The organism is Actinomadura rudentiformis, assembly GCF_008923185.1.
Taxonomy (GTDB): domain Bacteria; phylum Actinomycetota; class Actinomycetes; order Streptosporangiales; family Streptosporangiaceae; genus Spirillospora; species Spirillospora rudentiformis.
Genome location: NZ_WBMT01000002.1, coordinates 509,813 through 567,483 on the forward strand (window position 1 = coordinate 509,813; position 57,671 = coordinate 567,483).

A 57,671-nucleotide genomic window follows, 5' to 3' on the forward strand; every position below is an offset into this window, starting at 1 on the left:
CCCCCCCCCCCCACACCCCCCCCCCCCTATCAGTCGCGCGGGGGCGGGGGCCCCCCCGCCCCCCCCCCCACGGCGCTTTCGGCCTCAGGACGCCAGGTTGGCGTGGAGGGTGATCGCGTAGGCCGGGCCGGGATTGGTGAGCTCGTGGGTGCGGCCGCCGCCGTGGACGCGTACCCGGTTGGCTCGCAGGGGCCGCTCGGTCACGCCCTCGGCGGTGATCCGCACCTCGGCGAGCTCCCCGGCGATGACCGTGCTGACCTCCGTGCCCGCGTGGTCGTGCACGTCGGTCCGGTGGCCGGGCGGCCAGGTGGTCAGCCACAGCTTGATGCCGTCCACCTCGTCCAGCCGTACCCGCACCGGACCGTCGGCGGCGAATCGCACCAGCGCCCACCAGTCTCCGGGACGGGCCGCGAGGTCATGGATGCGCGCGGCGAGCTGCCCGACCGTCGGGGGCCGCACGACGGACGACCGCCCGTGGGGGTCGTCCTGGCCACGCATCGTGATGTCGGGAACCATGTCGAGGTTCACAGAAAGTCCTTCGTGTACGGCCGCTGATGGCCGATGAGCCATGGGAAAGGTCGAACGGGAGAGCAGGCCGGGGAAGACGTCACCCGGCGGGAAGATCGCTGATCAGCGACAACAACACGAAGGACACAGCGCGCTGGCCACGCGGCGAAGGGCCACGGGGCTGCAGAGGGAGATGCGCGCTGGCATGAGGTATAGGAGACACTCCACTACGGAACGCTGTCAAGTCGATGCCCAAATGATCACGAGATGTCGCGCGTTCACGGAAAAGCCATATTCGGGCCTGGTCGTGTACGCCACGACACGAGAGCATGCGCACGTCCTGATCTCGACATGGTCGAACGCAAACTCGTGTGAACGGAGTCGTCATGGCGCTGGACCGGCGGAGTCTCTTGCGTGGTGGCCTGGTGGCGGGCGGCGGTGCGGCCCTGGGCCTGTTCTCCCCCGCGGCACAGGCGGCACCCGCCCTGATCCGCAGCCGCCCCCGTCTCACCAACGGCGTCCAGAGCGGTGACGTCACGGCGCACGAGGCCCTCGTCTGGGCACGCTCCGACCGTCCCGCGCGCATGCTGGTCGAGGTCAGCCGCCGCCCGGACTTCCGGCACTCGCGCCACGTCCGCGGCCCGGTGCTCACACCGTCCTCCGACCTGACCGGCAAGACGTTCCTGCACGGCCTGCCCGCCGGCGAGGAGCTCCACTACCGCGTCCGTTTGGCGGATCTCGACAGCCATGCCACGTCCGCTCCCACCACCGGCCGCCTGCGCACCGCGCCCCGCCACCGCCGGGACGTCTCGTTCGTCTGGTCGGGCGACCTCGCGGGCCAGGGCTGGGGCATCAATCCCGACCTCGGCGGCTTCCGCATCTTCAAGGCCATGAACGCGGTCGACCCCGACTTCTTCATCTGCAGCGGCGACCTGGTCTACGCCGACAATCCCCTCGCTGAGACCGTCCAGCTGCCCGACGGCCGTACATGGCGCAACCTGGTCATCCCCGAGAAGACCAAGGTCGCCGAGACCCTCGCCGAATACCGCGGCCAGTTCCGCTACAACCTCCTGGACGCCAACTTCCAGGCGTTCAACGCCCGGACCCCGATCATCAACCAGTGGGACGACCACGAGGTCGTCAACAACTGGTACCCGGGCGAGATCCTCGACCTCCCGCAGTACACCGAGAAGCGCGTCGACGTCCTGGCCGCCCGGGCCCGCCAGGCCATGTTCGAGTACACGCCGATCTCGACCGCCAAGAAGGGCCGCGTCTACCGCCGCATCTCCTACGGCCCGCTCCTGGACGTCTTCGTCCTCGACATGCGCACCTACAAGGACGCGAACAACGCCAACAACTCCGTCAGGGGCCAGATCCTCGGAGCCGAACAGCTCGCCTGGTTCAAGCGCGAGCTCCGCCGTTCCAAGGCCACCTGGAAAGTGATCGCCGCCGACCTCCCGCTCGGCCTGATCGTCCCCGACGGCACCGCGTTCGAAGGCATCGCGCAAGGCGACAACGGCGCGCCCCTGGGCCGCGAACGCGAGATCGCCGACCTGCTCTCGTACGCCAAGAAGCACCGCGTCCGCAACATGGTCTGGCTGACCGCCGACGTGCACTACACCGCGGCCCACTACTACGACCCCGCGAAGGCCGCCTTCCAGGACTTCGACCCCTTCTGGGAGTTCGTCACCGGCCCTCTCAACGCCGGCGCCTTCGGTCCCAACAACCTTGAATCCACCTTCGGCCCCCAGCTGAAGTTCCGCCAGACACCTCCGCGCGCCAACACGTCCCCGGCCGAGGGCTACCAGTTCTTCGGCGAGGTGGACATCAACGGCAGGAGCGGCCACCTGACCGCACGCCTCCGCGACATCGACGGCAAGGTCCTCTACGCGCAAGAACTCACCCCGGCCCGCTGAGGTCCCGCCCCCACCGGTCAAAGTCGGCAGAAAAGGCGCACGTCAGGGTCTAGTACGCGATTCCGAGTAGGCATACGTTCAAAAGGTCGCCCTCCTTCCTCCGGAGGTGGCCTCGATGCCGCGGCCTGTTCAGCGCGCTCCGCCCCCAGGGACGTTCTCTCCCGTACACCCCCACCCAAGAGACGCCCCTGGGAGATCGAATGCCACGAATCCGCGTCGAGGTCGACGGTGTGACGTACGAGGACGACGTCGAACCGCGCCTCCTGCTCGTTCACTACCTCCGTGACCGGTTGGGGAAGGTCGGCACCCCGATCGGCTGCGACACCACCAACTGCGGAGCCTGCACCGTCCTGTTCGACGGGATGAGCGTCAAGAGCTGCTCCGTGCTCGCCGTCCAGGCCGACGGCCGGGGGATCACCACGGTCGAGGGGCTGGGGACCGACGGGACGAACCATCCGATGCAACGGGCCTTCCACGAGGAACACGCCCTGCAGTGCGGGTTCTGCACACCCGGCATGATCCTGGCGTCGATCGACCTGCTGCGGGAGAACGCCGATCCGTCCGAGGAGGAGATCCGGGAGGGCCTGGAGGGCAACCTCTGCCGTTGCACCGGTTACCAGAACATCGTCCGCGCAGTGCGCAAGGCCGCTGATGAGATGCGCCAGCCCGCCCAGTCGGAGGTGGCGCCGTGACCGAGGTAGGCAAGGCGCGGCTGCGGAGCGAGGACGCGCGGCTCATCACGGGCCGGACTCAGTGGACTGACAACCTGCAACTTCCTGGGTTGTGCCATGTGGCGTTCCTGCGCAGTCCGTACGCGCACGCGCGCATCACCCGGGTGGACGTCGAGGCCGCGAAGAGCCGGCCGGGCGTGCTCGCGGTGTTCAGCGGCCAGGACTTCGCCGACGAGCAGGGCAGCCTGCCGTGCGCGTGGCCGGTCACCGAGGACATCCTGATCCCGGACCACCCGCCGATGGCCGTCGCCGAGGTGCGGTACGTGGGCGAGCCGGTGGCGTGCGTGGTGGCGCGCGACCGGTACGCGGCGATCGACGCTCTGGAGGACATCGACGTCGACTACCAGCCGCTGCCCGCCGTGACGGACATGGAACAGGCGTTGCGGCAGAGCAGCGACCTCGTGCACGGCGACCTGGGCACCAACCAGTGCTACCGGCTGGTCGTCGAAAGCGGCGACGTGGACGCCGCTTTCCGCGACGCGCCCGTGACGGTCGAGCGCCGGTACATGCAGCAGCGGCTCATCCCGACCGCGATGGAACCGCGGGCCGTGGTGTGCCAGCCAGATGGCGATGAGTTCACGATGTGGTCGGCGACGCAGGTGCCGCACATCCTGCGGCTGATGCTGGCGTCGGTGACCGGCATCGGCGAGCACCGAATCCGGGTGATCGCGCCGGACGTCGGCGGCGGGTTCGGCTCCAAGCTCCAGGTGTACGGGGAGGAGGTGCTCCTCCTGCTGCTGGCCAAGCGGCTCGGCCGTCCCGTCAAGTGGACCGAGTCGCGCAGCGAGGGCAACATGACCGTCCACCACGGCCGCGACCAGATCCAGCGGCTGACGATGGCGGCCGAGGCCGACGGGCGGATCCGCGGCTTCAAGGTCGACATCCTGTCCGACATGGGCGCGTACCTGATGCTCCTCACGCCGGGCATCGCGACGCTGGGCGCGCCGATGTTCAACGGCATCTACAAGATGGACGCCTACTCGTTCACCTGCACCGGGGTCTTCACGACCAAGACCCCCACCGACGCCTACCGCGGCGCGGGACGGCCGGAGGCGACGTTCGGCGTCGAGCGGATGATGGACGAGCTGGCCGCCGAGCTGGGGCTCGACCCGCTGGAGGTACGGCGCCGCAACTGGATCAAGCACGAGGAGTTCCCCTACACCACGATCACCGGGCTCACCTACGACTCGGGCAACTACGAGGCCGCCACCGACAAGGCGCTCGCGCTGTTCGAGTACGACAAGCTGCGCGCCGAGCAGGCCGACCGGCGTGAACGCCGCGACACCGTGCAGCTCGGCATCGGAGTCTCGACGTACACCGAGATGTGCGGTCTCGCGCCGTCGCGCGCGCTCGCCCAGGTGCGGTCGGCGGCGGGCGGCTGGGAGCACGCGACCGTGCGGGTGCTCGGCACCGGCAAGGTCGAGGTCGTCACCGGGACGTCGCCGCACGGCCAGGGCCATGACACGGCCTGGGCGCAGATCACGGCGGACGCGCTCGGTGTGCCGTTCGAGGACGTGAAAGTGCTGCACGGCGACACGCTCATCGCGCCGCGCGGGTGGGACACCTACGGCTCGCGGTCGCTGACGATCGGCGGCATCGCGGTCCACAACGCCTGCCAGAAGGTCGTCGAGAAGGCCCGCAAGGTCGCGGCGCATCTGCTGGAGGCAGCCGAGACCGACCTGGATTACGCGAACGGCTCGTTCAGCGTGAGGGGAGTCGGCGGCGACGGGGCGTCGATGACGCTGGCCGAGGTCGCGGGCGCGACGCTGTCCGCGCACGACTTCCCCGAAGGCGTCGAGCCGTCGCTGGACTCCGACGCCACGTTCGACCCGGAGAACTTCTCGTTCCCGCACGGCACACATCTGTGCGCCGCCGAGGTCGACACCGAGACCGGCTTCGTGAAGATCCGCTCGTATGTGGCGGTGGACGACATCGGCTCGGTCGTCAACCCGCTGATCGTCGACGGGCAGGTGCACGGCGGGCTCGCGCAGGGCATCGCGCAGGCGCTGTACGAGGAGGCGGTGTACGACGCGGACGGCAACCTGACGACCACGACGATGGCCGACTACCTGGTGCCGTCGGCGGCCGACCTGCCCGCGTTCGTCACCGACCGGACCGAGACCCCCGCCACGTCCAACCCGCTCGGGGTGAAGGGCGTCGGCGAGGCGGGCACCATCGCGTCCACGCCCGCCGTCGTCAACGCGATCGTCGACGCGCTCCGCCAGCACGGCGTGCGGGACGTGCAGATGCCATGCACACCCGAACGTGTCTGGCGTGCGCTCCGCGAAGCCTTCGGCGAGGAACCCGAAGGCCCCGGCGGCGCGCAGCCCGGCGCGGGCGGCGGACTCGGCTCGGCGCAGGGAGACCAGGAAGGGGGCCAGGGATGATCCCTCCCACCTTCGACTACATCCGCCCGTCCTCGATCGAGGAGGCCGTCTCGGCGCTGTCGCAGGCGGGCGAGGACGCCAAGGTGCTGGCGGGCGGGCAGAGCCTGATGCCGTTGCTGCGGCTCCGGCTGGCCTACCCGGACGCGCTGATCGACCTCGACCGGGTCGAGTCGCTGCGGCAGATCCGCTCGGAGAACGGCGACCTGTTCATCGGCGCGATGGCCACGCACCACCAGGTGGTGCGCGACCCCCTCGTCCTCGAACACGCGCCGCTGATCGCCAAGGCCACGGCGACCGTCGCCGACCCGGCGGTGCGGCATCGCGGCACGTTCGGCGGGTCGCTCGCGCACGCCGACCCGGCCGGTGACCTGCCCGCGGTGGCGCTCGCGCTCGACGCGGTCTTCGTCGTGCGGTCCGTGCGCGGTGACCGGGAGATCCCCGCGGCGGACTTCTTCGTCGACTGGATGACCTCGGCGATGGAGCCCGACGAACTGCTCATCGGCGTGCGCGTGCCCAAGCTCGGGCCGGGCTGGGGCGCGCACTACGAGAAGTTCCACCGCACGGCGCAGGCGTGGGCGATCGTCGGCGTCGCGTGCGCCGTACGGCGTGAACGCGGCGCGATCGAGGACGCCCGGGTGGCCCTGACCAACATGGGTCCGGCGCCCGTCCGGGCCACCGAGGTCGAGCGCTTCATCGAGGGCCGTTCCGTCTCGGAGAACTCCTTCCGCGCCGCGTCCGAACGGGCCGCCGAGGGCACCGAGCCGCCCGGCGACCTGCACGGCTCGCCGGAGTACCGGACGCACCTGGCGCGGGTGCTCACCGCCCGTGCCCTGACCGCCGCGGCGGCCGTCTGACCCCCGGTCCGTGATCATGTGGCCGGACCCACACGCCCCAGGGCCCGGCCGCATGATCACCCGCCCGGCCGCACCCACGCGACATGCGATCCTCACCTGCGAATCTGGCGAGCGGGTAGGTGACGGTCGTAGGGTCACGGACAAGCCCCCCGGATGTGAAGGAATTCCCACCATGGAGCTCGACCACGAATTCACCGTCCCCGTACCGGTGGATCAGGCCTGGTCGGTGCTGCTCGACGTGGAGCGCGTGGCGCTCTGCATGCCCGGCGCGACGCTGGACTCGGTCGACGGCGACGAGTACGCGGGCCGCCTCAAGGTGAAGGTCGGCGCGATGACCGTCACCTACCGCGGCACCGCCCGGATCGCCGCGGCCGACGCGTCCTCGCGCACCGTCACCATCGAGGCCGCCGCGAAGGAGGCCCGCGGCTCCGGCACCGCCTCCGCGACCGTCCAGGCGCGCCTGCATGACGAGGGCGACACCACCCGGGTCACGGTCCACACCAAGCTGAACGTGACGGGCCGCCCGGCCCAGTTCGGCCGCAACATCCTCGCCGAGGTCGGCGCCAAGCTCGTCACCCGGTTCGCCAAGGCGCTCGCCAAGGAGTTGGAGTCCCCCACCGAGGCCGCCGAGCAGGCGGCCGGCGGCGCCGTCGACCAGCAGGCCGCCGCCGAGGCCGCTCAGGACAAGGTCGCGCCGGACAAGATCGAAGACACCGCGGCTCCGCCGCCGTCGATCTTCGACACCCGCCCCGACATCCCGGTCGTCGAGCCGGAGCCCGCCTCGACGCCCGAGCCCGAGCCTGCCTCCGCTCAGGAGGCCATGCCCACCGTTCCGGCGCAGCGCCCGGCCAGCCCGGCGGAGTCGACCGTGCGGCCGCTGCCCGTCCGGCCGCGGCAGGAGGAGGACGCGATCGACCTGCTCGCGGTCGCGGGCCCGTCCATCGTGCGGCGCGCCATCCCGGCCGTCGCCGCCGCCGTCGCCGTGCTGCTGGCCGTCCGCTACCTCTTCCGCCGCAGGCGCGGCTAGGGCGCGGCCAGGGCAGCGTCAACCCCATCCGCTGATCAAGAACCGGCCAACGATCCGGCCGGGCCCGGCGATGGTGCTGGCGGCACGGCGGCCGGTCGCGTCGGCTGGTGGCGTGGACACCATCGAGATCCAGCGGGTCGCCGAGATCGAGGACGACAACTGGTGGTACCGCGAACGCCGGGAGATCATCGCCCGGGAGCTGCGCCGTCTCGGCGCCCCGGGCCGCGCCGTCGACATCGGCGCCGCCGGCGGCGGCAACACCCGGGTACTCCTCGACCACGGCTGGCGCGCCACCGCGATCGACAACACCGAGACCGCCGTCGACCTCTGCCTGGCGCAGGGCATGGACGCCTACTACGCCGACGCGTGCTTCCTGCCGCTGCCCTCCGGCTCCTTCGACCTCGCGCTGGCGTTGAACGTCCTGGAGCACATCGAGGACGACGCCACCGCCACGGCGGAGATCACCCGCGTTCTCCGTCCCGGCGGCACCGCGCTGGTGTCCGTCCCGTGCGACATGAAGCTCTGGTCCACCCACGACGTCGCCCTCGGACGGATCCGCCGCTACACCCGCCGGACGCTGACCGACACGCTCGCGACCGCCGGTCTCGCCCTCGACCGCGTGTGGAGCTGCAATGTCGTGCTCCGCCCGTTCGTCAGGCTGCGCCGTCACCGGATGGCCCATTGCGAGGACATGGCCAACGTTCACCCGGCTCTGAACGAGGGCTTGAGCCTGCTCACGTCGCTCGAACGCCGGCTTCCGCTCAAATCCTGGCCCGGCGTCACTCTCTTCGCCCGTGCACACCGGCCCACCTAGCGTGCCAAAAAGCCCAAAAGCGTTCAAAACCCACAATCAAGTGTTTTTTCCCGATCCCATGACCTTGGGCTGCCGTCCCGTTGCCTCCGTATTCACATACTGAAAGAGGTAGCAATTCGGGGGCTCCGATGGATCGTACGTTGTGGCATGAATCGTTCGCGGTATACGGCGTCGCCGTGGGCGAGATCCTCGTGGCGGATTCTTTTCTGCATCCCCGGCGAGGGCTGGTGGAGTGTGCGGTGGCGCCCGCCCTCGCGGCACGGCTGGGCCCGGCCGCCCGGCGCGGCCAAGCGCAGCTGGGCCAGTGGCACGGCGAGGGCCTGCTGTACACGACCACCTACCTCACCAAGGACGGCCACGCGGAAGGGTTCGGCGTCGCCGCCCACTGCGACGATCCCGCCGCCCTCGCGACGGCCCGCGAGACCATGGACGTCTGGTCACGGACGCCGCGCATGCGCCGCGTTCTGGTGTCCGGTGTCGAACCGCGGTGCATGGGCGCCACCCGGGCGCTGCGCACGATGGAGGAGACCGGACGCCGCGGCCCGGCCTACGTGATCGGGCGACCGCCGGAGGCGGACGGTCTCATCGAGATCGATGATCTGAGCGAGGTGCCCGACGGCGGGACCGTCGTGTTCCCCGCCCACGGCGTCCCGCTGGGCGTACGGGCCGAGGCCGCCGCACGCGGCCTGCGGGTCGTCGACGCGACGTGCCCCCTGGTGACCGAGGCGCTCGGCGAGCTCCGCCGGTTCGCCGACCGCGGCGACACCGTCGTGATCGTCGGACGGCGCGACCACCGGGCCATCGGCTCGTTCACCGGGCAGGCGCCGGACGACACGGTCCTCGTCGAGAACGAGGAGGACATCCGGCACCTCGATCTGCCGGAGCGGATCTCCTACGTCGTCGAGACCGGCATGGCGGCGGACGAGGCGGCGCGCCTGGTCACCGCGCTCCGGGCCAGGTACCCCCTGGCGCGCGGTCCCCATCCCGACGGCTGGTGCTATGCCGCCTCCGACCGGGCCGACACCGTACGCGCGATCGCGGAGGCCGCCGACCTGATGCTGATCTGCGGCGACCGCGACTCGGCCGACGCCCGCGAACTCGCCGGTCTGACCACCGGCACCCCCACCCAGACTCTCGCCGACCTCGCCGATCTGGACCCGGTCGGCCTCGCCGACGCGGCGACCATCGGACTCGCGGTCGCCCTCCCCGCCAAGCCCCGGCTGACCGCGGCGGTCATCCAGGCTCTGGCGGGCCTGGGCCCGCTCTCGGTCGTCCGCCGCCGCGTGGTCAGCGAGACAGCCGCGATTCCCGGGTCACAAGTCGTGTGAGGTCACAAGCCGTGTGAGGGCGGCTGTCACGCCGGGATGGCAAGCTTGAGGCATGCGCCTGGCGACCTGGAACGTCAACTCGGTCAAAGCACGCCTGCCGCGGCTGCTGGAATGGCTGGCCGAGACGAAGCCCGACGTCCTCTGCCTTCAGGAGACCAAGTGCTCCGCCGGCGACTTCCCCGCGTCGGAGGTCGCCGAGCTCGGCTATGAGACCGCCGCTCACGGCGACGGCCGCTGGAACGGTGTCGCGATCCTCTCGCGGGTCGGCCTGGAGGACGTGACACGGGGTTTCCCCGGAGAGCCCGGCTTCGTCAACCCGCCGGAGGAGCCGACGCTGCTCGACGAGGAGCTCCCGCCGCCGGCGGCCGAGGCACGGGCGCTCGGCGCGACCTGCGACGGGATCCGCGTGTGGTCCCTGTACGCACCGAACGGGCGCACGGTGGGCTCACCGCACTACGCCTACAAGCTCGCATGGTTCGCGGCGTTCAAGGCGGCCCTCACCGGCGAACTCGAGAAGAACCGCTCGCTGGTGGCCACCGGCGACTTCAACGTCGCGCCGACCGACGCGGACGTATGGGACCCGGCTGTCTTCGCCGGTTCCACGCACGTCACACCGGCCGAACGGCAGGCCCTGGCCGACCTGCTGTCGCTGGGCCTGCACGACGTGGTCCCGACCCCCATGAAGGGCCCGCATCCCTTCACCTACTGGGACTACCGGGCCGGCATGTTCCACAAGAACATGGGCATGCGCATCGACCTCTTCTACGCCGGCTCGCCAGTGGCCGAACGCGTCCGGTCGGCATATGTCGACCGCGAGGCCCGCAAAGGCAAGGGCCCATCCGATCACGCCCCGATCGTGGTGGATGTCGATTAGCTCCTCCGTCGCTCTTACGCCGCCGGACAACTCCATCTACCTTGGACGTAGCCGTTTGGACGCGAGGTGTGAAGTGCTGGAGACACTCGGGGCGAAGGTCGACCGGATCGGACTGTGGACGGTCATTCACCTGACCGGCGAATTGGACCTCTGCGGGCGGCCGGTGTTGACCAACGCCATCGACCAGGCCGGCCTGGCCCCCCAGCCGCGCGTGATCGTGGACATGACCGACGTGTGGTTCATGGACTCCTCCGGGCTGGAGTCCCTGCTCCGGTCAAGCCGGTGGATCCACGCCCGCGGCGGGCGGCTCGTGCTGCTGGGCCTGCACCACCGGGTGCGCAAGATCCTCGACATCACCGGCACGCACCGGGCGTTCGAGACGGTCGAGAGCCTCAACGACCTCCCGGGGTGACCGGGGGCACCTCGCCCCGACCTGTCCATTCACGCCCTGCCCGTTCAGGTACTGCCCGTTCAGGTACTGCCCGTCCAGGTATTACCCATTCAGGCCTTGCCCATCCGCTCCGACCTGCCGATTCACCCCGGCCTACCGCGTCACCCCGCCCCGCCCACGCGAGCTCCGGCATCTCCCGCGGTGGCAACTGGTCCACGCTGACGATCCGTACGGCTCGGCGCGCCTCGGCCAGCGCGTGCACCGTACGCGGCCCCGCGGCCCCGTCGGGCGTCAGGCCGACGTGGCCCTGAAACTCGCGCAGCCCCGCCGCAAGACCGCTCGAGCTCATCGGAACGGCATAGCCGAGCCCCACCAAGATCTCACGAACCACGACCGGATCCGCCGTGGGCAGATGCTCGGAGTGCGCGTCCAGGACGACCCGCGCCATCGCCGCCAGGGCCGCAATGACCTTGTGCATCGAACATTCCCCCCTTCAGCATGAGAACGTGCTCCCGCTGACGAACCGAGCGCATATCCACCCCTTCCCTGCCTTTACACGACCCGTAATTGATCGACCAATCCTTTACCCAGAGGCATTTCTCACCGCCGATCATCCGGCCCGGGAATGTCCCCGTCGAATGCCGTGTGCCCTCCAGAAATGACTTCAACCGCGCACCGATGAATGCGCAATGGTGACCATCAACGATGCGGATCGGTGTGAATTGATGCGGCCATTGCGCCGGCCGCGGGTCAGAAGAGCTCCCAGGTGACCGGAGTGCCCCGGCGCACGTCGCCCGCGAACGTTCGGCCGCACACGGATTCGAAGGCGTCCGGGGGGAGGCCGCCGGCCGGGCGGATGGAACGGACGTTGCGGTCGGTCACCGGCTCCCCCGCCCGGACGTCCTCCACGACGTAGAGGGAACGGCGGAAGCGCAGGCCCTCGCGCTCGCCCGGCCGGGGCCCGATGCGGGCGGCGCCGAGCGACCGCCATGCCCGCTCGCTCTCCACGACGAGCGCCGCGAGCTCGGCCGGCTCCAGCGAGAACGCCGAATCGACGCCGCCGTCCGCGCGGTCCAGAGTCACGTGCTTTTCGATCAGGCAGGCCCCGAGCGCGACGGCGGCGATCGGGACGCCGATGCCGGGGGTGTGGTCGGAATAGCCGACCGGCACGTCGAACGTCTCCGCCAGCAGCGGCAGCGCACGCAGGTTGCCGTCTTCGGGGGCGGCCGGATAGGAGGCCGTGCAGCCGAGGACGACGAGCTGCTCGCAGCCGGCCTCGCGGGCCGCGCGGACCGCCGCGTCGATCTCGCCGACGTTCGCCATCCCGGTTGAGATGATCAACGGCTTGCCGGTGCCCGCCGCCAGCCGGATCAGCGGGAGATCGACCAGCTCGGACGAGGCGATCTTGTAGGCGGGCGCGCCGAGCGCCTCCAGGAAGCCGATCGCGGTCGGGTCGAACGGGCTGGAGAACGCGACCAGGCCGCGTTCGCGGGCGCGCTCGAAGAGGGGGGCGTGCCAGTCCCACGGCGTGTGCGCCTGCTCGTAGAGCTCGTAGAGGCTGCGCCCGCCCCACAGCTCGTGCCCGTCACCGATCCTGAACCGCGGCGAGTCGACGTCGATGGTGAGGGTGTCGGCCGTGTACGTCTGGAGCTTGACCGCGTGGGCGCCCGCGTCGGCCACCGCGTCGACGATGGCGAGGGCACGCCGGAGGTCTCCGTTGTGGTTGCCGGACAGCTCGGCCACGATGAACGGCCGGTCACCCGCCCCGACGGAGTGCGGCCCCACCGTGACGGCCCGGTTCGCCACAGCCTCGTTCATCTGCCCCTCCTGAGCTCCATGTGGACGACCACCTGCTCCTCGCCGTCGATCTCGCGTACGTGGCGGCCGGACTCGGTGAAGCCGCATCGCCGGTGGAACCGGAGCACGGCCTCGTTGGCGGCCAGCACCTCGCCACGCAGCACACGCAGGCCCAGCGGGCCGAACGCGTGCGCGATCGCCGCCTTCTCCAAACCGAGCCAGGCGTGCAGCAGCTCGCCGCTCTCACCCAGCCCGTCGAGGTCGAGGTAGAAACCCCACCAGGCCTCGGCGCCGTCAAGGCCGGAGAAGGTGACGACCCCGCACGGCGTGGACCGGTGCTCGTAGATCAGCACGCGGCGGGTCGGGTCGGCGCACACCCGTGACCACCAGCGGCGGTGTTCGGCCTCACCGATCTCGTGGGTGGTGAAGCTGGCCTTCCGGACCTCCGGGTGGTTGCGCCAACGGAGGAGTGCTCCGAGGTCGGAGTCGGACACCTCCCTGAGCATCGCACCCCCAATGACCGACGTCGCCACTACAATCCGTGGTTGAGCCAGCACGATACGCCATCACGAGGGGGAGCCGTGATCGATGACGAGAGGCTGCGCCGGGTCTTCCGCAGTGCCCTCAACCTGGGCGACGAGGTCGAGGTCGACGTCCTGGAGTACCGCGGGATCGACAAGTGGGACTCGCTCGCGCACATGGCGCTCGTCGCGGCCCTCGAGGACGAGTTCGACATCATGATCGACATCGACGACGTCATCGACATGAGCTCGTTCGGCAAGGCGCGGGAGCTGCTGGAGAAGCACCTTGTCTGAAACCCCGGAGTCCGGGGTCTCGCCCCGCGTCGCGCTCGTCACGGGCTCGTCGCGCGGGATCGGGCTGGCCACCGCCCGCCGGCTGGCCGCGGACGGCTACTCGGTGGTGCTGCACGGGCGGACCATGGACGCCGCCGAGGCGGCGGCGAAGGGGTTCGACGGCGACCCGCTGGTCGTCTCCGGCGACGTCGGCGATCCGGCCGCCGTCGCGGCGATGATGCGCGCCGTCTTCGACCGCCATCGCCGCCTCGACGCCCTGGTGGTCAACGCGGGCGTGCACGACGCCGGCATGCTCGGCATGACGAGCGCCGAGAACGTGCAGCGGCTCTTCGCGGTGAACGCCGCGGGCACCGCGCACACCCTCCAGGCCGCCCTGCGCCTGATGCGCCGCGGCATCCGTCCCTCCGTCGTCATGCTCTCCTCGGTGATGGGCGCGAAAGGGGCGCCGGGCCAGGCGGTGTACGGGGCGTCCAAAGCCGCCGTGCTCGGCCTCACCCTCGCCGCCGCCAAGGAGCTGGGCCCGGCCGGGATCCGGGTCAACGCGGTGGCTCCGGGCTTCATCGACACCGACATGCTGGCGACCCTGCATGACCAGGACCGTGCTGAACGCGTCGCGGCCACCGCGCTCGGCCGCTTGGGCCGGCCCGAGGACGTGGCGGACGTCATCGCGTTCCTGTTGTCGGACGGCGCCCGCTTCGTCACCGGGCAAGTGATCGGTGTGGACGGGGGGCTGGTCCTCTGAGCTCCCCCACGCTGCTCCACCCCACCGCGCGGCTGGTCGACGCAGCCACCGGGGTCACACTCACCGGCGCCACCCTGCGCGCGCGGGTGGACGAGGCGGCGACCGGCTACCTCCGGGCTCCTTCCGGGCTCGTCATGGCACGGACCCCGATCTCGGTCGACGCCGCCGTGCGCTACCTGGGCGCCATGGCGGTGGGACGCCCGATCGCGCTGCTCGACCCGGCCCTGCCGGCGACCACGATGCACGACCTGGTCCGCCGCTACGAGCCCGCGGTCCTGCTCGGCGGCACGGAGGCGCCCTGCGGATACCGCCCGGCCGACCTGCCCGCACTGGGGCCGGCCTGGTGTCCGGAACGGCCGTCCGAGGTGGTGCCCCATCCCGATCTTGGGCTCTTGCTCGCCACCTCCGGCTCGACGGGCAGCCCCAAACTCGTCAGGCTCGCCCATGCCGCCGTCCTCGCCAACGCCCGTTCGATCGCGGCCGCGCTCGGCATCGACGGAGGCGAGGTCGCGCCGACGAGCCTGCCGCTCTTCTACAGCTACGGCCTGTCCGTGCTGAACAGCCACCTGGTCGCCGGGGCGACAGTGGTGTTCGAGGCCGGCGGCATCGTCAGCCGCACCTTCTGGGCGACGGTGGCCGACCACGGTGTCACGTCGCTGGCGGCCGTCCCCGCCCAGTACGAGATGTTGCGCAGGCTCCGCTTCGACCCTGCCCGTCACCCCTCCCTCCGGACTCTCACGCAGGCCGGAGGACGGCTGCGCCCGGAGCTGCTCACCGACTTCGCAGCGCGGATGGAATCGGTGGGCGGGCGGCTGCACGTCATGTACGGGCAGACCGAGGCCACCGCACGCATGACCGCGCTCCCTCCGGAACGGCTCGCCGGCAAGCCGGGCTCAGTAGGCCCGGCCATCCCCGGTGGACGGCTTTCGATCCGCGACGGCGACGGCGAGGCGACGGCATCGCCGCAGACCGTCGGAGAGGTCGTCTACCAAGGTCCCAGCGTGATGATGGGGTACGCCGAGCGCGCCGAGGACCTCGCTCGCGGCGACGACCTGGGCGGGACGCTCGCGACCGGAGATCTGGGCCACCTCGACGACGAGGGCTTCCTCTATCTCACCGGGCGGCTCAAGCGCATCGGCAAGGTGTTCGGCACCCGGCTGAATCTCGACGACGTGGAACGCCTGGCCCGTGGCCTCGGCAGCGTGGCGGCGGTCGGCGCCGACGACCGGGTGATCGTGTGGGCCGAGCGCGCCACCGCCGAGATCTGCCGCCGCGCCGCCCCGGCGCTGGCCGAGGAGCTGCGGCTGCACAACACCGGGATCGAAGTCCGCGGCATCGACCGTCTCCCCCTTCTCGCGAACGGCAAGGTCGACTACCGGGCGTTGGAGGCACGCTCATGACCGTTACGGCCCAGGACGTCTTCGCCCTCGCCCAGCAGGACAAGGAAGAACGGCTGCTCCCCCAGCTCGTCCGGCTGACCAGGCATCACCGCGCTGCCTGCCCCGCGTACGACCGGATCCTCAAAGCGATCGGCCATGCGGACGGCGGTGGGGACGGCCGGGAGTACGCCGCGGTGGCCGAGCTCCCGTGGCTGCCGGTCAGGATGTTCAAGGACCACGTGCTGAAGAGCGTCCCCGACGACGCCGTGTTCCGCGTGCTGACCTCCAGCGGCACGACCGGGGCGATCAGCCGGATCCACCTGGACAGGGAGGCGGCCGCCACCCAGGCCCGCATGCTCGCCCGGACGATGCGGACCGTCCTCGGCCCCCGGCGGCTCCCCATGCTGATCGTCGACAGCCGGACGACGACGCGCTCATCCAGTGCCCGTGCGGCCGGCGTGCTCGGCATGGCGAACTTCGGCCGCGACCACACCTGGATCCTGGACGAGGACGACCGTCCTGACCTCTCCGCGCTGAAGGGTTTCCTCGCCCGCCACGGCGACGCCCCGTTCCTGATCTTCGGCTTCACGTTCATGGTGTGGCGGTATCTCTACGAGCCGGCGCGGGCGGCCGGCCTCGACCTGTCCCGAGGCGTCCTCGTCCATTCCGGCGGCTGGAAGAAGCTCGCCGCACAGGCTGTGGACAACGCCGACTTCCGGAGCTGTTTCGCCGAGCACACCGGCCTGACGCGGATCCACAATTTCTACGGGATGGTGGAGCAGATCGGCACCGTCTTCCTGGAGGGTCCGAGCGGGGATTCGCTCTACTGCCCCGACATCGCCGACGTCATCGTCCGCGACCCCACCACCTGGGCGGAGACCGAGCCCGGCGTGCCGGGGCTGCTCGAAGTGGTCAGCACGCTGCCGCGCTCCTACCCGGGGCATGTCCTCCTCACCGAGGACCTCGGCGTGGTCCACGGCATCGACGACGGCGACTGGCCCGGCAAGCGCTTCTCCGTGCTAGGACGCCTTCCGCGCGCCGAAGCCCGGGGTTGCAGCGACACCTTCGCGGCACGGCCGGGAGGTGCGGCGGCATGAGCGTCCGGCAACATTTCCCGTCAGGTGAGCCCGTCCCCGTCGGCACGCTGTTGGCCGAGGTCACTGCCCCTCCGGTGGGCGGCCCGCTCACGTTCGGCGATGAGCGGCTCAAAGAGTTCCTCGGCGCGGTCTCGCGGCGGCTGCTCAAGCCGTCGGTCATGCGGCGCCATCCCGAGCTGGGCGCGCTCGGTTTCTTCCTGCGGCCGAGCGAGCTGTCCCGCGTCCTCGAAGGCGCGGCCGAGCACTCGGACGACCGTCTCCGCTTCCCGCGCGGGCTCGTCTTCCACATCCCGCCCGCCAATGTGGACACGGTCTTCGTCTATTCATGGGCGCTGTCGGCACTCGCGGGCAACGCCAACATCGTCCGCCTGTCCACACGTGGTGGCGGAGCGTCTTCCGTGATTCTGCAGGTGCTGCACGATGCTCTCGACCAGGCCGATCCGGCCGTGGCCCAGACCCAGCGGCTGGTCGGCTACGAACGGTCGGACGCGACGACGGAGGCGCTCTCGGCGGCCTGCGACCTGCGGGTCGTCTGGGGCGGCGACGCGTCGGTCACGGCCATCCGGCGTCATCGGCTGCGGCCGTCAGCCCGCGACCTGACCTTCCCCGACCGGTCCTCGCTGGCCGCGATCTCGGTGAACGGGTGGCACGCCGCCGGCCCGGAGCGGCGCCGGGCAGTCGTGGACGGCTTCGCCAACGACACGTACTGGTTCGACCAGGCGGCCTGCTCCTCTCCCCGCACGCTCTTCTGGGTCGGCGAGCCCGCCGCCGCAGCCGATGCCCGCCGGCAGTTCGAGGACCTGCTCGCCGAGACGGTCGCGGCACGCGGCTTCACCGTGGACGCCGCCATGGCCGTGGAAAAGCGCGTCGCCACCTACGGCATGGCGGCTGCCGGAGACGCGTCCGCCATCCGCTTCCAGGGCAACACGATCGCCACGCTCGACCTCACCGAGCCGGCCCGCCTGCCGCGCCGGTGGCTGGGTGCGGGCACCTTCGCCTGCGCCGTCATCGATGACCTCGACGACCTGATCCCGCTGATCACCCGTAAGGACCAGACGCTCAGCACGTTCGGTTTCCCGCCCGCGGCGTTGCGGGCCTTCGCGGCCGCCGCCGGGGCGCGGGGCGTCGACCGCGTCGTGCCGGTCGGCTCGGCGCTCTCCTTCGCCGCGATCTGGGACGGCTATGACCTGCTCCGCGAGTTCAGCCGCGTCATGACGATCTCACCCGGGGGGTCCCTGTGAGACTCAACGCCACACCCGCGAACTACGACCGGTTCCTGTCGGTGGCCTCGGTCTTCTGGCGCAACAATCTGCCCGCGACGCCGGGCGAGGACTGGATCGTCGTCGAGGCGATGCACCACCAGTTCCGCAACGTGCTCCGCAACCTGGCCCTGGCCAACGCGATCCGGCGGGTGCGGCCCGCGCGCGTCCTCGTCCTGACCGGCACGGACGAGAGCTGGTACGAAACCATCTGGGAGGACTTCAACGTCGAGAAGGTGCGGCGCCTCGGCGAGGCCTTCGCCGTCACCGAGGTCGTCGACGTGCACGCACTGGTCGACCAGGTGGCGGCGGCGCCGGATGACAGGCCTCCCACGTTCGATCTTTGCGGACGGACGCTGACCGTCGGATCCGCCGCCGCCGCTGAAGAGACGGACGAGACGGCCGTCCGATGGTCGTCCATCGACCCGGGTGTCCTCGACGAGATCGCCTACGCCTCCGCGTGCCGGCTGGACCTGGTGCCGCGCCTGGAGGGGGACCGCCACGACAACCCCAGACTGCGCGAGCAGCGTCCGCGCTCGGCCGCGTTCGCCGCCGTCTACGAGATGCTCTTCCGCGCGCTCAAGCCGATCGCCTTCGTGACGAGCCATGTGGACTATGACCCCTGGGGCCTGGGCACGGAGGCGGCGACGCGCTTCGAGGTCCCCGTGGTGCACGTCCAGTCCACCGGGTCGCTGAAGGCCTACACGCTCTTCCCCGAGCACCGGCAGGGCGAGGCGACCTTCCGGGCGGAGCTCACACGGCAGATCGGTGCCTACTTCGACCGGCACGTCTGGGGCAACCGGGACATCATCCGACCGGCGGCGGAACTGGTCGCCTGGCGCACCCGCGGCAATCTGGGCCGCCCGAGCTGGTGGCGGTTCGGGCCCAACGCCCTGTGCGAGCTCACCAACCTGACCGAGCGCGAGCAGTTCCGCGCCTACGGGATGGCGAAGCTCGGCCTGGATCCCGCGCTCCCGGTCATCACCGTCTTCAACCACGCGGTCTCGGACGCGCTCGGCACGAACCGTGAGGTCTTCGCCGACCTGGCCGAGTGGTTCCAGGAGACCGTGGCCTTCGCCGCCGCTCATCCGAAGGCGAACTGGCTGCTGCTCGACCATCCGAACCAGGACAAGTACGACTCCACCGGCATGTTCGCCACGCTCGCCGACTCCTACGGCCGCGCCGGCCACCTGACCTTCATGTCGAGCAACGACCTGTCCAAGAACGCGATGTGGAGCCTCACCGATCTGGGGATCACCGTCCGCGGCAGCGTCAGCAACGAGCTGCCCGCGTTCGGCACGCCCGTCATCCAGGCGGGGTGGTCGGAATGGAGCGCGTGCGGGATGTCCACGGTGGTGCCCGACGCCGATGCGTACTGGAAGACGCTCACCAGGTCCATCGAGGCACTGACCCGGAGGGAAACCCTGATCAGCGCGGAACAGGTCGAGCGCGCCCGGCTGTGGTCGTGGTTCTACCGCAGCGCGACCGACGTCTCCTCGCTGCTCGTGCCGCACTGGGACGTCATGCCCGAGGACACGCACCTGCGCACCCTGGAGATCAATATGAGGGCGGTCGAGAGCGACGCCGATCCCCTCTTCACCTCGGTCCGCCGGATGTGGACCAGGCGCGAGCCGTTCCTCACCAGGTTCGATCTGACCGACTCCGGGTCCCTGACCGAGCTGCTGCCGGCGATGAGAAAGGGCGGTGCGAACGATGCAGGCTGACACTCCCGGCTACCTGGCGACGCGCTACGACCACGACCGGGCCGGACCCGTCCCGGCCCAGCTCACCGACGGCAAGCACCCCGTGTTGCGCGTCACCGAGGGCTTCCTGCGCCGGACGGGCAACGTGGGCCGTTGCATCGCGTCACCGGCGGCGTTCGGCCTGAGCGCGGCCGCGATCGGCGACGGCCCGGCCCGGGTGACGCTCCGGCTGAGCCTGGACCGCCACACCCCCACGTACTGGGACCGCTACGTGCACGAGGACGTGCCGCGATCCGGGGCCGAGCGGCCGCGGCTGGTGGTCGTCTGCGCCCAGCGCGAGGTGCGCGGCGCGCTGCTGCTCGCCCCGCGCCCGGTGGGCCAGGGACGGGCGATCGGTGAGCTCGGCGTGACCCTCGCGCCCGATGAGCTCCCTGCCGGTGGCCTCGCGCTCTTCGAGCTGTGGGGTGCACACGAGTGGCGGTCCGCGAGCGGCGCGGCCGTCGCGGCGGCCTCCGCGCTGGCGCCGCAGGCGACGACGGGAATGGTGGTCAACACCATCTCGGTCGGTTCCGCCGCCGCCCCTCCGGTCGCGTGGTCCGCCGGCGACACCCTCGATGCCCGTACGAGCGAACGGCTCGGGCTGGTGAGCACTGGCGGCCTCAACGCCCAGATGCTCACGGAGCAGGGCTCGACCTTCCTCAGCGCCGGCATGCTCGTGGTGAACCCGTGCGCCGGTGCCTCCGCCCGGCTGACCTTCGGATTCGTTCGCGGCACACCGCCCGTCCTGCGCGGCGCGAAGGGCGGCCCGCGCTGGCGGCGGCACATGGACCGGGCACGCAGGAAGGCCCGGGTGATCGCGCAGCGAGGGCTCGAGGCCGCGGCGTCACCCGGGCCGCACGTCCTCGACTGGCTGCAGGTCCAGGCCGTCGGGCTGGGCGACGGCGCGGTCACGACGCTGCCGGTCTCCCACCGGCCCGAAGGCGGATTCACCGTCGTCGTGCCGGCCCAGGCGCAGCCGATACTGCTGACGATCTCCCAGCAGGAAGCCCCGAAATCCGCCACCCACGTCAAGCTGATCGACCACACACCGATCTGAGGAACGACCCCGGGGTCTCAGGCGAGGGCGTCCCGCAGTGCCGCCACCACCCGGTCCTGCTCCGCCTCGGTGAGGTCGGGGAACAGCGGCAGCGACAGTTGCTCGGCGTAGAAGGACTCCGCGACCGGGCACATCCCGCGCCGGTAGCCGAGATCCTCGAAGACCGGATGCCGGTAGGCCGGGACGTAGTTCACCTGGACCCCGATGCCCGCCGCGCGCATCCGGTCGTACACCTCGCGGCGGCGCCCGCCCAGGATCCGCACCGCGTACAGGTGCCACATCGGGTCGGCCCCCGCCCTCGCGGCGGGGAGCCGCAGGCCGTCCACATCGGCCAGCAGCTCGTTGTAGCGCGCCACGAGACGGGCACGCCGTGCCTTGAAGTCCCCGAGCCGCCGGAGCTGGCTGGTGCCGAGCGCGCACAGCACGTCCGGCAGCCGGTAGTTCAACCCGAGCGTGTGGACTTCCTGATGCCATCCGCCCTCGTCAGGCGATCGCAGCCGTTCCGCCTCCCGCACGAGACCGTGGCAGCGGAACCGGCGCGCCCGGTCGAACAGCTCCGGGTCGGGCACCGCCACCGCGCCGCCCTCGCCGGTGGTGGCGTTCTTGGTCGGGAAGAACGAGAAGGTCGTGATGTCGGCGAGCGCGCCCGCGGGGACTCCGTCGAGCCGGGAGCCCAGCGAGTGCGCGGCGTCCGCCGCCAGCACCGCTCCATGCGCGTGCGCCAGGGGCCGCAGGGCCGCATAGTCGGCCGGATGCCCGGCGTAGTCGACGGCCGTCACGACCTTGGTCCGGGACGAGAGGGCGACCTCGACGGCCTGCGGGTCGAGATTGGCCGTGTCATCGCTGACGTCGGCGAACACCACGCGCGCCCCCAGCAGCATGGCCGTCGAGGCCGTGGCGACGAAGGTCATCGGGGACGTCACCACCTCGTCGCCGGGGCCGGCTCCCGCCGCCGCGTAGGCGACGTGCAGCGCCGACGTCCCCGAGGTCACGCTGACGCACGGCACCCCGCCGGTCCAGGACGCAAGCGCCTCCTCGAAGCCGGCCACGGCGGGCCCGGTGGTGAGCCAGTCGCCGCGCAGCACCTCGGTGACGGCGGCGATGTCGGCGTCGTCGATGGATTGGCGGCCGTAGGGGAGCATGACCTCACCCGCAGGTGGCGAGCAGACCCTGCAGGTCGTCGGCGGTCAACCACATGTCGTTGTCGTCCGACCGGTAGCTGAAGCCCTCGCGCACCGGCTCGCCGCCCTGCGGGGGGACGTATCCCCAGGTCGCGATCGTGGGCATGACCACGTAGCGGCCGGGCAGCCGGACCGTGCGGCGGCTGTCGTCGGGCGCGATCATCTCCTCGTGCAGCTTCTCGCCCGGCCGCACGCCGATCTCGTGGATCAGGCTCTGCGGGGCGACCGCCCTGGCGAGGTCCATGATGCGCATGCTCGGGATGCGCGGCACGTAGAGCTCTCCGCCGCGCATCAGCCCGAACGAGTCGACGACGAACTCGACCGCCTGCTCCAGGCTGATCCAGAAGCGCGTCATCCGCTTGTCGGTGATCGGAAGGCTCTCGCCGCGCTCGGCCAGCCGCCGGAAGAACGGGATCACCGAGCCGCGGCTGCCCATCACGTTGCCGTAGCGCACGACCGCGAAGCGGGTGTCGTAGCTGGCGGCGTAGTGGTTGGCCGACACGAAGAGCTTGTCGGCGACCAGCTTGGTGGCGCCGTAAAGGTTGATGGGGCTGGACGCCTTGTCGGTCGAGAGCGCGACGACCTTGCGCACCCCGCAGTCGATGGCCGCCTCGATGACGTTCTGCGAGCCCTGGACGTTGGTCTGCACGTACTCGAACGGGTTGTACTCGGCCGTGTCGACCTGCTTGAGCGCCGCCGCGTGCACGACGTACTCCACGTCGTGCATGGCCCTCCGCAGCCGCTCGCGGTCGCGGACGTCGCCGATGAACCAGCGCAGCCGGGGGTCGTCTCCGAAGAGACCGCGCATCTCGTACTGTTTGAGCTCGTCCCGGGAGAAGACCACCACCCGGCGCGGGTCGAGGTGCTCCAGGGCGTGGCGCAGGAAAGCCTTGCCGAAGGAGCCGGTTCCTCCGGTCAGCAAGATCGAAGAGCCCTCGGTCCCGACCATGACTACCCCCTGTAGCTTTTTCATGACCCACCGTGATGGCCTGCGGTAGCCTAGCGCCTCCTCGGTATCACCACGCCGACGTGGGGGAATGTCGTGTCCGTCCGTATGACTGGAATCATTCAGGCCCGCATGGGATCGACCCGGCTGCCGGGCAAGGTGCTCCTCCCGCTGGCCGGGCGGCCGGTCCTCGGCTGGGTCGTCCGTGCCGCCCGAGAGAGCGGGGTGCTCGACGATCTGGTGGTCGCGACGACCGATCACGCCGAGGACGACGCGGTGGTCGCCGAGTGCGAGCGGCTCGGCGTCGCCTTCCACCGCGGCCCGGCCGACGACGTCCTCCAACGGTTCCTGGGCGCGCTGGAAGCCCGTCCGGCCGACGCCGTCATGCGTTTCACGGCGGACTGCCCCCTCCTCGATCCGGCCGTCATCCGGGCCGCCGGCACGGCGTTCCGCGCACTTCCGGGGATCGACTACCTCAGCGGCGGGCTTCCGCACACGTTGCCGCGCGGTCTGGACACCGAGGTCATCGGCGCACCGGCGCTCCGCCGCGCCGGCCGGCTGGCGACCGGCGAGCACCGCGCCCACGTGACGTCGTACGTCTACACGCATCCGGCGGACTTCACCGTCATGGGGCTGACCTTCCCCCCGTCGGCGGCCCATCTCCGGGTCACCCTCGACACGCCCGCCGACCTCGCCCTCCTCCAGGCGGTCACGGGGAAGTTCGGGGACACGCCGGTCCCGTACCGGGAGCTCGTCGACTGGCTGGAGCTCAACCCCGAGGTGCGCGCGCTGAACGCCGGCGTGCGGCAGAAGGCTCTCTCCGAAGGATGAAGGTCAGGGAGGGGTGAAGGTCGGGATCAGATGCGACGCCGGGACCCGCACCGGCGTCGGGCACCTCATCCGCTGCGTGGCCCTCGCCGAGGAGCTCGTCCGGCGCGACGTCCCTGTGGTCTTCCTCGGCGAGATCACCGGGCCTGACTGGATCGCGGCGGAGCTCGAAGCCCGCGTGCTGCCGCTGATCCCGGCACCGGCGCAACCCGGCCCGCTGGCGGCGCAGGCCCGCGCGCTCGGCCTGGACGTTCTGGTCATCGACTCGTACGAGACCGACCCCGCCTGCGCGGACGCCGTGCGGCGGGCCGGGACGGCCGTGCTCGCGATCGTGGACGGGGACCACCGCGGCCAGCGGGCCGACCTCTATCTGGACCAGAACCTGGGGGCCGAGCGGATCTCGTTCGAGATGCCGGCGGGTTCCCTGCGGCTGGCGGGAGCGGACTTCGTCCTGCTGCGCGACTGCGTGAGGCGCCTCCGGCCGGACACCCCCCGTCGACACGGCGCCGGCGTGCCCCGGCTCCTGTGCTTCCTGGGCGGAACGGACACGGCCGACGCGGCGCCGGCCGTCATGGGCCTCGCGGCGGCCACGGGCGTCCCCTTCACCGCGACGGTCGTGGCGCCCCGGGCGACGACGGCCCGGGCCCTGGCGGCCATCAGGCTGTCGACCGGCCAGTCCCTCGTGCCCGTCGCGCCGACCGGCCGCATCGCCGAGCTGGCCGCGGGCGCCGACCTGGTCATCTGCGCGGCCGGCTCCTCCGTCTGGGAGCTCATGTGCCTGGGGGTGCCGGCGGCGCTCGTTCATGTCGCCGACAACCAGCTGATCGGCTACCGGGCGGCCGTCTCCCGCGGCCTGGCGGCCGGGCTGGGGCATCCCGCCCGGTTGGCCGGACCGGCTGCCGGAGCGGCGGCAGGACAGGCGGCGGGGCCGGCGGCGGCGGCGGTGGAAACTCTGCGGCGGCTTCTCACCGACCCCGCCGAACGCATGGCGATCGCCGCCCGCGGCCACGCGTTCATCGACGGACGCGGCCGCGAGCGTGTGTGCGACGCCCTCCTCGCCTCCGTCCGGGCGCGCCCGGCCTGAGCTCTCACGCCTCTCCGCCGAGCTCGAACATGCGCCGGATCACCCGTTCGGCTGCGTGCCCATCGTCGTACGGGCAGAACCTGTCCACGAACGCGGCGTAGGCGGCAGCGGAGTCGCCCGCCACCTCGTCCACCGAACGCAGCGCGGCAATGGTCTCCGCCGACGTCCGCAGCAGCGGCCCGGGTGCCTCGGCCTCGAAGTCGAGGTAGAACCCCCGCACGTGGTCGCGGTACTTCTCCAGGTCATAGGCGAAGAACACCATCGGCTTGCCGGTGACGGCGAAGTCGAACATGGCCGAGGAGTAGTCGGTGACCAGGACGTCGGCGGCGAGGTAGAGGTCCGCGATGTCGGGATAGCGCGACACGTCCACCACGAAGTCGTCCACCTGGGACCAGGAGCGGTCGGTCACGAGATAGTGGGTGCGAAGGAGCAGCACATGGTCGTGACCGAGGGCCGCGCGCGCCTCGCCGAGATCCAGGGCGAGCTCGAACGCGCGCCTGCCCCGGGCGAAATACAGGTCGTCGCGCCACGTCGGCACGTACAGGATGATCCGCTTGTCCGCCGGAATGCCCAGCCGCCGGCGCACCTCGGCCGCGATCTCCGGTCCCTCCGGCCGCGACAGCAGGTCGTTGCGGGGATAGCCGGACTCCAGGATCTCGCCCTGGTACCGGTAGGCCTGCCGCATGATCGGGCTGGTGAAGGGGTTCGGCGAGACGAGGACGTCCCAGCGCGGCACCTCCCGTTCCACCCATTCGAGCGTGGCCTGCCTCAGGTGCGGAAGAGCGGGGACGTCGAGCGAGAGCTTCTTCAGGGGCGTGCCGTGCCAGCACTGCACGTACGTCTGGTCCGGCCGCTTGACGAACCACGGCCACTGGGCCTCGTTGCCGACGATGTACCGGGCCCTGGCCAGCGCCTCATAATGGTCTCTGGTTCCGACGAGCACGGTGCGAGCCCCGTGCGGTGCCGTGAACTGGCCGTCGCGTGAGACCCACACACACTCCAGATCGGTGCCCTGGCGTACGAGTTCCTCATAGACCGCGCGGGGATTGCAGGAGTACTGGCGGGCCATGTACGAGTCGAAGACCGCCAGGTCGCGAAGCGGTGTCGCGCGGAGCCGGGGATAGTCGGCTGTCTTGAGCCGTTCCTGGGCGTGGGCTCCCCGTTCATCCTCAGCCAGCGCCAGGCGGACGCGCACGTGGAGTGAACCTCCCGCATAGGCGAGCAACGAGACCTCGTGGGCGCCCACGGTCCTGGCTTCGGGAAGCTCTGAGATGACGGCCCGTTCAAGGAGAACGGCCACTTCGGCGTCACCGTCCTCGGGTTCGCCGGTGACGGCGAAGAGCTGCCACGTCCCAGGTGTCATCGGCCGTGCGGAGCCCAGCGCCGGCATCGCCTCAGGTGCGAAGGCCGCGGTGAAGCGCCGGCCTGCCCATTCCAGCGGAACGGTGTACTCCTCGGCGGCGCGGTTGTGCCGGACGATGAGGCTCGCCGGGCGAGCGCCCTCGCCCGCGAAGTCGCCCGCAAGCCGGATCCGCCCCTCGTCGCTCCAGCCGATCTCGGTGACCACGGGGGCGCAGGGCCGCACCAGCCCGAGCAGGTTGCCGTACCGGGTGCGGGTGAGCGCCACCTCCTGTGCTCCCACCGGGTAGCGGCGTTCGGGCACCTCGACGGCCAGCGCCGGCTTGAGCCTCCCCGCGCCGCCCGTCAGCGTGATCTCCCACTCTCCGATGCTGCCGGGTGCGGTCTTCGACTGGAGGGACACCATCTCCTCCAACGGCAGTACCGCACGAAACCCGCGGCGCCCGCCCGCCCGCTCGGCGACCTCGATGTCTCCCGACACCTTCAGATCAGCCTGCCGTGAGGTGGCGACGACGCGCGGCCGAGCTCCCTCCCCGGCGACTTCCCCTGCGGCCTCCCATGCGGCCGATGTCCAGCCGTCGAGTTCCAGCGCGGTGCCCACGCGGCGATGGCCTGTGACGAGCGCCTTGAGCGGTTTGACGCGCACGGCGAAACCCTCGGGACCGGCCACCGGCTGGATCCAGACCGCCCCCTTCCGCTGCCGGTCCTCCTGCCGCGACGGAAGCCAGGCCGTCTGCTGCCCGGGCGGGCTGCCCACCCGGCCGCTGCGCTTGGTGCCCGCGACGACGACCTCGGCGTGCAGCTCCCACTCGCCTGACTGCCGGCAGCGGCGGGTGAGCAGCGACGGCTCGATCTCCACAGCGAACCCGGCCCAGTCGTAGCAGACGAACGGATGGTTCAGCTCGGCGGTGACATCGGGACGCCGTACCCGGTCCGCGGCGAGCTCGACGCGCCCGCCTCCGCGTGCGTCCTGGAGCCAGAGTTTGATCCGCGCGTCGCCGGCGGACGCCACGTCGAGACGGCCGATGCAGGCGAATCCCCCGACCAGCAACCGGTCCCCGCGCCATTCGACGGTGTCGACGCGTCCACGGAACTCCAGCTCGCCGGTGACGTCGTAGACCGCTCGCGGGACTCCGCGCGCCCGGTCCTCGAAGTAGGGGTAGCGCGCGTACCAGCGCGGCCGGATCCACCCCTGCCGCGTGACCGGCGCGTTGACGTACTCCGCCTTCCGGTGCGGAGCCATGACCTCCAGCAGTTCGGCGAGCATCCGGCGGCCGAGCAGGTGCGCCCAGAGCCGGTCGAACGCGTCGAGCTGCGCGATCGCACGCCGGTCGGCCCGTTCGACGAACCGGACCCCCAGGTCGAGCAGCCGGGCCTGGTCGGCCTCGGGCACCTTGGGGAGCGCCTTCACCAGCAGTTCGAGCTCCTTGCCGAACACCTGCCGGTGATAGGTCCGGGAGAGCTTCGGCGCGTGCGCGGCGAGCACATCGCAGACCTCGGTGACCACGGCCATCCGCTCTTCCAGATCCCGCGGCTCGTCACGGCGTTCCCCTGGAATGCTCGCGGGCTTGCGCCACGAGTAGACGGCCGTGTCCAGGACGTCCACGGCCGAGGCGAGCACATGGGCGCGAACCGACACCGGAGCGTCCACGTGGCGGCCCCGGGCGAACGAGAGGCCGTGCTCGTCCCAGAACGAGCGGCGGTACACCTTGTTCCACACCCTCCGGTCCCGGAGCAGTGCCGTGCAGCGGGTGATGTGGGTCCGTTGCGCCGGGCACTCGAAGGCCTCGCGATGCGCGCGCGACGGGAAGGTACGTCCGGACTCCATGCGGAGCACGTTGCCGCAGGCCAGGTCGGAGCCCGTTTTCCGCAGGGATTCGACGAGCAGGTCGTAGGCGTTGTGGACCACCACATCATGGGCGTCCACGAAGGCCAGGTACTCGGCCCGCGCGCGCCTGACGCCGGCGTTGCGAGCGGCCCCGACGCCCGCGTTCTCCTGCTGCACGAGAACAAAACGCCCATCACGGCCCGCCATCGTCTTGGCGATCACGGCCCCGGCGTCGGTGGACCCGTCGTCCACCATGATCACCTCAAGCCGGCGCAGCGTCTGCCGTGCCAGCGACTCCAGGCACTCCGCGAGATGGGCCTCCTCGTTGTGGAACGGGACGACAATGCTGATCACTGGCCTGGTCACGGAGCCGCCCAACGCTTCGCCCCTCAACGCTTCATCTCGGCCGGCGGCGCGAACGTGGGCCGCTCGGCGAAGGTCCGGGTGAAGCCGCGGGTGCTCTTCCAGAACCGGTAGATGATCAGGCACTCGAAGGCGACCAGGAGAAGGCCCGCGACCGCGGTGACCGGGATGATCGCGCCGGTCAGCGGCCCGACGATGAACGTGGCCATCTGGAACTCGATGCCGCTGACGAGGTGCATGCGGATCCTGCACCGCAGCAGGCTCCGGCGGACCCGCAGGTACCAGGACGGCGCGGCGGGCGTGCGGTCGCTCCGCCCGGCGGCCTCAGGCCTGCCCGGCTGCTCGGACTCGGGCCTGGTGACCATCTTCCGGCGGGCTTTGGCGATCTGCGGGCCGTTGAGGTAGCGGATCATGTCGAGGGCCAGCACCGCGAAGCCGAGCCAGAGATACGCGACCTGCCCGGTGGCGGCGTACTGCCCGCCGGCGAGGGCCAGCGCGCAGAGGCCGTCCCGGACACGGTCGAGCATGAAGTCCAGCCAGGCCCCGAACGGCGACCCCGTCCCCCGCAGGCGAGCGATCTTCCCGTCCACGCAGTCGAGCACGAATCCCAGGTGGTAGAGCAGCGCCCCGAGCGCGAGCCACCCGGCGGTGGCCTGCGCGAAGCAGCCCGCCGAGCCCAGGCCGAGGGCGAACGCGGCGAGGGTGATCTGGTTGGGAGTGAACGGGGTGCGGTTCGCGACCAACCAGGCCAGCCGGACGGCGATCGGGTCGACGAGCAGGACCGTCCACCACGCGTCGCGCTGCTTGCAGACCGCGCGAACGTCTTCCAGTGAGTACGTGGCCATGAAGCCCAGCATGGTGACCGGCTGTGCACGCCCAGGAACGCATCGCCATTACCGCACTGTCGCCTGACCCAGACTTGACCGGTGCGTGGGCGGATCTACGTGTGGACGCCCGCGCTCTTGGGCGGCGCTTGGGCACCCGGCGTCTTCGCCTCGATCAGCTCGGCGAACAGCGCCTCCCACCGGCTCCGGATCACGTCAGGCCCGTACCGGGTGGCGGTCTCGCGGCCCGCGTCGCCGAGCCGGCGCCGCAGCGGTGCGTCCTCGATCAGCCGGCAGAGCGCGGCGGCGAGCCCGTCACCGTCCTGGTGCGGTACCAGCAGCCCGTTCTCCCCGGTCACGATGATCTCACCCGGCCCGGTCGGGCAATCGAAGCTCGCGACCGGCAGCCCGCAGTTGAGGGCCTCCAGAAGGATCATGGGAAAGCCCTCGAACCGGGAGCTCAACGCGTAGATGGAGGACTTGGACAGCTCCCTGTCCAGGTGCTTGGTCGGCCCCATGAGGAAGACATGGTTGTAGAGATGGTGCTCGTGGATCAGCTTGCGCAGGCGCCTCTCCGCCTTGCCCGAGCCGTAGACGTACAACCGCCAGTCAGGGTGCCGGTGGACGACCTGGGCGAACGCGGGAATGAGCAGGTCGAACCCCTTCTGGCCCGTCAGGCGGCCCGCGGTGACCACGACCTTGCTCGAATGGTCGGTCTGTGGCGCCGAGAGGCTGTGCAGCGGGTTGGGGATGTGCGCCGTCCTGACCCGGCCCCCCAGAGCCTGGTCGTACTCCGCCCGGTCCTTGCGGGTCAACGACACCACCGCGTCCAAGCGCGGGTAGTCCTCGAGGATCGCCGCCCGTACGCCGGGCTTGTAGCGGCCCAGATGCATGTGATCCTGTGCCACCCGGACCAGCCGCTCGGGTGCGTGCCGGGCGGCCAGCAGGTTGAGTCCCGGACGAGTGGTGACCAGCACCCCGCCGTCCAGGCCCTGGAGGAATTCGACGAATCCGTCTTCGACCCCGCGGGTGAAAACGTCCTTGGCGGCTTCCCCGACCGGCACCTGGACACCGGGTTCGCCGTGCCCCGGAAGGACCGGCGCCTTCCCACGGAGGTCGACGACATCGATCATCTCCACGCGGGAGTCGACGGCGAAGTGGCTGTCCGCCCGGCGGCGCACGACGCTGGCGAGGCCGACCTCGTGCCCGGCGGCGGCCATGGCGTTGGCCTGGTTGATGACGGTGCGGATCGTGCCGCCCATGCCGTACGCGTGCAGCAGGACATAGGTGATCTTCATCGGGTACGCCGGCTTTCCACGGAGAGATCGTTGTCGGCGCGGTAGCAGGGCCGGGCCTTGAACCGTTGCCAGCCCTCGACCCGCTGCCAGGGAAAAGTGATCGACTGTGCCTTCGGCGGGACACCGCAGTGGCGGCCGAGGCGAAGCTCCAGCGACTCCCCCTCGTCTTCGGAGACCAGATGAACGTCCCAGCACGCGGCCAGGATCGGTATGGGCAGGGTGAGCAACTCGACCGGCACGGTCGCCTCGAACCTGGTACCGGACACCGTCGCGATGAAGGGGCCCGGCCCGCGCCAGAACGCCCGGCGCATGCTCTGGAAGGGCCGCAGCACCCGGCCTCGCACCGAGACCGGGCGGCCGGGCGCCCGCAGCGTCAGGCGGACCCGCCACAGCCGATCGGCGGGGACGGACGGGGGCAGGCTGCCGATGAGCCTGATCTCCTCGTCGCGTGCCCAAACCTCATCAAGCTCGGCATGCGGTGGTCTGGTCCCCGTCTTCATCGTGTCCTCTCGCCGGCGCATCAGTTGCCAGGAGTGAACCGCAGTGATGGGGGGCGCGCTGAGCTTTGTCAGCGCACTTACCGACAGCCGGGCGAGAGTGGCGAAGACTTTGCCGGAGGCTTGGAGAGACCCGACGTGGGCGTGGCCGCCCTTGGCAATTCAGGCGGGTCGTGCCCCTCGTCCAGGAGGGCGACCGCCGGCCTGCTGACGGGTCACTCCCACTCGATCGTGCCCGGGGGCTTGCTGGTGATGTCGACGGTCACGCGGTTGATGTCGCGCACCTCGTTGGTGATGCGGGTCGAGATCTTCTGCAGGACGTCGTACGGCAGGCGGGCCCAGTCGGCGGTCATCGCGTCCTCGCTGGTGACGGGACGCAGGACGACCGGGTGACCGTACGTACGGCCGTCGCCCTGGACGCCCACGGACCGCACGTCGGCGAGCAGCACCACCGGGAACTGCCAGATCTCGCGGTCGAGGCCGGCCCGGGTCAGCTCCTCGCGCGCGATCGCGTCGGCGTCGCGCAGGATGTCCAGGCGCTCCTTGGAGACGGCACCGATGATCCGGATGCCGAGGCCCGGCCCGGGGAACGGCTGGCGCCAGACGATCTCGGGGGGAAGCCCGAGCTGCTCGCCGAGCGCCCGGACCTCGTCCTTGAAGAGCGTGCGCAGCGGCTCGACCAGCTTGAACTGCAGGTCGTCGGGCAGCCCGCCGACATTGTGGTGCGACTTGATGTTGGCCGCACCCGTGCCGCCGCCGGACTCGACGACGTCCGGGTAGAGCGTCCCCTGGACGAGGAACTCCACCGGCTCCGCCGCCGCCTCACCGACGATTTCCCGGGCGGCCTCCTCGAAGACCCGGATGAACTCCCGTCCGATGATCTTGCGCTTCTCCTCGGGGTCGGTGACCCCGTCCAGCGCCGCGAGGAAGCGTTCCTGCGCGTCGACCACATGGAGGTTGACGCCCGTGGCCGCGACGAAGTCCTTCTCGACCTGCTCCGCCTCACCCTTGCGCAGCAGCCCGTGATCGACGAAGACGCAGGTGAGCTGGTCGCCGATGGCGCGCTGGACGAGAGCGGCGGCCACCGCCGAGTCGACGCCGCCGGAGAGGCCGCAGATGGCGCGCTTGCCGCCGACCTGCGTACGGACGGCCTCGATCGACTCCTCGGCGATGTTGACCATGGTCCAGTTCGGCCGGCAGCCCGCACCCTCGTACAGGAACCGGCGCAGCAACTCCAGGCCGTGCTCGGTGTGCAGCACCTCGGGGTGGAACTGGACGCCGTAGAAGCCGCGCTCGGGGTCCTCCATGCCGGCCACCGGCGTGACGTCGGTCATGGCCGTGACCGTGAAGCCCGCCGGCGCCTGGCTCACGAAGTCACGGTGCGACATCCACACCGACTGGTGGACGGGCATCCCCCGGAAGAGCACGCCCGGCGCCGTCACCGCGACGGTGGCGCCGCCGTATTCGGCGACCTCGGAGTTCTCCACGGTGCCGCCGAGCGCCTGCGCCATCACCTGGTGCCCGTAACAGATCCCGAACGTGGGGACGCCGAGATCGAACAGCCCGTCCGGGACGACCGGCGCGTCCTCCGCGTAGACCGACGCCGGGCCGCCCGACAGGATGATCGCCTTCGGCTTCCTGGCGAGCATCTCCGCCGCCGGCATGGTGGACGGAACGATCTCGCTGAACACATGACACTCGCGGACGCGCCGGGCGATCAGCTGCGCGTACTGCGCACCGAAATCGACGACGAGAACGGTGTCAAAAGACTGGTCGACGGACACCAACAGCGCCTTTCGCAGGGCAAACAGGTCTTAGGCGGAGGACTACCAGTCTAGAAGCCTTCCCGAAGGCCGCGATACCAGGATCACTGACAGCACCCGCGCAGTAACGATCGGCTTCCGTTCGACCTGGATCACCCTCCCCACAGGGCGACTCTCTGATACTCGTGGGTCACGCTGTGCGTTCACATCGTCTCCCGCCCACCCCCGGATCCCCGAGGATCGACGTGAAGCTGCTCGTCGCCGTCGCCGCACTGGCCGTCGCGTCCATGGCCCCCGCCTCCATGCCGCCCGCCCCCCTGACTCCCGTTCCGGATCCCGCCGCCAAGGGCGTCACGAGCACGCAGGGAGGCTGCGCGCGCCCGGACGCCCGGATCCGGCACGGAGCCCACGAAGCCCGGGAACGCAACGAGCTCACCCCTGCCCAGGTCGTGAACGTGGAGCGCGAGCTGAACGGGCTTCTCGCGGCGCTCGGCACGAAGACGTCCAGCACCGGCCGGACGCGGCGACAGGTCCCCAGCCGGATCTGGATCCCGGTCTACTTCCACGTCCTGCACGACGGCCCGCGCGGCAACCTGTCCACGGCCCTGATCAAGCGCCAGATCGCAGCGCTGAACGCCGCGTACGGCGGCCGGCTCGGTGGCGCCGACACCCGTTTCACCTTCACCCTGCGGCAGGTGACCCGGTCCGACAACGCCACCTGGTACGACTATCCCGAGGCCTACGAGGGCACCTACAAGGCCCGGCTGCGCAAGGGCGGCCCGGGCACGCTCAACCTCTACAGCGCCGACCTCGGCGACGAACTGCTCGGCTGGTCCACGTTCCCCTGGCTGTACAAGGACGAGCCCAAGATGGACGGCGTCGTCCTCCACATCGGCAGTATGCCGGGCGGGTCGATCAAGAACTACGACCGCGGCTTCAGCGGCGTCCACGAGATCGGGCACTGGCTCGGCCTCTACCACGTGTTCCAGGACGGCTGCGCGAGCCCCGGCGACCGCGTGGCCGACACCCCGCCCGCGCGCGACTCCACCGACGGCTGCCCGAGCGGCAAGGACACCTGCCCCGCTCGCGGCCGCGACCCGATCCACAACTTCATGGACTACAGCTTTGACTCCTGCATGAACAACTTCACCGCGGGCCAGGGCGCTCGCATGCACAAGGTGTGGTCCGCCTACCGCGGATGACCCGTTCTCAGCGAGCCTTGTACGCGGTGAGGAGCCGGTCGGCGTCCGCCGGTGGCAGATGGCGGACGGCCTCCCGGATGGACACGCCGGAGATCGTGCCGGTCCGGGCCGCCACCCAGTCGCGGACCCAGTCGGCGTGGCCCTTCTTGGACAGCTCACGCAGGACCCAGCCGAGGGCCTTGCGGATGAAGAACTCGCGTTCCCCGATCAGCTCGTCCCCGTAGGCGGAGACCCGGTCGAGATCGGGGTCACCGGCGCGCACGCCCGCCAGGAGGGCCAGCATCGCGGTGCGGCGGATCCAGAAGTACGGGTCGCCCACCCACCGGTCGAGCACGGCGGCCAGCTCGGGGATGCGCACGACCAGGCCGCCGACCACCTTCTCCGCGAGGCCGTCGACATAGACCCAGCTCGCGGAATCCCTGATCAGGCGTTCGGCGAAGCCCAGGTCATCGGCGTCCAGCACGGCCACCCGGCGGATCAGGATCTCGATCGCCGACATGCGCAGCTCGTGGACGGGACGGCCGGATTCGGTCGTCGTCCACAACGCTTCGGCGAGGGCGAGCACGTCCTCCCGGTCGGGTTTGCCGCGAACGGCCGAGACTGCGATCTTGCGGAGCGGTCCCATCGGCACACCGACATGGACGAAGTCGCTCTTGAGATAGCGCTTCTCGTTCTCCGACCGCACCGGATCGGCCTGGGCGCGCAGTTCCTTCTCGATCCGCGCGACCTCGTGAGCGACGTCCACGGTGCCACGGTACGCCCGCGCCACACGCGACCCGGGCTTAATGATCAGATTCCCCTTCAGGTGATGTCGACGATGGGGAGGCGGAGCGCGGCCGGGGCGTCGACCGGGACGGCCGGGTTCTTCGGGGGCACGGCGGTGAGGCGCCGGTAGCCCGCGCCGAGCGCCGGCCGGAGGTCGTCCTCGCCCTTGTTGGGCCAGAACGACATCGCGCGTTCGGCCTGGGCGGTGATCGTGAGCGACGGGTTCACGCCCAGGTTGGCCGAGACGGCCGAGCCGTCCACGATGTGCAGGCCGGGGTGGCCGTACACACGGTGGTACGGGTCGATCACGCCGGTCTCCGGCGAGTCGCCGATGACGCAGCCACCGAGGAAGTGGGCGGTCATCGGGATGTCGAAGAGATCACCCCAGGAGCCGCCCGGGATCCCGCTGACCTCCTCCGCGAGGAGGCGGGACGCCTCGTGGCCCTCGGGGATCCAGGTCGGGTTGGGTTCGCCGTGGCCTTCGGTCGCCCGGACGTCCCAGCCGAACGGCCCCTTCTTCGGTTTGAGGGTGATCGAGTTGTCGCGCGTCTGCATGACCAGGGCGATGACCGTCCGTTCGGACCAGGTGCGCACGTCGAAGAGCTGCACCAGATCCCGGGGCCGCCGCGCCACCTGTCCCAGGAACTTCAGGAACCGGGGCCGGTGACGCTCGCCGGGACGGTCACCGTCCACCAGGAGCGTCTGCAGCCCGGCCATCAGGTTGGAACCCTTGCCGTAGCGCACCGGCTCGATGTGGGTCTCCGGCGTCGGGTGGAACGACGAGGTGATCGCCACGCCCTTGGAGTAGTCGGGCCCGGGCACGCCGTTCTTGCGGCCGGCGCCCAGGATCGCCTCGGAGTTGGTGCGGGTCAGCATGCCCAGCCGGTCGGAGATCGACGGGAGCAGGCCGGTCGACTTCAGCCTGTGCAGCAGCTTCTGCGTGCCGTACGTGCCGGCCGCGAACACCACCTGCTCGGTGGTGAAGGTCTTGCGGTTGCGGCCGAACGAGCCGGTCCGCACGATCTCCACCTCGTAGCCTCCGCCCGCCAGCGGGCTCACCCGGATGACCCGGCTGAGCGGCATCACCCGTGCGCCGCCCTTCTCGGCCAGGTAGAGGTAGTTCTCGGTGAGCATGTTCTTGGCCCCGTGCCGGCAGCCGACCATGCACTCGCCGCACTCGATGCAGCCGCGCCGCCGCGGCCCCGCGCCGCCGAAGTACGGGTCGTCACTCTCCACACCGGGCCCGGAGCCGAAGTGCACACCCACCGGGGTCTTGACGAAGGTGTCGCCCTTGCCCATGCGGTCGGCGACCTTCTTCAGCTCCACGTCGGCCGGGGTGGTCGTCGGGTTCTGGACGACGCCCAGCATGCGCCGCGCCTGGTCGTAGTACGGAGCGAGTTCGGCCTGCCAGTCGGTGATGTGGGCCCACTGGCGGTCCTGGAAGAAGGGCGCCGGCGGCACGTACAGGGTGTTGGCGTAGTTGAGCGACCCGCCGCCGACCCCGGCGCCCGCGAGCACCATGACCCGGCTGGCCTTGGCGCCGCGGATCAGGTGGATGCGCTGCATCCCGGTGAGCCCGAGGCCGGGCGCCCACACGTACCGCGAGATCCTCCAGTTGGTCCTGGGCAGCTCGGGATAGCGCGTGCCCGGCGCACTGCCCGGCCCGCTGTCGAAGCGGCGGCCCGCCTCGATGACACCGACCTTGTAGCCCTTCTCGGTCAGCCGCAGCGCGGAGACGCTGCCGCCGAACCCTGATCCGACGATGAGAACGTCGAAGTCGTGCCTGCCGGCCACGAGGCCCCCTACTTGATCCGCAGCCGTTTCATGACTTTGACGCCGGTGGACATGAGGTCGGCGAACTTGTCGAACGAGACGTTGCCGGGCGGTTCCAGGTCCATGAAGTGCTGGCTGGCGATGGTCTGCACCTCGGTGAACTTCAGGAGGCCCTCGGCGCCGTGCCGGCGGCCGACGCCGGACTGCTTGAAGCCGCCCATCGGCGCGTCGTAGGAGGCGAAGGCGGCGCCGTAGCCGTCGTTGATGTTGACCGTGCCCGCCTGGATCCTGGCGGCCAGCGCGCGGCCGCGCGCCACGTTCTTGGTCCACACCGAGGCGTTGAGGCCGTACTCGGTGTCGTTGGCGGTGGCGACGACCTCGTTCTCGTCACGGAACTTGTAGATGGCCACCACCGGGCCGAACGTCTCGTTCGCGCACAGGTCCATGTCCGTGGTCACGTCGGCCAGGACCGTCGGCTCGTAGAACCACGGGCCGATGTCCGGGCGGGCCTTGCCGCCCGCCAGCACCGTCGCGCCCTCCTTGACCGCCTGGTCGACGTGCTTGCTGACCACGTCGAGCTGGCGCTGGAAGGTGAGCGAGCCCATCTCCGGCTCGAAGCTCAGGTCGGTGCCGAGCTTCATGTTCGTGACGTTCTCCACGAACTTCGGCACGAACCGGTCGTAGATGTCCTCGTGGACGTACATCCGCTCGATCGAGATGCAGAGCTGCCCGGCGTTGGTGAAGCAGGCGCGGACGGCCCCCTTCGCGGTCCGCTCGACGTCGGCGTCGTCCAGCACGATCATCGGGTTCTTGCCGCCGAGCTCCATGGAGTAGCCCACCAGCCGGGGCGCGACCCGCTCGGTGATCGCCCGGCCGGCCCGGGTCGAGCCGGTGAACGAGACGTAGTCGGCGTTGTCGATCAGCGGATCGCCGACCTCCGCCGGGTCGCCGACGACGATCTGCCACACGTCCTTGGGCAGGCCGAGCGCGACCATCAGATCGAGGATCCAGAGACTGGACAGGCAGGTCTGGGTGTCGGGCTTGTGGATCACGGCGTTGCCGGCCATGAGGGCGGGGGCGATGTCGCTGGCCCCGAGCGAGAACGGGTAGTTCCAGGGGGCGATCAGCGCGACGACGCCCTTGGGGTGGCGTATCTCCTGCACGCGGGTGACGCCGGGCATCATGCCCTGGCGGCGGCGCGATTTGAGCAGCTTCTCGGCCCGCCGGGCGTAGTGGAGAGTGCAGAGCGCCACGTCGAGGAACTCCTCAAGGGCGTGGCGGCGGGCCTTGCCGGTCTCCAGCTGGATGACGTCGAGGATCTCCTCGCGGCGCTCCACCAGCGCGTCGGCCAGCCGCAGGAACGGTTTGACCCGTTCCCTGACCGGCAGCGCCGCCCAGGCCCGCTGCGCCTCCCGGGCGCGTTCGTAGGCCGTCAGCACGTCCTTGGAGCTCGACACCGGAAGGGTCGCGAGTGGCTCGGCGGTGAAGGGTGCGGGGATGGTGGTCTTGTCGGCGCCGTCGGCCACGATGTGGGAGGTCAGCCGCTCGATCAGGGCGGCGGAGAGCGTGCGCTCGGGGACCTTCGGAGATGCCATGTCCAGCAGACTATGACCACCCGGACATTTCTCGCTACCCACAAGTAATGAGACGTTCCAGGGTGGTCAGCCCGCACGCCATTCCGCGGAGCCGAGCGCGCCCGCGGCCTGCGGGCCCATCAGGCCGAGCGCGCCGTCGACGAACAGGGACGCGCCGGTGATGTAGGACGCCCCCGGGCTCGCGAGGAAGGCGATCGCGGCCGCCACCTCCCGCGCGTCCCCCGGCCGGGCCAGCGGGTATCCGGGCCTGGTCTCCGGTCGCGGCGGCTCGTCCGCCTGGTCCGTCATCGGCGTGGCGATCTCGCCCGGCGCGATCGTGTTGACGGTGATGCCGTACTGCGACAGCTCCAGCGCCAGGACCCGGGCGAGCATGCGCAGCCCGCCTTTGGCGGCGCAGTAGGGTCCCGCGCCGACCCGCGGATACTCCTCGTGAACGCTGGTCACGTTGACGATCCGGCCGCCGTGACCGGCGGCGGCCATCCGGCGGGCCGCCTGCCGCGCGCACATGAACGCCCCGTCCAGATCGACCGCGACCACCGAGCGCCACTCGTCATATTCCATCTCCAGCAGCGGGCGGCTGCTCCCGGTGCCGGCGTTGTTGACCAGCACGCCGACGCCCCCGAGTTCGTCCGCCAGCTCGTCCACGATGGCCGCGGCGGCCACCGGCTCGGCGAGATCGTGCCGCCGTACGGCGGCACGCCGGCCGCGGTCGGTCACCTCGGCCGCGGCCCCCCGGGCGCCCGCCTCGTCGGAGTGGAACGTGATCCCGACATCGAAGCCGCCCTCGGCGAGGGCCACCGCCGTGGCGCGGCCGATCCCCGAGTCCGCCCCCGTGATGATCGCCACCTGGTCGTAGCCGGTGCCTGAGATCGGTGCCTTGAAATCGCTCATGGCCCGGCCCTTCCCCCAGATCGGCGCCCTACCCCCCTGCGGCGAATTCCGGAATGGACCTGTCAATTCCTAAGCGGATAAGCCCTCAGAAAGACCAAGCATTGGCGTATTTCCATTATGCGCTCCGGGAACGTTCCATTTCGGCCCTTCTCGCGTAAGCAGCGGATTGACCATGACCTCTCGGTGTATTCCGGAAAGCGGAGAGCCGAACACGCCGTTGCTCCCCGGGCGTTCGCTGCCGCGCGTCCTCGGGTCGATGGTGCCGTTTCCGAGGAGGGAATCGACGAATGATCAATGCCCAGGTGGAACCGGGGCCGGAACCGGACGGACCCAGCGGGCAGGAAGGCGGCAGCGACCCAGGGCCACCGGCATCGCGCCAGGCCGGCGATGGCCCCTCTGGACCGGGCAGCGGCAAGGGACGGCGGCGACAGGAACGCCGCGAGCTCACCCGGACCGCACTGCTCGGCGCCGCCGAGAGGCTCTGGGCCGAACGCGGCATCCATGGCGCCTCGCTCGACGACGTCGCGTCGGCCGCCGGCCTGACCAAAGGTGCGGTCTATTCGAACTTCGCGGGCAAGACGGACCTGCTCCTCGCCTTGCTGGAGCGTTACACCCGCGAGCGGATCGGCACCGATGTCTGCGACGAACTCCGCGACACCGGCCATTCCCTTGACGAACGCTTCGAGCGGGCCGGGCACGCCTACGCGCGCAGGCTCGCCGGGGAGGACGCACGGTTGCTCGCGCTGCTGCTGGTGGAGTTCTGGCTGTACGGCATGCGCGACTACGCCGCGGGCTGGCGCCTGGCCGACTGGTATGCCGAACGCCGGGACTCCATCGCCCGCGGGCTGAAGCTCGGCGAGACCGAGGGCGTCCCCCGCGACGATCGCGCGGCGCTGGCGATGGCGCTCGACTTCGGCCTGGCGTTCCAGCACCTCCTGGACCCCGACCGGGTGTCCGCGGAGCTCTATGCCGCCGGCATGCGCCTCGTCCTGGGAAATGCCCTGCCCGGCGGCTCAGCGACCTAGCCGGGGACACGGCAGAGGCCCCCGGGAGCCGGGGGCCTCTGCCGAAATGTCGGGTGCCGGTGAAACGGCGCCTGAGGGCGAACGGCGCGTGTCGTGACCGGCGCTCCGGCGCCTAGGGAGTCGCGGTGGGAACGATGTCGGGCGCTCCCCGGCGGCTGGCGTCGGCCTCCTGGTCGCCGTCCTGGTTCTGGGAGTCGCGTTCGGCCTCGACGCGCTTGCGGTAGTACTCCACCTCGCGATCGGTCTGCTTCTTGGACCAGCCGAGCACCGGGGCCAGCAGGTCGGCGGCCTCCTTCGCGACACCCAGGCCGCGGTCCCAGGCCTCGATCGAGATGCGGGTACGGCGGGCCAGGACGTCGTTGAGGTGCCGGGCACCCTCGTACGCCGCCGCGTATACGATCTCGGCGCGCAGGTAGTCGTCGGCGCCGTTCAGCGGCTTGCCCAGGTCAGGCTTCTCCTTGATGAGCTCCAGCAGGTCGTCCACGAGCGTCCCGTACCGCCGCAGCAGGTGCTCGATGCGCGCCACATGCAGGCCGGAACCCGAGGCCAGCCGGTGCCGGGCGTTCCACATCGCCTGGAAGCCCTCGCCGCCGACCAGCGAGATGCGGTCGGTGCACGACTCGGCGACCTTGCCGTCCAGGCCGTGGGCGACGGCGTCGATGGCGTCCTTGGCCATGACCCGATAGGTGGTGAACTTGCCGCCGGCGACGAGGACGAGGCCGGGCACGGGGTGGGCGACGATGTGCTCGCGCGACAGCTGCGAGGTCTCGTCGCGTTCACCCGAGAGCAGCGGGCGCAGGCCCGCGTACACGCCTTCGACGTCGTCGTGGGTGAGCGGGGTGTTGAGCACCGAGTTGACATGTTCGAGGACGTAGTCGATGTCGGCGCGGGACGCCGCCGGATGCGCCTTGTCGAGGTTCCAGGCGGTGTCGGTGGTGCCGATCAGCCAGTGCCGTCCCCAGGGGATGACGAAGAGCACCGACTTCTCGGTGCGCAGGATGATGCCCGTGGACGAGTGGATACGGTCCTTGGGCACCACCAGGTGGATGCCCTTGGAGGCGCGCACGTGGATCTGGCCGCGCCCGCCGACGAGCTCCTGGATGTCGTCAGTCCAGACACCGGTGGCGTTGACGATCTGCTTGGCTCGCACCTCGCTGGTGGTGCCGGATTCGAGATCGCGGACGCGGAGCCCCGTCACCCGCTCGCCCTCGCGCAGGAAGCCCACGCACTGCGTGCGTGAGGCGATCTGCGCGCCGTACTCGGCGGCCGTGCGCAGCGCCGTCATCACGAAGCGGGCATCGTCGACCTGCGCGTCCCAGAACTGGATCGCTCCAACGAAGGCGTCCCTGCGGAGGGACGGCGCCAGCTTGAGCGCGCCCTTGCGGGTCAGGTGCCGGTGGTGCGGCACCCCGCGGGTGCTCCCCATGGAGAACGAGAGCGCGTCGTACAGTGCCACTCCGGCACCGAGATAGCCGCGCTCCCAAACACGCTTGGTCGTCGGCAAAAGGAACGGGACGGGCCGGACCAGATGCGGCGCGATCCGCTGGAGCAGCAACCCCCGCTCGGTCAGCGCCTCCCGTACGAGGTCGAAGTTGTACTGCTCCAGATAGCGCAGACCACCGTGGATGAGCTTCGACGAACGTGACGACGTGCCCGAGGCGAAGTCGCGGGCCTCCACGACCGCCACCGAAAGGCCGCGGGTGGCGGCGTCGAGCGCGGCGCCCGCGCCCACGATGCCCGCGCCCACGACGACGACATCGAACTCCTCCTGTCCCATGCGGTCCAGCGCGGCGGCGCGTTCGGCCGGCCCCAGCCGCGAGCTGCCCAGTCCGGTCACCGGTGATCCCGTCATCGCGATTCCCCCATGCGGGTTTGGGTCATCATGTGCCTTACCTACCCAACAGTAGGGATGCCGCCACCCCGAGGGCCACCCTCAGTGGGACTGCGGGGCGACCACGACCTGGACCCGCTGGAACTCCTTGAGCTCGGTGTAGCCCGAGGTCGCCATCGCCCGGCGCAGCGCGCCGATGAGGTTCATCGAGCCGTCGGCCACGTGCGACGGACCGTACAGGAGCTGCTCCAGGCTGCCGATCGTGCCCAGGTTGAGGCGTGTGCCGCGGGGCACATCGCCGTGGTGGGCCTCGCTGCCCCAGTGGTAGCCGCGGCCCGGCGCCTCGGTGGAACGGGCGAACGGGGAGCCGATCATGACCGCGTCGGAGCCGCAGGCAAAGGCCTTGGCGATGTCGCCGCTGTTGATCATGCCGCCATCGGCGATGACGTGCACGTAGCGCCCACCGGACTCGTCCATGTAGTCGCGGCGGGCCGCGGCCACGTCGGCGACCGCGGTCGCCATCGGCACCGCCACGCCCAGCACGGTGCGGCTGGTGTGGCCGGAGCCGCCGCCGAAGCCGACCAGCACACCGGCCGCGCCGGTGCGCATCAGGTGCAGGGCCGCGGTGTAGGTGGAGCAACCGCCGACGATCACGGGGACGTCGAGGTCGTAGATGAACTGCTTGAGGTTGAGCGGCTCGGCCCGCCCGGAGACGTGCTCGGCCGAGACCGTGGTGCCGCGGATCACGAACAGGTCCACACCCGCGTCGATCACGGCCTTGTGGAACTGCGCGGTGCGCTGCGGCGACAGCCGCGCGGCGACCGTCACCCCGGCCTCCCGGATCTGCTCGATCCGGCGGCCGATCAGCTCCTCCTTGATCGGCTCGGTGTAGATCTCCTGGAGCCGGCGGGTGGCGCGGGCGTCGTCCAGCGAGGAGATCTCGGCCAGCAGGGGCTCGGGGTTCTCGTACCGCGTCCACAGGCCTTCGAGATCAAGCACGCCGAGCCCGCCGAGCCTGCCGATCGCGATCGCGGTGGCCGGGCTGACGACGCTGTCCATCGGCGCCACGACCAGCGGCATCTCGAACCGGTAGGCGTCGATCTGCCAGGCGACGCTGACCTCCTCGGGGTCGCGCGTACGGCGGGACGGCACGATGCCGATGTCGTCGAAGGCATAGGCCCGGCGACCGCTCTTGCCCCGGCCGATCTCCACCTCAGCAGCCACTGGTGCTTCCTCTCATGACTCCGCCGTGACCACGGAACCGGAATGACGGTTCCTCGGTCACGGCGGGAAAAGCCGACCTCTTCAGACTAGCGGCCCTGGTAATTGGGAGCTTCGACGGTCATCTGGATGTCGTGCGGGTGGCTCTCGCGCAGCCCCGCCGCGCTGATCCTCATGAGCTGGCCGCGCTCCTGGAGCTCGGAGATCGTGCGCGCCCCGGCGTACCACATCGACTGGTGGAGGCCGCCGACGAGCTGGTGTGCCACGTTCGCAAGCGGGCCGCGGTAAGGCACCTGGCCCTCGACGCCCTCGGGGATCAGCTTCTCCTCGGCGCTGACGTCGGCCTGCGCGTAGCGGTCCTTGGAGTAGGAGGCGCCGCGCTCGCGGTTGCGCATGGCGCCGAGCGAGCCCATGCCGCGGTACGACTTGTACTGCTTGCCGTGTACGAAGATCAGCTCGCCCGGGGACTCCTCGATGCCGGCCAGCAGGCTGCCGAGCATCACGGTCTCGGCGCCGGCCACGATGGCCTTGGCGATGTCGCCGGAGTACTGCAGGCCGCCGTCGCCGATGACCGGCAGCCCGGCCTCCTTGGCCGCGCGGGCCGCCTCGAAGATCGCGGTGATCTGCGGCACGCCCACGCCCGCGACGACGCGGGTGGTGCAGATGGATCCCGGCCCGACACCGACCTTGACGCCGTCCGCACCGGCCTCGGCGAGCGCCTTGGCCCCGGCGTAGGTGGCGACGTTGCCGCCGACCACGTCGACCCGGGAGTTGGCCTTGATCTTGGCGATGGTGTCGGCGACGCCCTTGGAGTGGCCGTGCGCGGTGTCGACGATGATGACGTCCGTGCCGGCCTCGATGAGCGCCTGGGCACGGCGGATGGCGTCCTCGCCGACGCCCACGGCGGCGGCCACCAGCAGGCGGCCGTCGGCGTCCTTGGTGGAGTCGGGGTACTGCTCGCTCTTGGTGAAGTCCTTGACCGTGATGAGCCCGCGCAGCCGGCCCTCCGCGTCCACCAGCGGCAGCTTCTCGATCTTGTTGGAGGCCAACAGGTTGAACGCCTCGTCCTTGGACACGTCCACCGGGGCGGTCACCAGCGGCATCGGGGTCATGACCTCGCGCACCGGGCGCGAGTGGTCGGTCTCGAAGCGCATGTCGCGGTTGGTCACGATGCCGACCAGCACGCCGCGCACATCGGTCACCGGCACGCCGGAGATGCGGTAGCGGGCGCACAGCTCCTCGACGTCGGCCAGCGTGGCGTCGGGCAGGCAGGTCACCGGATTGGTGATCATTCCGGCCTCGGAGCGCTTGACCCGGTCGGCCTCGGCGGCCTGCTCCTCGACCGACATGTTGCGGTGCAGGACGCCGATACCGCCCTGGCGGGCCATCGCGACCGCGGTACGGGATTCGGTCACCGTGTCCATCGCGGCCGACACCAGCGGGATGCGCAGCGAGATGTTGCGGGTCAGCCGGGTCGTGGTGTCGGCCTCCCCCGGCTGCAGGTCGGAGTAGCCCGGCAGCAGCAGCACATCGTCAAAGGTCAGGCCCTGCGGGAGGAACTTCGCGGACTCGGCTGCGGGGTTCATGACGACCTTTCCAGTAGTCGCGGCGGCATCGTGCGCATTGTGAACAGCGCCAGGTCAGAACAGTGCCAGGTCACGGCGGCCCTGCTCCCATGGTAGGGCGTCACGTGCCCAGGCGACCGCCGCTTGCCCGCACCGCCCCTGTCCATCTGGGACGCCCCCCAGACCCCGCTACTCGGACGGCATCCCTTGCTTCGCTGCGGGCGCCGTCCTCGTGGCGTTCATGACACCCCGTAACGCCTGGGACGAGCCACTGAATTCCCCGCTGATCCGTAAAGATTCCTTCTATGGGGCATTACGTAACGGCATGGACACCTGGCCGTTCGCGCTCGGAAGGGACAGGGGGTGCACTTGGTGGGGCATTGCGCAGTAGCGTGGGACCGTGCACGACGATGCCCCGCTCGATCCGTTCGCCGACGATCCCGAGGACCCGGCGGCGTCGCTTGGCGATCCCGGGGACGAGATCGCGCCGCTCAGCGTGGCGGAGCGGGAGGACGTGCTGGCCGATCTGGCCGACCTGGAGGTCTTCCGGGCGCTCCTCGAACCCCTCGGCGTACGCGGGCTGACCGTCGACTGCGGCGACTGCGGAAAGCTGCACTACATCGACTGGGATCTGCTGCACGGCAACCTGCGGCATCTGCTCGACCAGGGCCTGCCCCGCGTGCACGAGCCGGCGCTGGCGCCCGACCCGGTCGACTACGTGAGCTGGGAATATGCCCGCGGCTACGTCGATGGCGTCATCGACAGCGAAGAGGGCCGCGAGACCGAGTGACCGGCTGACGGTCGCGCACGGCCCTATCGGCCGTCGCGGTCGCGGTGGCGATCGAGCCGCTTCTGGGCCTGCCTGCGGATGTCGTCCAGCTTCTTCCGGGTGTCGTCCTCGTCCTTGGCCTTGGGCGTCTGGAAGGGCCAGTCATCGTGCCCCTGCCGGCGGTGCTTGGGCGGCAACAGGTCTTCGAGCTTGCGCTTGAGGTCCTCGACACGGCGGCGTACCGGATCGGGCTCGGGCCCCTTCACGCCCGGACGGCCCTGAGCCGGCGCCACAGGCCCCGTGACCGGCGCCCTGCCCGGCGAGGGCGGGCGCCTCTTGGTTTCGAGCCGGACCACCAGCGGCTCGTCGGACACCTGGGGCGTCTGCGGGGCGGGGGCGGCGTCATGGGTCAGCCGGCCACCCGCGGCTGCGACGCCGGTGCTGGTCAGGACCACGCCCACGACTCCGAGGGCGACGAACGTACGGGAGCCGCGGCGCCGGCCGCCCGGGGTGGCCGGATCGTTGCCGCCCGCCTCGCGCGCCGCCTGGTCAGGCACCGAATCCGGCCCGGTGGCATCGCCGATGTCGAGTCCTGCGTCAACGTCGGCGACCAGTGCGTGCAACAGGCGCACGGCGGGCTCACAGGAGGCAGTGCGGCGGGCCGCCAGGTCGTCGAACAGCGCGTCGGTACGGCGTACGGCACTCAGATCCGCCTCCGGCGACGGGGGCGCAGGCGTCGGGCTCCCCGGTGTCGGGGGCGCGCCGGACATCGAAGGCTCGACCGGATCCGGGGCGCCGTGGCTCCGTTCCGTCAAGCGATCGACTCCTCTCGTGCCATCGCGCGCAACCGGGCCAGGGCCCGGTGCTGCGCGACGCGTACCGCCCCCGCGGACATGCCCAGCACATTACCGGTCTCCTCCGCCGACAGCCCCGCCACCACTCGCAACAACACCAGCTCACGCTGGTGATCGGGCAGGCGCGTCAGCAGATCGCGGGCGCGCTGCGCCTCGATGTAGCGCACCACGGTCTCCTCGGGACCCGGACGGTCGTCCGGTCCGTCCGGGAGGTCCTCGGTCGGCACGGCCGCGCGCACCGCGCTGCGCAGCGCATCAGCGATCTTGTGCGCGGCGATGCCGAAGACGAACGAGGCGAAGGGGCGGCCCATGTCGCGGTAGCGGGGCAGCGCGGACAGGACCGCGATGCAGACCTCCTGGGCCACGTCGTCGGCGATGTGGTACTGCCCGGAGACCCGGCCAAGGCGGGCCCGGCAGTAGCGGACCACCATCGGGCGGACGTGCCCGATGAGCACCTCGATCGCCCCCGGGTCACCCTGGACGGCAAGGCTCGTCAGCTCTTTGAGGTCGCCTTCGTCGGCCCCGCTCGAACGGACGGCGGCCGGGCGGACGACCCGCACCCCGCGTCCGACATCGGGAGCTGTCGGAGGGGCGTTCCCCCCCGAGGGCTCGGTAGCGCGCGCGGTCGTGGTCCCGGCGAAGGCTCCCTCGGTCACGAGAGCATGATGCCCAGCGGGGTCGAGCCTGTCTCCCCCGTCCACGACAACGGAATGGTCACAGTGCGGGGACGAGCCCCCTGATATGACGCAACGCGGTCATTCGGTCGCTCATGGTTCCCCGAACCATGCGAAGGCCCCCACCCGGATGGGTGAGGGCCTTCACTCCGGTCGTTCAACCGAGGGTCAGTGGCCGTGACCGTGGCCATGGCCGTGACCGCCGCCGGCGGCCTCATCGGCCTCCTCCGGCTTGTCCACGACGAGCGCCTCGGTGGTGAGCAGCATGCCCGCGATCGACGCGGCGTTGGTGACGGCCGAACGGGTCACCTTCACCGGGTCGATGACGCCCTGGGCGACCAGGTCGCCGAACTCGTCGGTCGCGGCGTTGAAGCCGTGGCCGACGGGCAGCTCCTGGACCTTGGAGACGACGACGTAGCCCTCCTTGCCGGCGTTCTCGGAGATCCAGCGGAGCGGCTCGACCAGGGCGCGGCGCAGGGCCTCCGCACCGGTGGCCTCGTCGCCGCTGAGGCCGAGGGCGTCGAAGCCCTCCTTGGCCACGTGCACCAGGGCGCTGCCGCCGCCGGACACGATGCCCTCCTCGATGGCCGCGCGGGTCGCCGAGATGGCGTCCTCCAGGCGGTGCTTCTTCTCCTTCAGCTCCACCTCGGTGGCGGCACCGACACGCAGCACGCAGACGCCGCCGGCCAGCTTGGCCAGGCGTTCCTGCAGCTTCTCGCGGTCCCAGTCGGAGTCGCTGTTCTCGATCTCGACCTTGATCTGGTTGATCCGGGCGTTGATCTCGTCCTGCGAGCCGGCACCGTCGACGATCGTGGTCGCGTCCTTGGTGACGGTGATCCGGCGGGCCCGGCCGAGGTCGTCCAGGCCGATGCTGTCGAGCTTGAGGCCGATGGCCTCGCTGACGACCTGGCCGCCGGTCAGGGTGGCCATGTCGCCGAGCATCGCCTTGCGGCGGTCGCCGAAGCCGGGCGCCTTGACGGCGACCGACAGGAAGGTGCCGCGGATCTTGTTGGCGACCAGCAGCGCCAGGGCCTCGCCCTCGACGTCCTCGGCCACGACCAGCAGCGGCTTCTTGGTCTGGGCGACCTTCTCGGCCAGCGGCAGGAACTCCTGCACGTTGGAGATCTTGCCGTCCACGATCAGCACGTAGGCGTCCTCCAGGACGGCCTCCATGCGCTCGGGGTCGGTCACCATGTGCGGAGACAGGTAGCCCTTGTCGAACTGCAGGCCCTCGGTGAACTCCAGCTCCAGGCCGAAGGTGTGGGCCTCCTCGACGGTGATGACACCGTCCTTGCCGACCTTCTCGAACGCCTCGGCGATCAGCTCGCCGATCTTGGCGTCCTGCGCGGAGATCGTCGCGACACCGGCGATGTCGCTCTTCTCCTCGATCTCGCGCGCCGACTTCAGGAGCTGGTCGGACACGAACTGCGCCGCCGCGTCCATGCCACGCTTGAGGCTCAGCGGCGAGGCGCCGGCGGCCACGTTGCGGATGCCCTCGCGCACGAGCGCCTGGGCCAGCACGGTCGCGGTGGTGGTGCCGTCACCGGCGATGTCGTTGGTCTTGGTCGCCACTTCCTTGGCGAGCTGGGCACCCAGGTTCTCGTACGGGTCCTCCAGCTCCACCTCGCGGGCGATGGTGACGCCGTCGTTGGTGATGGTCGGGGCGCCGAACTTCTTGTCGATGACCACGTTGCGGCCGCGCGGGCCGATGGTCACCTTGACGGCGTCCGCGAGGGCGTTGACGCCGCGCTCAAGAGCCCGGCGAGCGCCCTCGTCGAATTCAAGGATCTTCGCCATACGGATAACTCCCAAACTCCGTTGTACGGCAGACCGTCACGCGAGCGCCCCGGACCCGCCCCTGCTTCGGGCGGATCCGGGGCGTTGCATCACGTCTCGGTGATTACTTCTCGATGATCGCGAGGACGTCGCGAGCCGAGAGAACGAGGTACTCCTCGTTGTTGTACTTGACCTCGGTGCCCCCGTACTTGCTGTAGAGCACGACGTCGCCGACGCTCACGTCGAGCGGCACGCGCTCGCCCTTGTCGTCGACGCGTCCCGGGCCCACCGCAAGGACGGTGCCCTCCTGGGGCTTCTCCTTGGCGGTGTCGGGAATGACCAGGCCCGACGCGGTGGTGGTCTCGGCCTCGAGCGGCTGGACCACGATGCGGTCCTCAAGCGGCTTGAGAGCAACCTTGGTGGCGGTCGTCACGATCTGACCTCCCCTTCGTGGTGTCCTCGGCCGACCTCGGCGAGGCCGGCCGCACAGGTGGCAGAAGAGGCGACCCTGGACCGGCCTGTCGTCGCGGGTGCCAGACCGACCTTGTCGCTTTGGTTGGCACTCTCGCCTGGAGAGTGCCAGTCATGGAGACTATGCAATCCCCGGTAGCCCGTCAACACGAACACGGTCAAGGGCGAACACCGTCAACGGCGGCGCCTTCCGGCGTTCATCGCGGCGCTACCGTCCACCCTATGGACATCGCGGCGTTCGCAAGCCTTCTCACCCCGCCCGGCCAGGCGGTGCTCGCCGAGGCGGCCGGGTCGGACCTGAGCGAGAACGGGCTCATCACCACCGCGTCCCGGCTCCGCGAGCGCCACCCCGCCGACCTCGTCGCCGCCGCCCTCACCCAGGTGCGCCTCCGCGAGCGCGCCCGTGCCAAATTCGGCCGGGACGCGGCTCGGATGTACTTCACCCCCGCGGGTCTGGAGCAGTCCACCCGGGCGTCCGTGGCCGCGTACCGAGCTCGCCGCTTCGCCTCGTTCGCCTCGACGGAGCCGACGCTGGAGCTCGGGTGCGGGATCGGCGGCGACCTCATCGCCCGGGCTCGCGCGGGTGTGCCAGGTATGGGCGTCGAACTCGATCCGCTGACGGCCGCCGTGGCTCGGGCGAACGTGGATGCGTTCGGTCTCGGGGAGTCGGCGTCCGTCCGTGAGGGGGACGCCACGCGGGAGGACCCCGGCGGGTACGGGACGGTGTTCGCCGACCCTGGCCGGCGGACGGCGCGGGGGCGGGTCTTCGATCCCAGGTCGTACGAGCCGCCACTGGACACGGTGCTGGAAATCGCGGGCCGGGCGGGCGGCGCGTGCGTGAAGGTGGCGCCCGGCATCCCGCACGAGGCGGTGCCGGACGGCGCCGAGGCCGAATGGATCTCGGTCGGCGGCGAGGTCAAGGAGGCCGCGCTCTGGCTCGGCGGGCTGGCCGGAAACGTACGCCGCCGCGCCACGCTGATCACCGAGGGAGACCGGGGAGGGGCGGGCGCGGCCGGCACGGACGTGGCTGAGCCGGGCGGGGCCGGGGCGTGGGTCGAGACGCTGACACCCGAGCCCGGGCTGGGCGATCCGGCCGTACGGGAGTGGGGCCGTTATCTGTACGAGCCGGACGGGGCCGTGATCCGCGCCCACCTGGTCGCCGAGGTGGCGGCACGGGTGAACGGCGGGCTCGCCGACCCGAAGATCGCCTATGTGACCTCCGACGAGCTCGTCCCGACGCCGTTCGCCGCCGCGTACGAGATCGAGGACGTGCTGGGCTTCTCGCTGAAGCGGCTGAAGGCCGAGCTGCGGCGCCGTGAGGTCGGCGTCCTGACGGTCAAGAAGCGCGGCTCGGCGGTCGATGTCGACCGGCTCCGGCGCGACCTCGGTTTCGCGCGGAAGGCGCCCAGGGGAGCGAAGGAGATGACGCTCGTGCTGACCCGGGTCGGCACGGCGCCGATCGCGCTGCTGACTCGCCCGGCGGACCATCGCGCCCTTAATCAATCCCAATGATCTCCATGTCGGCCGAGAACACCAAGTGACCACGGGCAACGCGCCACGGCAGAGCAAATCCTGAGCACTTTCCGGCATTGCGCGGACTATGATTTACGACCGACCGGCAAGGGTGTATGAACCGGGCCGGGAAACGGCTCCGCCTGATCAGGAGGTGGCCATGCAATGCCCCAAATGCCATGCGGGAATGGTCGGCTACCAGCGCGACGGCATCCTGATCGAGCAGTGCATGTCCTGCCGCGCGGTCCTGATCGGTGAGTACGAGCTGGTCAGATTGGTGGAGACCTGCGGCTGCACGCTGCCGCCGCCCCTGCCCAGCAACGGGCACGGCGGGAGGCACTATGAGGGACGCCACCGCCGGAATTAAGCAGAACACCCGAATCACCACACTCGTTGTGATCGGACACGTTCCGTACCACTCGGGAAACAAGCGCATTCTACAGAACTCGTAATGTTCCCTGCTCCCTCTCATAAGCGTGCTGGAGAAGCACTATGGTTGGGCCCTCACGATTCATTGCCGCGCGTTATTTAGCCGCGTCGGCACACGAAGGAGCATCGGGTGGAAACGAATCACAACTTCCTGCAGACGGGGGGTCAACCGGTCTCGGACCGGATGCGGGAGTTGCTCGCCCGTGCGGCGCAGGACCACGTCTATGAACAGCGCTCACAGGGTCAGGTCCTGGATGAGATACGCCAGCGACTGGAAGGTATGGAGTGGCTGCTCCGGGAGGTCCGGGAGCGGGAGCTCAACGGGCTGACGGGGCAGCTCGACAACGTGCGCGGGCAGGTCGACGACCTGTCCAGCAAACCGCCGGAGTGGGCCGAGGGACTTGCCGAGCACATCGAGGCGGTGGGCGAGCGGGTCAAGCCCGTCGCCGAACTGCCGGCGCTCTGGGCCGACGTCGGGGTCGTGGCCGAGAACGTCGATGAGGGGCTCACCCGGCTGCAGGCGGTGCTGGACTCCGCGCAGAACATCACCGACGCCACCCAGCAGGCGTCGCAGCGGATGGAGGAGATGACCAAGCGCCTGGACAAGCTCCAGGGAAGCATGGAGGCGGCCTCCGTCCGCTTCAACCGGCTGGACAAGTCACTGGCCGAGCTGGGGCACCGGGCTGAGAAGCTCGAACACTCGATCACCGGGGTCACCACGCGGGTGGACCAGTCGCTGGGCGAGATGGCCGAGCGCGTGGAGCAGGGCCTGGAGGCCGTCAACGGGCGGGTCGAGGGGGTCGGTGGACGGCTGGACGGGCTGGACGGACGGCTGGACGGGCTCGATGGCCGACTCGAGGGGCTGTCGGGCAAGCTGAACGGGCTGGACGGCCGGTTCGAGGGCATCGACGACCGGATCGACGGCGTCAACGACCGGATCGGCCAGCTCCCCGCCACGCTGGAGATCTCCGAGCTGCACCGCAAGCTGGCCGAGCTGGTCCAGCGTCCGGTGCTCGACCACAGCGACCGCTTCGACGCGCTCGAAAAGCACCTCGTCGACGCGGTCGACCCGCTCATCGAGGAGCTGCGCGCCCGGCCGGACCGCGACGAGGTCAAGGCGACGATGTCCCAGATCGCCGAGACCGCCTACAGCGACGTCGCCAAGCGGATGGAGGAGTTCTCCAAGCGCTTCGAGGACGTCCACGAGGACGTGCGCAAGCGCATCGAGGGCATCCACGAGGAGGTCACCAAGAAGGTCGACGGCGCCCTGGAGGAGTTCACCACCCAGGTGGAGATCGTGTCCCGGCGCGTCGAGTCGGTGCACATCGACGTCACCAAGCAGGTGGAGTCGGTGCACAACGAGGTCTCCCGCCAGGTCACCGGCGTGCACGACGACGTCAGCAGGCGGATCGACGGCATCCACGACGACGTCACCAAGCAGGTCGACAGCATCCACGAGGACGTCACCAAGCGGGTCGGCGGCGTCCAGGAGGAGTTCGCCAGGCGCGTGGACGGCATGCACGACGAGGTCGCCCGCCGTGCCGCGGACGTGCAGACGGAGGTCGGCAAGCGGGTCGAGGGCGTCCAGACGGAGGTGGGCAAGAAGGTCGACAGCTTCCACGGCGACGTCACCAAGCAGGTGACGGCGGTGCACGAGGACGTCCTCAAGCGGCTCTCGACGCTGGAGGAGACCATGCTGGCGCTGGCCGAGGCGCTGCTGCGCCCCCGCCGCGAGGGCAAGGACTGAGGCCGCGTCCCTGGCGGCGGGCTCCGTTGATCACGGGAAGGTGGGGCGCCCACGAGGGCGCCCCACCGCCCCCGCGATCCCTCAAGGGACGCCCGGGAAGGCGGCACGGAGGAGGATCCTCCTCCCAAGAAACGCCGACGACGTGCGTTTCGTTACGTTCCGTCTTTGCAAAATCACTCTCAATACCCATCTGAATCCGTTTTCATGGATCTCGTGACCCAGACCCCGGCTACCTGCCTTCCGATCGGCGCACCGCCCAGCCGCGCCACCCTGCGCTGGGTCGAGGAGTGCCTCGGCCGGGGCGCCGAGGTCAGGATGATCCGCCCACTGGCGGGCGGCGTCGCGCACGTCAACCACGCGCTCCTGGTGGAGAGCCGCTCGGGCAGCGCCCACCGTCTCGTGCTCCGCCGCTGGCTCCCCGCGGGTCCCGGCCGCCCGCACGACGCCTACTTCCCCCGGGGCGGCTCGGATTTCTCCCCCGAACGTGAGATCGCCGCGCTGGCCCTCCTGGCCGGTGCCGAGATCCCGACCCCCTCGCTGGTCGCCGCCGACCCCGCCGGCGCCTACGGCGACGCCCCGGCCCTGCTCATCACCCGGCTGATCGGGCACCCGCCCCGGCCGGCCCCCGACGACCTGCCCGAATACCTCATCCAGCTCGCGGCGGCGCTGCTGGGCGTGCATGCGCTGAGCGGCGCGTCCACGATGCCGCCGTACGTCCCGTACAACCGGCTCGGCGTGCGCACACCGCCGGTGCACGCGGGCCGCGCCGAGCTCTGGCAGCGCGCGTACGACGTCGCGTCCAGGCCCGCGCCGGAGGCGCCGTCCCGCTTCATCCACCGCGACTACCAGCCGGACAACACGCTGTGGTCGTACGGGCGGCTCACCGGCGTCGTCGACTGGTCCGACGCCTCGTACGGCCCCGTCGCCGTCGACATCGCGCGGATGCGGCTGACCCTGGTGCTGCGGTACGGCAAGCCCGTGGCCGACCGGTTCCTGGCCGCGTTCGACCAGGTGTCCGGCGGCTACCCGCACGACCCGTACTGGGACGTGCAGTGCCTGCTGGACATGCTCCCGGAGGAACCCGGCCGGGTCATCAGCGAGGCCCACGTTCCGCTCATCGAGGACTATCTCGCGTCCCTGCTCGCCGAGCTCGAAGCCTGATCGGGAGCTCGAAGCCTGATCGGCGGCCGGAGCAGGGCTAGAGCAGCACGTGCTCGATCGGCAGGCTGGAGTCGGCAGGCAGGTCGAGCTCTGACGGGGCCTTACCGGAGGCGACCAGCTCGGAGCCCAGCGCGGCCACCATGGCGCCGTTGTCGGTGCACAGCTTGGGCCTCGGCACCCGCAGCCGTACGCCCGCGGCCTCGCACCGTTCCTGGGCGAGGGCCCGCAGCCGGGAGTTGGCCGCCACGCCGCCGCCGATCAGCAGATCCTGAACGTCGTTGTCCTTGCAGACCCGCAGTGCCTTGTGGGTGAGGACGTCGACCACCGCCTCCTGGAACGAGGCGGCCACGTCCGCGACCGGCACCGGCTCGCCGGCGCGTTCCCTCGCCTCGACCCAGCGCGCGACGGCCGTCTTGAGGCCGGAGAAGGAGAAGTCGTAGGTGCCGTCGGCGTACTTGCCACGCGGGAACGCGATCGCGGCCGGATCGCCGTCGCGGGCCATCCGGTCGATCACCGGGCCGCCGGGGAAGCCGAGATCCAGCACCCGGGCGACCTTGTCGAACGCCTCGCCCGCCGCGTCGTCCACGGTCGACCCCAGCGGCCGCACGTCGGTGGCCACATCGGGCACCAGCAGCAGCGAGGAGTGGCCTCCCGAGACCAGCATGGCCACGCAGGGCTTGGGCAGCGGGCCGTGTTCGAGCTGGTCGACGGCCACGTGCGCGGCCAGGTGGTTCACCCCGTACAGCGGCTTGCCGAGGGACAGCGCGTAGGCCTTGGCGGCGGCCACGCCGACCATCAGCGCGCCGGGCAGCCCCGGACCGGCGGTGACCGCGAACGCGTCGATGTCCTCGAACGCCACCCCGGCGTCGGCGAGCGCACGCTCCACGGTCGGCGTCATGGCCTCAAGGTGGGCCCGTGAGGCCACCTCGGGCACCACGCCGCCGAACCTGGCGTGCTGATCCACGCTGGAGGCGATCGCGTCGGCCAGCAGGGTGTGGCCACGGACGACGCCGACCCCGGTCTCGTCGCAGGAGGTCTCGATGCCCAGCACCAGGGGCTCGGAGTCTCGGATCATGATTGCTCCCGGGAAAAGCCGACGGGCGCACGGCGAACCCCGCGCAGCTCGCGGCGCATCACGATGGCGTCCACGTTCGACGGCTGGTAGTAGCGCTTGCGGAGGCCGACCCGCTCGAAGCCGAACCGCTCGTACAACCGGCGCGCCGGGTCGTTGTCGGCGCGCACTTCCAGGAAGACGGCCTCACTGTCACGGCGGGCCGCCTCGTCGAGCAGCTCGGTGAGCAGCGCGGCGCCGATGCCCGCGCCCCGCCAGCCGGTCCGCACCCCGATGGTCTGCACGTCCGCCTGCCCGCCCGCGGCGGACAGGCCCGCATAGCCGACGATCTCCCGGTCGCCGGACTCGGCGATCACGTAGTGGCGAGTGCGCGGCTGGTCCGCCAGCTCACCGCGGAGCATCTCCTCGCTCCACGCGTCCTCGGGGAACAGCTCGCGCTCCAGCCGCAGGACGGCGGGCAGATCCTCGGAGGTCATGCCGCGCAGCAGAAACCTCGTCATGGCCGCACTCCGCTCGGCGGCGTCGCGGGCGTCACCTTCTTGCGCGGGCCGGGCTCCTTGGCGTCAGGACGCCGCAGGTAGAGCGGCTCGGGCGGGAGCAGCTCCGGCCCGGCGCCGCCCGACAGGCGGGTCACCACCAGCTCCGCCAGCGCCGACGCAGTCGGCAGCAGCGGCACGGGGTCCTGGCCGGGTGTGCCCAGCACGTCGGCGTACAGGGCCGCGCCCTCGCCGATCACCGGCAGATCGCTGGGAGCCCCGTCGCGCACCTCGGTGGCCGGGCCGACTGCGGGTTCGGTCGTACGGGCACCCGCCGAGTCGTAACGGGCCCAGTAGACCTCCTTGCGCCGGGCATCGGTCGCCACGGCGAACGGCGTCATCCGGCCCGAGGCCCAGGCGATGACGTCCAGCGTGCAGACGCCGTGCACGGGGACGCGCAGCGCCTCACCCATGGCCCGTGCGGTGACCAGGCCGACGCGCAGGCCGGTGTAGGGGCCGGGGCCGACGCCCACCGCCAGCGCGCTGAGGTCCTCAGGTGCCGCCCCCGCCTCGGCCAGCACGGCCGCGATCGAAGGGGTGAGCAACTCGGTGTGCCGGCGCGGGTCGACCGCCTCGGCCGCCGCGCGGCCGACGATCCCCTCGCCCGGAGACCATTCGTACAGCGCCACGGTGACTGCGGCGGTCGCGGTGTCGAAAGCCAAGACGAGCACGAACTAAAAGCTTAGTGCCCGTGACAGGCGGTGGGGCCCGCGCGAGACACCCCGAGGGTCACCGGGACCCCGTTCAGCTGGAGTTGAGGCCGGTGACGGCGCTCTTCGCGGCTTCCAGAGCGCCGTCGATGGCGGTGGACTCACTCAGCGGAGATCCCTTGTTGGAGCCCGAGTAGTGGATCGTCACCAGCACGTTGACGACGCGGACGTTGGCGATGGCCTCGCTCGACCCCTGGCTGTCGTTCACGCTGTAGACGACGTAGCCGTCGTCGCCGATGTCGGTGAGGCGGCGCTTCTCGGTCAGCTCCTGGGCCGCGAGCAGGGCCTTTCCAGACTCGTCCGCGGTGCGCTCGGCCTCGAACGAGGCGCGGGCGGCGTCGGTCGCGCTCTTGTCGCCCGACGCGGCGATCGCGCGCAGCTCCAGGGTCAGCTGGCGCTTGCGGTCACCGGTGTAGGCGCCCCAGACGCACTGGTTCTGCCGGTCGTTGCTCTGGTAGTTGTCGGCCTGGGTGCGGTCGGCGTTGGGGGCGAGCCTGCCCGCCAGGTCGTTGCCGACCAGCTGGCACGCGTCGGGCACGAGCGACCGTTCGCCCGTGGTCTGGGGTGTGTTGTCGGCCGCGCCGCTGTTGGCGACCTCACCGCCGGTGTGCGCGCGGTCCCCCACGCCGGACCCGCCCATGATCACGAACGCGCCCAGCACGCAGGCCGCGGAGCCGGCCACCACGCCCGCCAGGACGAAGGCCCAGCGGCGGCTCGACTGCTTCTTCCGCACGACGCGGTGGCTTCCGCTGCCGGTACGGCGGGAGCCGACGTCGCGCATGGGCCGGGGACCGGTCTCACGCATCGCGCTGGGGCCGGTGTCGCGGATGTAACCAGGCCCAGAGCCGTGAACGGAACCAGGCCCAGTGCCGTGGCCAGAACCGGGCCCGGTGCCATAGCCGGAACCCTGGACCGGGCCAGGCCCAGAGCCGTGAACGGGGCCGGGGCCAGAGCCGTGGACCGGGCCAGAGCCCGAGCCGTGGACGGAGCCGCCGCCGGTGTCGCGGGGGGCGCCGGGACCGGTGTCGCGGATGGGGCGGCGGGGGCCGGAATCGCGCGCCGGGTAGCCGCCGCTCCCCGCCGGAGGGCGTGGGCCGAGGCCGACATGGCGGTACGCCCCGCTGTCCGCGCCGTCGGTGCGGTGATTCCCGCTGCGATGATTCCCACTCACCGGTCCCACTCCCGCCCGAGGAAAGGTGCTATGTCGCGAAGGTGTGGTTCGTTCCGGCAAAGAGTACGACATATGACCGTAAAGTTGCCCGGTCCCACTTACGGAAAATCGCGAGTGTTTCTCAGATCGCGCCAGGCCACATCAGGCCAGATCGTCGCGCAGGTCGGACCATCGCGCGCCGACACCGGTGATGGTCACCGACCGTTCCTCGGGCCCCTCGTCACGCCCGCGAG

51 protein-coding genes (1 of these 51 cut by a window edge) are annotated in these 57,671 nt (G+C 70.7%); 25 read left to right on the plus strand and 26 right to left on the minus strand.

Annotated features, from left to right (window positions below; translation table 11 throughout):
• Positions 1-84: 84 nt before the first annotated feature.
• Positions 85-528, minus strand: a complete 444-nt coding sequence (locus F8566_RS05835) for a cupin domain-containing protein (RefSeq protein ID WP_151558764.1) — start codon at positions 526-528, stop codon at positions 85-87.
• A 365-nt stretch (positions 529-893) separates the two neighbouring features.
• On the opposite strand from F8566_RS05835, the gene F8566_RS05840 reads away from it, so the two are divergent.
• The 9 genes from F8566_RS05840 (at position 894) to F8566_RS05880 (ending at position 10,850) form a co-directional block, all read left to right on the plus strand.
• Positions 894-2,423, plus strand: a complete 1,530-nt coding sequence (locus F8566_RS05840; protein ID WP_151558766.1) for an alkaline phosphatase D family protein — start codon at positions 894-896, stop codon at positions 2,421-2,423.
• Positions 2,424-2,623: 200 nt separating this feature from the next.
• The gene (locus F8566_RS05845) at positions 2,624-3,115 is read left to right on the plus strand and encodes a (2Fe-2S)-binding protein (protein WP_151558767.1); all 492 of its coding nucleotides are present in this window, start codon (positions 2,624-2,626) and stop codon (positions 3,113-3,115) included.
• On the plus strand, positions 3,112-5,541 hold the full coding sequence (locus F8566_RS05850; protein ID WP_151558769.1) for a xanthine dehydrogenase family protein molybdopterin-binding subunit: 2,430 nt from the start codon (positions 3,112-3,114) through the stop codon (positions 5,539-5,541). Before F8566_RS05845 ends, F8566_RS05850 begins: the two co-directional genes overlap by 4 nt.
• Positions 5,538-6,395 carry an FAD binding domain-containing protein gene (locus tag F8566_RS05855; RefSeq protein ID WP_151558771.1) on the plus strand — a complete coding sequence of 286 codons (858 nt, stop codon included), beginning with the start codon at positions 5,538-5,540 and terminating at the stop codon, positions 6,393-6,395. Before F8566_RS05850 ends, F8566_RS05855 begins: the two co-directional genes overlap by 4 nt.
• 172 nt (positions 6,396-6,567) lie before the next feature.
• Positions 6,568-7,422: an SRPBCC family protein gene (locus tag F8566_RS05860; protein WP_151558773.1), complete on the plus strand. Its 855-nt coding sequence runs from the start codon at positions 6,568-6,570 to the stop codon at positions 7,420-7,422.
• A 112-nt stretch (positions 7,423-7,534) separates the two neighbouring features.
• The gene (locus F8566_RS05865; protein WP_151558775.1) at positions 7,535-8,236 is read left to right on the plus strand and encodes a class I SAM-dependent methyltransferase; all 702 of its coding nucleotides are present in this window, start codon (positions 7,535-7,537) and stop codon (positions 8,234-8,236) included.
• 128 nt (positions 8,237-8,364) lie between these two features.
• On the plus strand, positions 8,365-9,564 hold the full coding sequence (locus F8566_RS05870; protein ID WP_151558777.1) for a 4-hydroxy-3-methylbut-2-enyl diphosphate reductase: 1,200 nt from the start codon (positions 8,365-8,367) through the stop codon (positions 9,562-9,564).
• A 52-nt stretch (positions 9,565-9,616) separates the two neighbouring features.
• Entirely contained in the window at positions 9,617-10,438 is an 822-nt protein-coding gene (locus F8566_RS05875) for an exodeoxyribonuclease III (RefSeq protein WP_151558779.1), read from the plus strand.
• Positions 10,439-10,511: 73 nt separating this feature from the next.
• The gene (locus F8566_RS05880; protein WP_192809534.1) at positions 10,512-10,850 is read left to right on the plus strand and encodes an STAS domain-containing protein; all 339 of its coding nucleotides are present in this window, start codon (positions 10,512-10,514) and stop codon (positions 10,848-10,850) included.
• A gap of 729 nt (positions 10,851-11,579) precedes the next feature.
• Here F8566_RS05880 and pseI read toward each other — a convergent pair.
• Both pseI and F8566_RS05895 read right to left on the minus strand, forming a co-directional pair.
• Entirely contained in the window at positions 11,580-12,647 is a 1,068-nt protein-coding gene (gene pseI, locus F8566_RS05890; protein WP_151558786.1) for a pseudaminic acid synthase, read from the minus strand.
• The gene (locus F8566_RS05895) at positions 12,644-13,120 is read right to left on the minus strand and encodes a GNAT family N-acetyltransferase (RefSeq protein ID WP_264159289.1); all 477 of its coding nucleotides are present in this window, start codon (positions 13,118-13,120) and stop codon (positions 12,644-12,646) included. The genes pseI and F8566_RS05895 overlap by 4 nt, the downstream gene beginning before the upstream one ends.
• Positions 13,121-13,207: 87 nt before the next feature.
• Here F8566_RS05895 and F8566_RS05900 point away from each other — a divergent pair, with 87 nt between their 5' ends.
• The 7 genes from F8566_RS05900 to F8566_RS05930 are packed head-to-tail and all read left to right on the plus strand — an operon-like array spanning position 13,208 to position 20,717.
• Positions 13,208-13,441, plus strand: coding sequence for a phosphopantetheine-binding protein (locus F8566_RS05900; RefSeq protein WP_225992906.1), 234 nt, complete (start codon positions 13,208-13,210; stop codon positions 13,439-13,441).
• The gene (locus F8566_RS05905; RefSeq protein WP_151558790.1) at positions 13,434-14,183 is read left to right on the plus strand and encodes an SDR family NAD(P)-dependent oxidoreductase; all 750 of its coding nucleotides are present in this window, start codon (positions 13,434-13,436) and stop codon (positions 14,181-14,183) included. Before F8566_RS05900 ends, F8566_RS05905 begins: the two co-directional genes overlap by 8 nt.
• A gap of 32 nt (positions 14,184-14,215) precedes the next feature.
• The gene (locus F8566_RS05910) at positions 14,216-15,583 is read left to right on the plus strand and encodes an AMP-binding protein (protein ID WP_225992919.1); all 1,368 of its coding nucleotides are present in this window, start codon (positions 14,216-14,218) and stop codon (positions 15,581-15,583) included.
• A complete protein-coding gene (locus F8566_RS05915) occupies positions 15,580-16,659 on the plus strand; it encodes a LuxE/PaaK family acyltransferase (RefSeq protein ID WP_151558794.1) in 1,080 nt (359 codons plus the stop codon). The genes F8566_RS05910 and F8566_RS05915 overlap by 4 nt, the downstream gene beginning before the upstream one ends.
• Entirely contained in the window at positions 16,656-17,900 is a 1,245-nt protein-coding gene (locus F8566_RS05920) for an acyl-CoA reductase (protein ID WP_151558796.1), read from the plus strand. The genes F8566_RS05915 and F8566_RS05920 overlap by 4 nt, the downstream gene beginning before the upstream one ends.
• Complete coding sequence (locus F8566_RS05925) at positions 17,897-19,642, plus strand: hypothetical protein (RefSeq protein WP_151558798.1); 1,746 nt, start codon at positions 17,897-17,899, stop codon at positions 19,640-19,642. The genes F8566_RS05920 and F8566_RS05925 overlap by 4 nt, the downstream gene beginning before the upstream one ends.
• Positions 19,632-20,717 carry a hypothetical protein gene (locus F8566_RS05930; RefSeq protein WP_151558800.1) on the plus strand — a complete coding sequence of 362 codons (1,086 nt, stop codon included), beginning with the start codon at positions 19,632-19,634 and terminating at the stop codon, positions 20,715-20,717. The genes F8566_RS05925 and F8566_RS05930 overlap by 11 nt, the downstream gene beginning before the upstream one ends.
• A gap of 17 nt (positions 20,718-20,734) precedes the next feature.
• Here the strand turns inward: F8566_RS05930 and F8566_RS05935 are convergent, their stop codons facing one another.
• Positions 20,735-21,859 carry a DegT/DnrJ/EryC1/StrS family aminotransferase gene (locus tag F8566_RS05935; RefSeq protein ID WP_151558802.1) on the minus strand — a complete coding sequence of 375 codons (1,125 nt, stop codon included), beginning with the start codon at positions 21,857-21,859 and terminating at the stop codon, positions 20,735-20,737.
• 4 nt (positions 21,860-21,863) lie between these two features.
• On the minus strand, positions 21,864-22,847 hold the full coding sequence (gene pseB / locus F8566_RS05940; RefSeq protein ID WP_151558804.1) for a UDP-N-acetylglucosamine 4,6-dehydratase (inverting): 984 nt from the start codon (positions 22,845-22,847) through the stop codon (positions 21,864-21,866).
• Positions 22,848-22,952: 105 nt separating this feature from the next.
• Here pseB and F8566_RS05945 point away from each other — a divergent pair, with 105 nt between their 5' ends.
• Together F8566_RS05945 and F8566_RS05950 are read left to right on the plus strand one after the other, a co-directional pair.
• Positions 22,953-23,675 carry a cytidylyltransferase domain-containing protein gene (locus F8566_RS05945; RefSeq protein ID WP_151558806.1) on the plus strand — a complete coding sequence of 241 codons (723 nt, stop codon included), beginning with the start codon at positions 22,953-22,955 and terminating at the stop codon, positions 23,673-23,675.
• Between the two features lie 13 nt (positions 23,676-23,688).
• Positions 23,689-24,756, plus strand: coding sequence for a PseG/SpsG family protein (locus F8566_RS05950; RefSeq protein ID WP_151558808.1), 1,068 nt, complete (start codon positions 23,689-23,691; stop codon positions 24,754-24,756).
• A 4-nt stretch (positions 24,757-24,760) separates the two neighbouring features.
• Here F8566_RS05950 and F8566_RS05955 read toward each other — a convergent pair whose 3' ends face one another.
• The 5 genes from F8566_RS05955 to guaA all read right to left on the minus strand — a co-directional run bounded on the left by F8566_RS05955 (position 24,761) and on the right by guaA (position 32,709).
• Entirely contained in the window at positions 24,761-28,309 is a 3,549-nt protein-coding gene (locus tag F8566_RS05955) for a bifunctional glycosyltransferase/CDP-glycerol:glycerophosphate glycerophosphotransferase (RefSeq protein ID WP_151558810.1), read from the minus strand.
• Positions 28,310-28,332: 23 nt separating this feature from the next.
• Positions 28,333-29,151, minus strand: coding sequence for a CDP-alcohol phosphatidyltransferase family protein (locus tag F8566_RS05960; RefSeq protein ID WP_151558812.1), 819 nt, complete (start codon positions 29,149-29,151; stop codon positions 28,333-28,335).
• Between the two features lie 95 nt (positions 29,152-29,246).
• Positions 29,247-30,428, minus strand: a complete 1,182-nt coding sequence (locus tag F8566_RS05965; RefSeq protein ID WP_151558814.1) for a glycosyltransferase family 4 protein — start codon at positions 30,426-30,428, stop codon at positions 29,247-29,249.
• Positions 30,425-30,928 (minus strand): hypothetical protein, encoded by a 504-nt coding sequence (locus tag F8566_RS05970; protein ID WP_151558816.1) that lies wholly within the window; start codon positions 30,926-30,928, stop codon positions 30,425-30,427. The genes F8566_RS05965 and F8566_RS05970 overlap by 4 nt, the downstream gene beginning before the upstream one ends.
• Before the next feature lie 212 nt (positions 30,929-31,140).
• Positions 31,141-32,709, minus strand: coding sequence for a glutamine-hydrolyzing GMP synthase (guaA, locus tag F8566_RS05975; RefSeq protein ID WP_404800268.1), 1,569 nt, complete (start codon positions 32,707-32,709; stop codon positions 31,141-31,143).
• A 224-nt stretch (positions 32,710-32,933) separates the two neighbouring features.
• Between guaA and F8566_RS05980 the strand changes: the two genes are divergently transcribed.
• A complete protein-coding gene (locus tag F8566_RS05980) occupies positions 32,934-33,890 on the plus strand; it encodes a zinc metalloprotease (protein ID WP_225992907.1) in 957 nt (318 codons plus the stop codon).
• A gap of 7 nt (positions 33,891-33,897) precedes the next feature.
• Here F8566_RS05980 and F8566_RS05985 read toward each other — a convergent pair whose 3' ends face one another.
• The 4 genes from F8566_RS05985 to F8566_RS06000 form a co-directional block, all read right to left on the minus strand.
• Positions 33,898-34,635 (minus strand): DNA alkylation repair protein, encoded by a 738-nt coding sequence (locus F8566_RS05985; protein WP_192809535.1) that lies wholly within the window; start codon positions 34,633-34,635, stop codon positions 33,898-33,900.
• Between the two features lie 56 nt (positions 34,636-34,691).
• Positions 34,692-36,449, minus strand: a complete 1,758-nt coding sequence (locus F8566_RS05990; RefSeq protein WP_151558822.1) for a GMC oxidoreductase — start codon at positions 36,447-36,449, stop codon at positions 34,692-34,694.
• Positions 36,450-36,457: 8 nt separating this feature from the next.
• Positions 36,458-38,023 carry a succinic semialdehyde dehydrogenase gene (locus F8566_RS05995; RefSeq protein WP_151558824.1) on the minus strand — a complete coding sequence of 522 codons (1,566 nt, stop codon included), beginning with the start codon at positions 38,021-38,023 and terminating at the stop codon, positions 36,458-36,460.
• Between the two features lie 66 nt (positions 38,024-38,089).
• Positions 38,090-38,914, minus strand: a complete 825-nt coding sequence (locus tag F8566_RS06000; RefSeq protein ID WP_151558826.1) for an SDR family oxidoreductase — start codon at positions 38,912-38,914, stop codon at positions 38,090-38,092.
• Between the two features lie 287 nt (positions 38,915-39,201).
• On the opposite strand from F8566_RS06000, the gene F8566_RS06005 reads away from it, so the two are divergent.
• The gene (locus F8566_RS06005) at positions 39,202-39,939 is read left to right on the plus strand and encodes a TetR/AcrR family transcriptional regulator (RefSeq protein WP_151558828.1); all 738 of its coding nucleotides are present in this window, start codon (positions 39,202-39,204) and stop codon (positions 39,937-39,939) included.
• A gap of 112 nt (positions 39,940-40,051) precedes the next feature.
• On the opposite strand, the gene glpD is transcribed toward F8566_RS06005, so the two are convergent.
• The 3 genes from glpD to guaB all read right to left on the minus strand — a co-directional run bounded on the left by glpD (position 40,052) and on the right by guaB (position 44,577).
• Positions 40,052-41,791 carry a glycerol-3-phosphate dehydrogenase gene (gene glpD, locus F8566_RS06010; protein ID WP_151558830.1) on the minus strand — a complete coding sequence of 580 codons (1,740 nt, stop codon included), beginning with the start codon at positions 41,789-41,791 and terminating at the stop codon, positions 40,052-40,054.
• Between the two features lie 81 nt (positions 41,792-41,872).
• On the minus strand, positions 41,873-42,982 hold the full coding sequence (locus F8566_RS06015; protein ID WP_151559039.1) for a GuaB3 family IMP dehydrogenase-related protein: 1,110 nt from the start codon (positions 42,980-42,982) through the stop codon (positions 41,873-41,875).
• A gap of 98 nt (positions 42,983-43,080) precedes the next feature.
• Positions 43,081-44,577: an IMP dehydrogenase gene (guaB, locus tag F8566_RS06020; protein ID WP_151558833.1), complete on the minus strand. Its 1,497-nt coding sequence runs from the start codon at positions 44,575-44,577 to the stop codon at positions 43,081-43,083.
• Positions 44,578-44,956: 379 nt separating this feature from the next.
• Here guaB and F8566_RS06025 point away from each other — a divergent pair, with 379 nt between their 5' ends.
• The gene (locus F8566_RS06025; protein WP_151558834.1) at positions 44,957-45,346 is read left to right on the plus strand and encodes a DUF5319 domain-containing protein; all 390 of its coding nucleotides are present in this window, start codon (positions 44,957-44,959) and stop codon (positions 45,344-45,346) included.
• A gap of 23 nt (positions 45,347-45,369) precedes the next feature.
• Here the strand turns inward: F8566_RS06025 and F8566_RS06030 are convergent, their stop codons facing one another.
• The 4 genes from F8566_RS06030 to groES form a co-directional block, all read right to left on the minus strand.
• Positions 45,370-46,140: a hypothetical protein gene (locus F8566_RS06030; protein WP_151558836.1), complete on the minus strand. Its 771-nt coding sequence runs from the start codon at positions 46,138-46,140 to the stop codon at positions 45,370-45,372.
• Entirely contained in the window at positions 46,137-46,739 is a 603-nt protein-coding gene (locus tag F8566_RS06035; RefSeq protein WP_151559040.1) for a sigma-70 family RNA polymerase sigma factor, read from the minus strand. Before F8566_RS06035 ends, F8566_RS06030 begins: the two co-directional genes overlap by 4 nt.
• 282 nt (positions 46,740-47,021) lie before the next feature.
• Positions 47,022-48,650: a chaperonin GroEL gene (groL, locus tag F8566_RS06040; RefSeq protein WP_151558838.1), complete on the minus strand. Its 1,629-nt coding sequence runs from the start codon at positions 48,648-48,650 to the stop codon at positions 47,022-47,024.
• A 103-nt stretch (positions 48,651-48,753) separates the two neighbouring features.
• Positions 48,754-49,062: a co-chaperone GroES gene (gene groES / locus F8566_RS06045; RefSeq protein ID WP_151558840.1), complete on the minus strand. Its 309-nt coding sequence runs from the start codon at positions 49,060-49,062 to the stop codon at positions 48,754-48,756.
• 260 nt (positions 49,063-49,322) lie between these two features.
• On the opposite strand from groES, the gene F8566_RS06050 reads away from it, so the two are divergent.
• The 4 genes from F8566_RS06050 (at position 49,323) to F8566_RS06065 (ending at position 53,949) form a co-directional block, all read left to right on the plus strand.
• On the plus strand, positions 49,323-50,612 hold the full coding sequence (locus F8566_RS06050; protein ID WP_151558842.1) for a THUMP-like domain-containing protein: 1,290 nt from the start codon (positions 49,323-49,325) through the stop codon (positions 50,610-50,612).
• Between the two features lie 160 nt (positions 50,613-50,772).
• Complete coding sequence (locus F8566_RS06055) at positions 50,773-50,979, plus strand: zf-TFIIB domain-containing protein (RefSeq protein ID WP_151558844.1); 207 nt, start codon at positions 50,773-50,775, stop codon at positions 50,977-50,979.
• 192 nt (positions 50,980-51,171) lie between these two features.
• Positions 51,172-52,788, plus strand: a complete 1,617-nt coding sequence (locus tag F8566_RS06060; RefSeq protein WP_151558846.1) for an apolipoprotein A1/A4/E domain-containing protein — start codon at positions 51,172-51,174, stop codon at positions 52,786-52,788.
• 204 nt (positions 52,789-52,992) lie between these two features.
• Complete coding sequence (locus tag F8566_RS06065) at positions 52,993-53,949, plus strand: phosphotransferase family protein (RefSeq protein ID WP_151558848.1); 957 nt, start codon at positions 52,993-52,995, stop codon at positions 53,947-53,949.
• A gap of 37 nt (positions 53,950-53,986) precedes the next feature.
• Here the strand turns inward: F8566_RS06065 and tsaD are convergent, their stop codons facing one another.
• From tsaD to tsaE, 5 genes are all read right to left on the minus strand, one after another.
• Positions 53,987-55,024, minus strand: a complete 1,038-nt coding sequence (tsaD, locus tag F8566_RS06070) for a tRNA (adenosine(37)-N6)-threonylcarbamoyltransferase complex transferase subunit TsaD (RefSeq protein WP_151558850.1) — start codon at positions 55,022-55,024, stop codon at positions 53,987-53,989.
• A complete protein-coding gene (gene rimI / locus F8566_RS06075; RefSeq protein ID WP_151558852.1) occupies positions 55,021-55,521 on the minus strand; it encodes a ribosomal protein S18-alanine N-acetyltransferase in 501 nt (166 codons plus the stop codon). The genes tsaD and rimI overlap by 4 nt, the downstream gene beginning before the upstream one ends.
• Positions 55,518-56,228 carry a tRNA (adenosine(37)-N6)-threonylcarbamoyltransferase complex dimerization subunit type 1 TsaB gene (gene tsaB, locus F8566_RS06080; protein WP_151558854.1) on the minus strand — a complete coding sequence of 237 codons (711 nt, stop codon included), beginning with the start codon at positions 56,226-56,228 and terminating at the stop codon, positions 55,518-55,520. Before tsaB ends, rimI begins: the two co-directional genes overlap by 4 nt.
• 73 nt (positions 56,229-56,301) lie before the next feature.
• Positions 56,302-57,438: a hypothetical protein gene (locus F8566_RS06085; protein ID WP_151558856.1), complete on the minus strand. Its 1,137-nt coding sequence runs from the start codon at positions 57,436-57,438 to the stop codon at positions 56,302-56,304.
• Positions 57,439-57,579: 141 nt separating this feature from the next.
• Positions 57,580-57,671, minus strand: partial view of a tRNA (adenosine(37)-N6)-threonylcarbamoyltransferase complex ATPase subunit type 1 TsaE gene (gene tsaE, locus F8566_RS06090; RefSeq protein WP_264159290.1) — the 3' portion only. The gene runs 385 nt beyond the window's last position; the window shows 92 of its 477 coding nt (coding positions 386-477); its start codon lies off the right edge, out of view — the gene reads right to left on this strand; it ends in the stop codon at positions 57,580-57,582.

Coding starts and splice junctions, on each gene's coding strand:
- groL (WP_151558838.1), bottom strand. CDS start 48,650: ATGGCGAAGATCCTTGAATTCGACGAGGGCGCTCGCCGGGCTCTTGAG.
- F8566_RS06065 (WP_151558848.1), top strand. CDS start 52,993: ATGGATCTCGTGACCCAGACCCCGGCTACCTGCCTTCCGATCGGCGCA.
- F8566_RS06055 (WP_151558844.1), top strand. CDS start 50,773: ATGCAATGCCCCAAATGCCATGCGGGAATGGTCGGCTACCAGCGCGAC.
- F8566_RS05970 (WP_151558816.1), bottom strand. CDS start 30,928: ATGAAGACGGGGACCAGACCACCGCATGCCGAGCTTGATGAGGTTTGG.
- glpD (WP_151558830.1), bottom strand. CDS start 41,791: ATGACGGGATCACCGGTGACCGGACTGGGCAGCTCGCGGCTGGGGCCG.
- F8566_RS05935 (WP_151558802.1), bottom strand. CDS start 21,859: ATGCTCCCCTACGGCCGCCAATCCATCGACGACGCCGACATCGCCGCC.
- F8566_RS05995 (WP_151558824.1), bottom strand. CDS start 38,023: ATGGCATCTCCGAAGGTCCCCGAGCGCACGCTCTCCGCCGCCCTGATC.
- tsaD (WP_151558850.1), bottom strand. CDS start 55,024: ATGATCCGAGACTCCGAGCCCCTGGTGCTGGGCATCGAGACCTCCTGC.
- F8566_RS05960 (WP_151558812.1), bottom strand. CDS start 29,151: ATGGCCACGTACTCACTGGAAGACGTTCGCGCGGTCTGCAAGCAGCGC.
- F8566_RS05845 (WP_151558767.1), top strand. CDS start 2,624: ATGCCACGAATCCGCGTCGAGGTCGACGGTGTGACGTACGAGGACGAC.
- F8566_RS05920 (WP_151558796.1), top strand. CDS start 16,656: ATGAGCGTCCGGCAACATTTCCCGTCAGGTGAGCCCGTCCCCGTCGGC.
- F8566_RS06050 (WP_151558842.1), top strand. CDS start 49,323: ATGGACATCGCGGCGTTCGCAAGCCTTCTCACCCCGCCCGGCCAGGCG.
- F8566_RS05855 (WP_151558771.1), top strand. CDS start 5,538: ATGATCCCTCCCACCTTCGACTACATCCGCCCGTCCTCGATCGAGGAG.
- F8566_RS05870 (WP_151558777.1), top strand. CDS start 8,365: ATGGATCGTACGTTGTGGCATGAATCGTTCGCGGTATACGGCGTCGCC.
- F8566_RS05930 (WP_151558800.1), top strand. CDS start 19,632: ATGCAGGCTGACACTCCCGGCTACCTGGCGACGCGCTACGACCACGAC.
- F8566_RS05915 (WP_151558794.1), top strand. CDS start 15,580: ATGACCGTTACGGCCCAGGACGTCTTCGCCCTCGCCCAGCAGGACAAG.
- F8566_RS05840 (WP_151558766.1), top strand. CDS start 894: ATGGCGCTGGACCGGCGGAGTCTCTTGCGTGGTGGCCTGGTGGCGGGC.
- guaB (WP_151558833.1), bottom strand. CDS start 44,577: ATGAACCCCGCAGCCGAGTCCGCGAAGTTCCTCCCGCAGGGCCTGACC.
- F8566_RS05965 (WP_151558814.1), bottom strand. CDS start 30,428: ATGAAGATCACCTATGTCCTGCTGCACGCGTACGGCATGGGCGGCACG.
- F8566_RS05945 (WP_151558806.1), top strand. CDS start 22,953: ATGACTGGAATCATTCAGGCCCGCATGGGATCGACCCGGCTGCCGGGC.
- F8566_RS05860 (WP_151558773.1), top strand. CDS start 6,568: ATGGAGCTCGACCACGAATTCACCGTCCCCGTACCGGTGGATCAGGCC.
- F8566_RS05875 (WP_151558779.1), top strand. CDS start 9,617: ATGCGCCTGGCGACCTGGAACGTCAACTCGGTCAAAGCACGCCTGCCG.
- pseI (WP_151558786.1), bottom strand. CDS start 12,647: ATGAACGAGGCTGTGGCGAACCGGGCCGTCACGGTGGGGCCGCACTCC.
- F8566_RS06000 (WP_151558826.1), bottom strand. CDS start 38,914: ATGAGCGATTTCAAGGCACCGATCTCAGGCACCGGCTACGACCAGGTG.
- pseB (WP_151558804.1), bottom strand. CDS start 22,847: ATGGTCGGGACCGAGGGCTCTTCGATCTTGCTGACCGGAGGAACCGGC.
- rimI (WP_151558852.1), bottom strand. CDS start 55,521: ATGACGAGGTTTCTGCTGCGCGGCATGACCTCCGAGGATCTGCCCGCC.
- F8566_RS06005 (WP_151558828.1), top strand. CDS start 39,202: ATGATCAATGCCCAGGTGGAACCGGGGCCGGAACCGGACGGACCCAGC.